Annotated in this window: 51 protein-coding genes and 1 rRNA gene (1 of these 52 running past the window's edge); 12 read left to right on the plus strand and 40 right to left on the minus strand. The window is 58.1% G+C overall.

The features are described from left to right. Positions 1-71: 71 nt before the first annotated feature. The 5 genes from ACJO5Y_RS14105 to ACJO5Y_RS14125 all read right to left on the minus strand — a co-directional run bounded on the left by ACJO5Y_RS14105 (position 72) and on the right by ACJO5Y_RS14125 (position 6416). Positions 72-1611 (minus strand): 16S ribosomal RNA (locus tag ACJO5Y_RS14105). 574 nt (positions 1612-2185) lie between these two features. Next, positions 2186-3031 carry a CDP-diacylglycerol--serine O-phosphatidyltransferase gene (pssA, locus tag ACJO5Y_RS14110; protein WP_406988059.1) on the minus strand — a complete coding sequence of 282 codons (846 nt, stop codon included), beginning with the start codon at positions 3029-3031 and terminating at the stop codon, positions 2186-2188. 89 nt (positions 3032-3120) lie between these two features. Further along, entirely contained in the window at positions 3121-4137 is a 1017-nt protein-coding gene (ilvC, locus tag ACJO5Y_RS14115) for a ketol-acid reductoisomerase (protein WP_406988060.1), read from the minus strand. A gap of 66 nt (positions 4138-4203) precedes the next feature. Next, positions 4204-4695 carry an acetolactate synthase small subunit gene (gene ilvN, locus ACJO5Y_RS14120; protein WP_070970156.1) on the minus strand — a complete coding sequence of 164 codons (492 nt, stop codon included), beginning with the start codon at positions 4693-4695 and terminating at the stop codon, positions 4204-4206. A gap of 2 nt (positions 4696-4697) precedes the next feature. Further along, positions 4698-6416, minus strand: a complete 1719-nt coding sequence (locus tag ACJO5Y_RS14125) for an acetolactate synthase 3 large subunit (protein WP_406988062.1) — start codon at positions 6414-6416, stop codon at positions 4698-4700. Positions 6417-6911: 495 nt separating this feature from the next. On the opposite strand from ACJO5Y_RS14125, the gene ACJO5Y_RS14130 reads away from it, so the two are divergent. Then, positions 6912-7385, plus strand: a complete 474-nt coding sequence (locus ACJO5Y_RS14130; RefSeq protein ID WP_406988063.1) for a DUF4124 domain-containing protein — start codon at positions 6912-6914, stop codon at positions 7383-7385. A gap of 66 nt (positions 7386-7451) precedes the next feature. On the opposite strand, the gene clpB is transcribed toward ACJO5Y_RS14130, so the two are convergent. The 3 genes from clpB to rluD form a co-directional block, all read right to left on the minus strand. Further along, complete coding sequence (gene clpB / locus ACJO5Y_RS14135) at positions 7452-10028, minus strand: ATP-dependent chaperone ClpB (protein WP_406988064.1); 2577 nt, start codon at positions 10026-10028, stop codon at positions 7452-7454. A gap of 136 nt (positions 10029-10164) precedes the next feature. Next, positions 10165-10920 (minus strand): peptidoglycan editing factor PgeF, encoded by a 756-nt coding sequence (pgeF, locus tag ACJO5Y_RS14140; protein ID WP_406988065.1) that lies wholly within the window; start codon positions 10918-10920, stop codon positions 10165-10167. Beyond that, positions 10910-11887: a 23S rRNA pseudouridine(1911/1915/1917) synthase RluD gene (gene rluD, locus ACJO5Y_RS14145; RefSeq protein WP_406988067.1), complete on the minus strand. Its 978-nt coding sequence runs from the start codon at positions 11885-11887 to the stop codon at positions 10910-10912. The genes pgeF and rluD overlap by 11 nt, the downstream gene beginning before the upstream one ends. A gap of 138 nt (positions 11888-12025) precedes the next feature. Here rluD and ACJO5Y_RS14150 point away from each other — a divergent pair, with 138 nt between their 5' ends. Beyond that, positions 12026-12859, plus strand: a complete 834-nt coding sequence (locus ACJO5Y_RS14150) for an outer membrane protein assembly factor BamD (RefSeq protein ID WP_406988068.1) — start codon at positions 12026-12028, stop codon at positions 12857-12859. A gap of 28 nt (positions 12860-12887) precedes the next feature. On the opposite strand, the gene ACJO5Y_RS14155 is transcribed toward ACJO5Y_RS14150, so the two are convergent. Further along, entirely contained in the window at positions 12888-14552 is a 1665-nt protein-coding gene (locus ACJO5Y_RS14155) for an NAD+ synthase (protein WP_406988069.1), read from the minus strand. Positions 14553-14638: 86 nt separating this feature from the next. Between ACJO5Y_RS14155 and ACJO5Y_RS14160 the strand changes: the two genes are divergently transcribed. The 3 genes from ACJO5Y_RS14160 (at position 14639) to ACJO5Y_RS14170 (ending at position 18400) form a co-directional block, all read left to right on the plus strand. After that, entirely contained in the window at positions 14639-16285 is a 1647-nt protein-coding gene (locus ACJO5Y_RS14160; RefSeq protein ID WP_406988070.1) for a sensor histidine kinase, read from the plus strand. Between the two features lie 44 nt (positions 16286-16329). Then, positions 16330-17718, plus strand: a complete 1389-nt coding sequence (locus tag ACJO5Y_RS14165) for a sigma-54-dependent transcriptional regulator (RefSeq protein ID WP_406988071.1) — start codon at positions 16330-16332, stop codon at positions 17716-17718. Between the two features lie 121 nt (positions 17719-17839). Beyond that, positions 17840-18400, plus strand: coding sequence for a GspH/FimT family pseudopilin (locus tag ACJO5Y_RS14170; RefSeq protein WP_406988073.1), 561 nt, complete (start codon positions 17840-17842; stop codon positions 18398-18400). A 32-nt stretch (positions 18401-18432) separates the two neighbouring features. Here ACJO5Y_RS14170 and ACJO5Y_RS14175 read toward each other — a convergent pair whose 3' ends face one another. From ACJO5Y_RS14175 to murJ, 13 genes are all read right to left on the minus strand, one after another. After that, complete coding sequence (locus ACJO5Y_RS14175) at positions 18433-18888, minus strand: type IV pilin protein (protein ID WP_406988074.1); 456 nt, start codon at positions 18886-18888, stop codon at positions 18433-18435. Between the two features lie 3 nt (positions 18889-18891). Beyond that, the gene (locus ACJO5Y_RS14180; RefSeq protein ID WP_406988075.1) at positions 18892-22215 is read right to left on the minus strand and encodes a pilus assembly protein; all 3324 of its coding nucleotides are present in this window, start codon (positions 22213-22215) and stop codon (positions 18892-18894) included. After that, positions 22212-22586, minus strand: a complete 375-nt coding sequence (locus ACJO5Y_RS14185; protein WP_406988076.1) for a hypothetical protein — start codon at positions 22584-22586, stop codon at positions 22212-22214. The genes ACJO5Y_RS14180 and ACJO5Y_RS14185 overlap by 4 nt, the downstream gene beginning before the upstream one ends. Before the next feature lie 31 nt (positions 22587-22617). Continuing rightward, positions 22618-23085 (minus strand): PilX N-terminal domain-containing pilus assembly protein, encoded by a 468-nt coding sequence (locus tag ACJO5Y_RS14190; protein WP_406988077.1) that lies wholly within the window; start codon positions 23083-23085, stop codon positions 22618-22620. Between the two features lie 33 nt (positions 23086-23118). Continuing rightward, complete coding sequence (locus ACJO5Y_RS14195) at positions 23119-24228, minus strand: PilW family protein (protein ID WP_406988079.1); 1110 nt, start codon at positions 24226-24228, stop codon at positions 23119-23121. Further along, the gene (gene pilV, locus ACJO5Y_RS14200) at positions 24225-24746 is read right to left on the minus strand and encodes a type IV pilus modification protein PilV (RefSeq protein WP_406988081.1); all 522 of its coding nucleotides are present in this window, start codon (positions 24744-24746) and stop codon (positions 24225-24227) included. The genes ACJO5Y_RS14195 and pilV overlap by 4 nt, the downstream gene beginning before the upstream one ends. A gap of 26 nt (positions 24747-24772) precedes the next feature. Next, positions 24773-25369, minus strand: coding sequence for a GspH/FimT family pseudopilin (locus ACJO5Y_RS14205; protein ID WP_406988083.1), 597 nt, complete (start codon positions 25367-25369; stop codon positions 24773-24775). A 138-nt stretch (positions 25370-25507) separates the two neighbouring features. Beyond that, positions 25508-26473, minus strand: a complete 966-nt coding sequence (gene ispH, locus ACJO5Y_RS14210) for a 4-hydroxy-3-methylbut-2-enyl diphosphate reductase (protein ID WP_406988085.1) — start codon at positions 26471-26473, stop codon at positions 25508-25510. 20 nt (positions 26474-26493) lie between these two features. Further along, complete coding sequence (gene fkpB, locus ACJO5Y_RS14215) at positions 26494-26946, minus strand: FKBP-type peptidyl-prolyl cis-trans isomerase (protein ID WP_406988087.1); 453 nt, start codon at positions 26944-26946, stop codon at positions 26494-26496. Then, positions 26946-27470, minus strand: a complete 525-nt coding sequence (gene lspA, locus ACJO5Y_RS14220; RefSeq protein WP_406988089.1) for a signal peptidase II — start codon at positions 27468-27470, stop codon at positions 26946-26948. Before lspA ends, fkpB begins: the two co-directional genes overlap by 1 nt. Next, complete coding sequence (gene ileS / locus ACJO5Y_RS14225) at positions 27470-30289, minus strand: isoleucine--tRNA ligase (protein WP_406988090.1); 2820 nt, start codon at positions 30287-30289, stop codon at positions 27470-27472. Before ileS ends, lspA begins: the two co-directional genes overlap by 1 nt. Positions 30290-30356: 67 nt before the next feature. Continuing rightward, on the minus strand, positions 30357-31328 hold the full coding sequence (gene ribF, locus ACJO5Y_RS14230; RefSeq protein ID WP_406988091.1) for a bifunctional riboflavin kinase/FAD synthetase: 972 nt from the start codon (positions 31326-31328) through the stop codon (positions 30357-30359). A gap of 83 nt (positions 31329-31411) precedes the next feature. Continuing rightward, a complete protein-coding gene (gene murJ, locus ACJO5Y_RS14235; RefSeq protein WP_406988093.1) occupies positions 31412-32992 on the minus strand; it encodes a murein biosynthesis integral membrane protein MurJ in 1581 nt (526 codons plus the stop codon). A gap of 258 nt (positions 32993-33250) precedes the next feature. On the opposite strand from murJ, the gene rpsT reads away from it, so the two are divergent. Beyond that, on the plus strand, positions 33251-33520 hold the full coding sequence (rpsT, locus tag ACJO5Y_RS14240) for a 30S ribosomal protein S20 (protein WP_406988094.1): 270 nt from the start codon (positions 33251-33253) through the stop codon (positions 33518-33520). Positions 33521-33593: 73 nt separating this feature from the next. On the opposite strand, the gene proB is transcribed toward rpsT, so the two are convergent. From proB to rplU, 4 genes are all read right to left on the minus strand, one after another. Continuing rightward, the gene (gene proB, locus ACJO5Y_RS14245; RefSeq protein ID WP_406988095.1) at positions 33594-34718 is read right to left on the minus strand and encodes a glutamate 5-kinase; all 1125 of its coding nucleotides are present in this window, start codon (positions 34716-34718) and stop codon (positions 33594-33596) included. A 35-nt stretch (positions 34719-34753) separates the two neighbouring features. Beyond that, entirely contained in the window at positions 34754-35947 is a 1194-nt protein-coding gene (gene cgtA, locus ACJO5Y_RS14250) for an Obg family GTPase CgtA (protein ID WP_406988096.1), read from the minus strand. Positions 35948-36078: 131 nt separating this feature from the next. Continuing rightward, entirely contained in the window at positions 36079-36339 is a 261-nt protein-coding gene (gene rpmA, locus ACJO5Y_RS14255) for a 50S ribosomal protein L27 (RefSeq protein ID WP_406988098.1), read from the minus strand. A 36-nt stretch (positions 36340-36375) separates the two neighbouring features. Next, on the minus strand, positions 36376-36687 hold the full coding sequence (gene rplU, locus ACJO5Y_RS14260) for a 50S ribosomal protein L21 (protein ID WP_348296915.1): 312 nt from the start codon (positions 36685-36687) through the stop codon (positions 36376-36378). 243 nt (positions 36688-36930) lie between these two features. Here rplU and ispB point away from each other — a divergent pair, with 243 nt between their 5' ends. Then, the gene (gene ispB / locus ACJO5Y_RS14265) at positions 36931-37899 is read left to right on the plus strand and encodes an octaprenyl diphosphate synthase (RefSeq protein ID WP_406988099.1); all 969 of its coding nucleotides are present in this window, start codon (positions 36931-36933) and stop codon (positions 37897-37899) included. 147 nt (positions 37900-38046) lie between these two features. On the opposite strand, the gene ACJO5Y_RS14270 is transcribed toward ispB, so the two are convergent. Further along, complete coding sequence (locus tag ACJO5Y_RS14270; RefSeq protein ID WP_406988100.1) at positions 38047-39033, minus strand: glutathione S-transferase family protein; 987 nt, start codon at positions 39031-39033, stop codon at positions 38047-38049. A 105-nt stretch (positions 39034-39138) separates the two neighbouring features. Here ACJO5Y_RS14270 and ACJO5Y_RS14275 point away from each other — a divergent pair, with 105 nt between their 5' ends. After that, on the plus strand, positions 39139-40050 hold the full coding sequence (locus tag ACJO5Y_RS14275; RefSeq protein WP_406988102.1) for a LysR substrate-binding domain-containing protein: 912 nt from the start codon (positions 39139-39141) through the stop codon (positions 40048-40050). A gap of 112 nt (positions 40051-40162) precedes the next feature. Then, positions 40163-41692 (plus strand): WS/DGAT/MGAT family O-acyltransferase, encoded by a 1530-nt coding sequence (locus ACJO5Y_RS14280; protein ID WP_406988104.1) that lies wholly within the window; start codon positions 40163-40165, stop codon positions 41690-41692. Between the two features lie 22 nt (positions 41693-41714). Here ACJO5Y_RS14280 and ACJO5Y_RS14285 read toward each other — a convergent pair whose 3' ends face one another. After that, positions 41715-42287 (minus strand): DUF2057 family protein, encoded by a 573-nt coding sequence (locus ACJO5Y_RS14285; RefSeq protein ID WP_406988106.1) that lies wholly within the window; start codon positions 42285-42287, stop codon positions 41715-41717. Positions 42288-42645: 358 nt separating this feature from the next. Here ACJO5Y_RS14285 and ACJO5Y_RS14290 point away from each other — a divergent pair, with 358 nt between their 5' ends. Then, entirely contained in the window at positions 42646-42855 is a 210-nt protein-coding gene (locus ACJO5Y_RS14290) for a DUF6316 family protein (protein ID WP_406988107.1), read from the plus strand. Positions 42856-42895: 40 nt separating this feature from the next. On the opposite strand, the gene ACJO5Y_RS14295 is transcribed toward ACJO5Y_RS14290, so the two are convergent. From ACJO5Y_RS14295 to glyA, 8 genes are all read right to left on the minus strand, one after another. After that, the gene (locus ACJO5Y_RS14295) at positions 42896-43423 is read right to left on the minus strand and encodes a phosphatidylglycerophosphatase A family protein (protein WP_406988108.1); all 528 of its coding nucleotides are present in this window, start codon (positions 43421-43423) and stop codon (positions 42896-42898) included. Then, a complete protein-coding gene (gene thiL, locus ACJO5Y_RS14300; RefSeq protein WP_406988109.1) occupies positions 43423-44367 on the minus strand; it encodes a thiamine-phosphate kinase in 945 nt (314 codons plus the stop codon). Before thiL ends, ACJO5Y_RS14295 begins: the two co-directional genes overlap by 1 nt. A 3-nt stretch (positions 44368-44370) precedes the next feature. Next, complete coding sequence (nusB, locus tag ACJO5Y_RS14305) at positions 44371-44847, minus strand: transcription antitermination factor NusB (protein ID WP_406988110.1); 477 nt, start codon at positions 44845-44847, stop codon at positions 44371-44373. Next, positions 44847-45323: a 6,7-dimethyl-8-ribityllumazine synthase gene (ribH, locus tag ACJO5Y_RS14310; protein ID WP_406988111.1), complete on the minus strand. Its 477-nt coding sequence runs from the start codon at positions 45321-45323 to the stop codon at positions 44847-44849. Before ribH ends, nusB begins: the two co-directional genes overlap by 1 nt. Before the next feature lie 48 nt (positions 45324-45371). Further along, positions 45372-46487 (minus strand): bifunctional 3,4-dihydroxy-2-butanone-4-phosphate synthase/GTP cyclohydrolase II, encoded by a 1116-nt coding sequence (gene ribBA, locus ACJO5Y_RS14315; RefSeq protein ID WP_406988113.1) that lies wholly within the window; start codon positions 46485-46487, stop codon positions 45372-45374. Positions 46488-46571: 84 nt separating this feature from the next. Next, entirely contained in the window at positions 46572-47687 is a 1116-nt protein-coding gene (ribD, locus tag ACJO5Y_RS14320) for a bifunctional diaminohydroxyphosphoribosylaminopyrimidine deaminase/5-amino-6-(5-phosphoribosylamino)uracil reductase RibD (RefSeq protein WP_406988114.1), read from the minus strand. Continuing rightward, on the minus strand, positions 47684-48202 hold the full coding sequence (nrdR, locus tag ACJO5Y_RS14325; RefSeq protein ID WP_406988115.1) for a transcriptional regulator NrdR: 519 nt from the start codon (positions 48200-48202) through the stop codon (positions 47684-47686). The genes ribD and nrdR overlap by 4 nt, the downstream gene beginning before the upstream one ends. 91 nt (positions 48203-48293) lie before the next feature. Then, positions 48294-49550: a serine hydroxymethyltransferase gene (gene glyA, locus ACJO5Y_RS14330; RefSeq protein ID WP_406988116.1), complete on the minus strand. Its 1257-nt coding sequence runs from the start codon at positions 49548-49550 to the stop codon at positions 48294-48296. Positions 49551-49806: 256 nt separating this feature from the next. Here glyA and ettA point away from each other — a divergent pair, with 256 nt between their 5' ends. Both ettA and radA read left to right on the plus strand, forming a co-directional pair. Then, positions 49807-51468: an energy-dependent translational throttle protein EttA gene (ettA, locus tag ACJO5Y_RS14335; protein WP_406988118.1), complete on the plus strand. Its 1662-nt coding sequence runs from the start codon at positions 49807-49809 to the stop codon at positions 51466-51468. A 191-nt stretch (positions 51469-51659) separates the two neighbouring features. Continuing rightward, positions 51660-53036, plus strand: a complete 1377-nt coding sequence (gene radA, locus ACJO5Y_RS14340; protein WP_406988120.1) for a DNA repair protein RadA — start codon at positions 51660-51662, stop codon at positions 53034-53036. Positions 53037-53306: 270 nt separating this feature from the next. Here the strand turns inward: radA and ACJO5Y_RS14345 are convergent, their stop codons facing one another. The 4 genes from ACJO5Y_RS14345 to gltB form a co-directional block, all read right to left on the minus strand. After that, on the minus strand, positions 53307-53675 hold the full coding sequence (locus tag ACJO5Y_RS14345; RefSeq protein ID WP_406988121.1) for a PilZ domain-containing protein: 369 nt from the start codon (positions 53673-53675) through the stop codon (positions 53307-53309). A gap of 322 nt (positions 53676-53997) precedes the next feature. Next, positions 53998-55062 (minus strand): uroporphyrinogen decarboxylase, encoded by a 1065-nt coding sequence (gene hemE / locus ACJO5Y_RS14350; RefSeq protein WP_406988123.1) that lies wholly within the window; start codon positions 55060-55062, stop codon positions 53998-54000. A 121-nt stretch (positions 55063-55183) separates the two neighbouring features. Then, positions 55184-56602: a glutamate synthase small subunit GltD family protein gene (locus ACJO5Y_RS14355; RefSeq protein WP_406988156.1), complete on the minus strand. Its 1419-nt coding sequence runs from the start codon at positions 56600-56602 to the stop codon at positions 55184-55186. 78 nt (positions 56603-56680) lie between these two features. Next, a protein-coding gene (gene gltB / locus ACJO5Y_RS14360; RefSeq protein ID WP_406988125.1) for a glutamate synthase large subunit crosses the window boundary here: on the minus strand, positions 56681-57671 show its 3' portion. It continues 3458 nt past the right edge of the window; only the last 991 of its 4449 coding nucleotides appear in the window; the start codon falls outside the window, past its right edge; the stop codon is at positions 56681-56683.

Here is a 57671-nt window from a genome sequence, read left to right on the forward strand (position 1 = left end):
GACCCTTTTGCTCTCTTTATTAGCCAACCAAGTAATTCGTGTGGACTCTGACCGAAGCATTCGGCTTCGTTTAAGGAGGTGATCCAGCCGCAGGTTCCCCTACGGCTACCTTGTTACGACTTCACCCCAGTCATGAACCACACCGTGGTGATCGTCCTCCCGAAGGTTAGACTAACCACTTCTGGTGCAATCCACTCCCATGGTGTGACGGGCGGTGTGTACAAGGCCCGGGAACGTATTCACCGTGACATTCTGATTCACGATTACTAGCGATTCCGACTTCACGGAGTCGAGTTGCAGACTCCGATCCGGACTACGACGCGTTTTGTGAGATTAGCTCCCCCTCGCGGGTTTGCAGCCCTCTGTGCGCGCCATTGTAGCACGTGTGTAGCCCTGGCCGTAAGGGCCATGATGACCTGACGTCATCCCCACCTTCCTCCGGTTTGTCACCGGCAGTCTCCCTAGAGTTCTCAGCCGAACTGCTAGCAACTAGGGATAGGGGTTGCGCTCGTTACGGGACTTAACCCAACATCTCACGACACGAGCTGACGACGGCCATGCAGCACCTGTGTCAGAGTTCCCGAAGGCACCAATCCATCTCTGGAAAGTTCTCTGCATGTCAAGGCCAGGTAAGGTTCTTCGCGTTGCGTCGAATTAAACCACATGCTCCACCGCTTGTGCGGGCCCCCGTCAATTCATTTGAGTTTTAACCTTGCGGCCGTACTCCCCAGGCGGTCTACTTAGTGCGTTAGCTGCGCCACTAAGACTTCAAGAGTCCCAACGGCTAGTAGACATCGTTTACGGCGTGGACTACCAGGGTATCTAATCCTGTTTGCTCCCCACGCTTTCGCACCTCAGTGTCAGTGTTGGTCCAGGTAGCCGCCTTCGCCACTGGTGTTCCTTCCTATATCTACGCATTTCACCGCTACACAGGAAATTCCACTACCCTCTACCACACTCGAGCCTGACAGTTCGAAATGCCGTTCCCAGGTTAAGCCCGGGGCTTTCACATCTCGCTTATCAAACCACCTACGCGCGCTTTACGCCCAGTAATTCCGATTAACGCTTGCACCCTCCGTATTACCGCGGCTGCTGGCACGGAGTTAGCCGGTGCTTCTTCTGTGAGTAACGTCAAGCCTCATGGGTATTAGCCATAAGGTTTTCCTCCTCACTGAAAGTGCTTTACAACCCGAAAGCCTTCTTCACACACGCGGCATGGCTGGATCAGGGTTGCCCCCATTGTCCAATATTCCCCACTGCTGCCTCCCGTAGGAGTTCGGGCCGTGTCTCAGTCCCGATGTGGCTGATCATCCTCTCAGACCAGCTACGGATCGTCGCCTTGGTAGGCTCTTACCCCACCAACTAGCTAATCCGACTTAGGCACATCCAATAGCGCAAGGTCCGAAGATCCCCTGCTTTCCCCCGAAGGGCGTACGCGGTATTAATCCGGGTTTCCCCGGGCTATCCCCCACTACTGGGCAGTTTCCTAAGCATTACTCACCCGTCCGCCGCTCGTCAGCGGGGAGCAAGCTCCCCCTGTTACCGCTCGACTTGCATGTGTTAAGCCTGCCGCCAGCGTTCAATCTGAGCCATGATCAAACTCTTCAGTTTAAATCATACAAGAATCCGAAGATTCCCTATTCTTGCTCAAGACAAAACTCAATTTCGACGAGTCACTGTCCTGATATTTCGTATCCGAAACACCTCGGCCAGCGCCCACACGAATTACTTGGTTAACTTTTTAAAGAGCGTTCGGGGCTTGCCCGATCAAGGTGGCGTATTCTACATCGCTCCGCCGCCTTGTCAACCGTTTATTTCTCGCTGTTTCCGTCTCCGGAAACCGCCGAAAAACTCACCGGCTTACTGCTGTATCGAGGCGCGCATTCTACACTGAACCGCCACCTTGTCAACCGCTTTCTGAAGAAATTTGAAACTCGTTTTCTTCAATACTTTCAAACAGTTGCCTTTCGAATCCGGAGCCGCCTCAGTGGCTTACCCCTCGAAAGAGATGCGCATTCTACAGAGCTCAGGCGAGGTGTCAACGAGCTTTTCAAACTATTTCGGAGATATTTCGGTTTCCCCCTACCCGCTTGCTCAGAATACGCCCAAACCGATCAATTAACCAACAGAACAGGCCGTATCCCCGGGATTTCCGGCCCGATCACGCGGGCCGGAAGATTCCCGCTCAGGCGGCACTGCCTGGTTTTCGGCGGGCTTTGCGCGTCAGCGCCAGGAAGGGACCGGACAACCCATAAACCAGGAACCCGGTAAAGAGTACGGTGGCAGGATCCAGAGCGACCACCACGAAGATCAGCACCACCAGCAAGATCGCCGCGAAAGGCACCCGGCCCCGCAGGTCCAGATCCTTGAAGCTGCGATACAGAATATTGCTGACCATCAACACACCACTGCCGCCGACTACGACAATGGTCATGAGCGTCAGCCACGTCGCCGGATCTACATCATGGAAGCACCACACCAGCCCGGCCAAACACGCCGCAGCAGCCGGACTCGGCAGCCCGACAAAGAACTTCTTGTCTACGGAACCAATCTGGGTATTGAACCGCGCCAGGCGCAGAGCAGCCCCGGCCACGTAGATAAAGGTTATCGCCCAACCTACCTGACCCAACTCATTGAGCGACCAAAAGAACGCCACCAGTCCCGGCGCCACGCCAAAGGCCACCATATCAGCCAGGCTGTCGTACTCCTCACCAAATTTGCTCTGGGTATTGGTCATTCTGGCAACCCGGCCGTCAAGACCGTCCAGTATCATGGAGACGAAAATCGCAATCGCGGCATTATCGAACACGCCATTGGCAGCGGACACAATCGCATAAAAACCCGAAAACAATGACGCAGTCGTCAACGCATTCGGCAATAGATAAATGCCTTTGCGCCTCACCGGTGCGCCCTCCACAAGCTCTTCCTCTACAACCTCACCCGGCTCGAACTCATTCACCGAGGAGGCATTGGAAGGTTTGCCGGCCTTTTCGGATTCTTTCGATTCCGGGATTTTCCTGTCTTCAGTCATTCCACTCACTCCGGAAAGCATTTATGCGGAGTATATACGAAAAACGCGGCCACCCGGGCCGCGTTTTCAGAACTTACCGGAAACCCGATTTAGTTCTTGTCCTTGTCCACGATCTTGTTCGCGGAGATCCACGGCATCATGTCACGCAGCTTCTCACCCACGGTTTCAATGTCGTGAGCCGCATTCTGGCGACGACGCGCCGTCATGGACGGGTAGTTCAGAGCCCCTTCGGAGATGAACATCTTCGCGTACTCACCACTCTGGATGCGCTTCAGTGCGTTGCGCATGGCTTCGCGGGACTGCTCGTTGATTACCTCTGGTCCGGTCACGTACTCACCATACTCCGCGTTGTTGGAGATGGAGTAGTTCATGTTGGCGATGCCGCCTTCGTACATCAGGTCAACAATCAGCTTGAGCTCGTGCAGACACTCGAAGTAGGCCATTTCCGGAGCATAACCAGCTTCGGTGAGGGTTTCGAAACCGGCCTTGACCAGCTCAACCGCACCACCACACAGAACCGCCTGTTCACCGAACAGGTCGGTTTCAGTCTCGTCCTTGAAAGTGGTTTCGATGATGCCGGTACGACCACCGCCGATTCCGCTGGCGTAGGACAGGGCCAGGTTCTTGGCGTTACCGGAAGCGTCCTGGAAGATCGCGATCAGGTCAGGGATACCGCCGCCACGGGTGAACTCGGTGCGAACGGTGTGGCCCGGCGCTTTAGGAGCGACCATGATGACATCCAGATCCTTGCGCGGAACGATCTGGTTGTAGTGGATAGCGAAGCCGTGAGCGAATGCCAGGGTAGCGCCCTGCTTCAGGTTCGGCTCGATTTCCGCGGCGTACAGCTGAGCCTGGAACTCGTCCGGAGTCAGGACCATCACCACGTCAGCGGCGGCAACGGCAGACGGTACGTCGCTGGTCTTCAGGCCGTAGGCTTCCGCCTTGGCAATGGAAGAAGAACCGGGGCGCAGACCAACGGTGACATCAACGCCGGACTCTTTCAGGTTGCACGCGTGGGCATGGCCCTGGGAACCGAAACCGATGATGGCCACTTTCTTGCCCTGGATGAGAGAAAGATCGCAATCCTTATCGTAATAAACCTGCATGGGATAACCTCTGTATTGTAACGACCCCGCTTCCGGGGTCATGATTTAAAAATGAATGGGCACCGGTCAGAGACTCAGCACCTTTTCGCCGCGGGCGATACCGGATACACCAGTACGGACAACCTCAAGCACGCCTGACGTGCCCACCGCCTGAATGAAACCATCCAGCTTCTCGCTGTCACCCGCCAGTTGAACCGTATAGACCGAACTGGTCACGTCCACGATCTGACCACGAAAAATATCAACGGTGCGTTTGATCTCAGCACGCTGGGATCCCGTGGCCTTGAGCTTGACCAACATCAACTCGCGCTCAATGTGAGAGCCTTCAGTCAGGTCCACCAGCTTTACCACCTCGATCAGCTTGTTCAACTGTTTGGTGATCTGCTCGATAACCTTGTCCGACCCCGTGGTGGTGACGGTCAGACGAGACAGGGTCTCGTCCTCGGTCGGAGCCACCGTAAGGGTCTCGATGTTGTAGTTGCGCTGGGAAAACAGACCCACAACCCGCGACAGTGCACCTGGCTCGTTCTCAAGCAAAACAGAAATGATTCGACGCATGATCACACCCTCTCCGTCTTGCTGAGCCACATGTCTTTCATGGAACCACGGGCCACCTGCATCGGATACACGTGCTCAAACCGGTCCACGTAAATATCCACGAATACCAGCTTGTCCTTCATGGCCAACACTTCTTTCAGCTTGGTTTCCAGGTCTTCCTTACGGTCGATCCGGACTCCCACGTGGCCATAGGCTTCCGCCAGCTTGACGAAGTCCGGCAGGGATTCCATGTAGGACTGGGAATGGCGGGACTCGTAGTTCATGTCCTGCCACTGCTTGACCATGCCCAGGGCCTGGTTGTTGAGGTTAATGATCTTCACCGGCAGATTGTACTGATTACAGGTGGACAGCTCCTGAATGTTCATCTGGATACTGCCTTCACCGGTGATACAGAGCACCTCGTCGTCCGGATGAGTCAGCTTGACCCCCATGGCCGCCGGCAGGCCAAAGCCCATGGTCCCCAGGCCACCGGAGTTGATCCAGCGGTTGGGCTTGTCAAACTTGTAGTACTGGGCCGCGAACATCTGGTGCTGCCCCACGTCGGAGGTGACAAACGCTTCACCCTTGGTCAGCCGGCACAACGTTTCAATCACTTCCTGCGGCTTGATCACATCCGGACTGGTTTCATAGCGCATGCCATGGAAGGCGCGCCACTCTTCGATCTGTTTCCACCAGGACGCAAGGGCATCCGCATCAGGCTTTTCCTTGCTTTCCTTGACCAGCGAGATCATCTCTTTGAGCACCGCATCGACCGGCCCCACGATAGGCACATCTGCATCAATGGTCTTGGAGATGGAAGCCGGATCAATGTCGATGTGGACAATCCGCGCCCCGGGACAGAATTTCTCGGTGGCGTTGGTCACACGGTCATCGAAGCGCGCACCCACACAGAGGATCAGATCCGAATGGTGCATGGCCATATTGGACTCATAGGTGCCATGCATACCCAACCAGCCCAGGTGCTGCTTGTCAGAGGCCGGGTAACACCCGATACCCATCAGGGTGTTGGTGATGGGATGACCCAGCATGCGCACCAGTTCGGTCAACTGACCAGAGGCCTTGCCCAGAATAACGCCGCCACCCGCATAGATGATCGGGCGCTTGGCCGCCAGCAGCATGTCCACAGCCTTCTTGATCTGCCCGGCATGGCCACGGATCGCAGGATTGTAGGAACGCAGCTTGACCTTCTTGGGGAAAACGTACTCGTAACGCTCGTTCGGCGTGGTCATATCCTTGGGGATATCCACCACAACCGGACCGGGACGGCCAGTCGAAGCGATGTAGTAGGCCTTGCGAATCACCTCGGGAATTTCCTCGGGGTGACGTACGCTCAGGTTGTGTTTTACCACAGGACGGGAGACACCGATCATATCGGTTTCCTGGAATGCATCCTCACCTATCAGGGTGGATGCAACCTGACCGCACAGAACCACCATGGGGATGGAATCCATGAACGCAGTGGCAATGCCGGTAATAGTGTTGGTGGCTCCAGGACCCGAGGTCACCAGTACGGTACCTGGTTTTCCGGTTGCGCGAGCATAACCGTCGGCCATATGGACCGCGGCCTGTTCGTGCCGAACCAGAATATGCTTGACTTTGTCCTGCCTGAACAGCGCATCATAAATATGAAGGGCTGCACCACCCGGATAGCCGTATATGTATTCGATACCCTCATCTTGAAGGGACCGGATCAGCATATCGGCGCCAGACAATAACTCCACGATTTTCTACCCTCTTCTACGAGTGAATGAGCCGGGAAAAATCCCGGTTGCCTGGATACCCGGCCTGCCTGCTTCTTGTGAAAGCGGCACCGGCTGCTCCTCCACACTACCTTTAAGAGGTTGTCTCCTGGCCAGCCGCCCTCCTGAGGGTTGCGGAGAACGGCCAATCGACGGGTTGCAAATGAGCAACAACCATCCCGCGACCTGTGCGCGGCGCGTTCAGTGTGGTGATTAACGGGGGATACTCGCTCGGGATTGCCTGCCGTATTGACCCCTGTCTTCAGGCAATCGGTAATTTTGACAGCGGGAAACTCCCTGTCAATAGTAGCGCATGGATTCTATCCCCATACTGGCGAAAGGTCTGCCATACTTTGTCCGAGTATTTGAACCAGGCTAGAGAAAAAACGGCCAGCGGATGGCATGATAAAACCACCGAAATACAACGGAGCAGCCCCGGTGTTGCCCCGAAACGGCTAACGCGAGATGAGTATAGCAATGAACAAAAGAACCCTGACACTGGCCATCATTCTGGCCGTTGCCCCACTTACCGCCACTGGCGCCTCCGTCTACAAGTGGACCGACGAAAATGGCGTAACCCACTTCGGCGACCGGCAACCAACCGGCAAGCAGTCAGAGCGGGTCAGCGTTCGCACCGGGAAATCCTCGGGCGGCCAACAACGCCAGAGCCCCCAGGAACAACTGGATGAGCTTGAAGCACGTGAAGCGGATGAAGCCGGTAAGCGTGAAGAATCCGCCGTGGAGGAAGCCCGCCGCAAACAACGGGAAGCCAATTGCTCGACAGCCCGCAGCAACCTGAACATCCTTGATCGCAACAGCCGGATTCGCATTGAAGAGGACGGAGAGCAACGCTACCTGTCTCCGGAAGAAATAGAGGAGCAGCGCGAGAATTTCCAGGAAATCGCGGACGAAAATTGCGGAGCCGAGGGCGAAGACCAAGGCGAACGTTAAGCAAAGAGAATAAAAAAGGGGCGATCAAACTGACCGCCCCTTTCTGATTTCAGGACTGCACAACGATCAGGCTTTGGCAAAAACCAGTTTGTGCTCCTGCACGGTTCCCCTGATGGTATCCCCGGGCAAAAACTCTCCCTGCAGCAGGCGCTGCGCCAACGGATTCTCGATCATCCGCTGAATCGCCCGCTTCAGTGGCCGCGCCCCGTAGACCGGGTCGTAGCCCACTTCCGCCAGCAGCTCCATGGCGGCATCGTCCAGCTCCAGCTTCATATCCTGATCCTTCAAGCGCTGGCTGAGCGATTCGACCTGGATCCTGGCGATCCCCTGAATCTGGCTCTCCGCCAGCGGATGGAAGACCACGACTTCGTCCACGCGGTTGATGAACTCGGGGCGGAAATGCGTGCCCACCACGTCCATCACCGCGCTCTTCATGGCCTCGTAGTTCTCCTCGCCGGCTTTCTGCTGGATGATGTCGGCCCCCAGGTTCGACGTCATCACGATAACGGTGTTGCGGAAATCCACCGTTCTGCCCTGGCCATCGGTCAGGCGACCGTCTTCCAGCACCTGCAACAGAATGTTGAACACATCCGGATGAGCTTTCTCAACCTCATCGAGCAGCAGCACCGAATAGGGACGACGACGGACCGCTTCGGTCAGGTAACCGCCCTCCTCATAGCCCACATAGCCCGGAGGCGCGCCAATCAGCCGGGCCACGGAGTGCTTTTCCATGAATTCCGACATGTCGATGCGCACCATCGCCTCTTCGGTATCGAACAGGAACGAGGCTAATGCCTTGCACAGCTCCGTCTTACCTACACCGGTCGGACCAAGGAACAGAAACGAACCATTGGGCCGGTTAGGATCCGACAGCCCCGCGCGGGAACGGCGTACCGCGTTGGATACCGCTTCTACGGCCTCTTCCTGACCAATCACCCGGCCGTGGAGCGCCTCTTCCATGCGCATCAGCTTGTCGCGCTCGCCTTCCAGCATCTTGGAGACAGGAATGCCCGTCCACTTGGAAACAATCTCGGCAATTTCCTCGTCCGTCACCCGATTGCGCAGCAGTTTCATCTCCATCATCTCGGCCTGACTGGCCATATCCAGCTGGCGTTCCAGCTCCGGGATCCTGCCGTATTGCAGTTCGGACATGCGGCCCAGATCACCGCTGCGGCGGGCGTTTTCCAGATCAATCCTGGCCTGTTCCAGCTGGCTCTTGATCTTCTGGGAGCCGTGCAACGCAGCCTTTTCGGTGTTCCACACCTCTTCCAGATCCGCGTATTCACGCTCTACCTTAGAAATCACGTCCGACAATTCTTCCAGACGTTTTTTCGAGGCGGCATCGGTTTCTTTTTTCAGCGCCTCCCGCTCGATCTTGAGCTGAATCAGGCGGCGTTCCAGGCGGTCCAGCGCTTCCGGTTTGGAGTCCATCTCCATACGGATCTGGCTCGCCGCCTCGTCCACCAGATCAATCGCCTTGTCCGGCAACTGACGGTCAGCGATATAACGGTGGGACAGCTTGGCAGCCGCAATGATCGCGCCATCGGTCACCTCCACGCCGTGGTGCACCTCATACCGCTCCTTCAGACCCCGCAGGATGGCGATGGTGTCTTCTTCGTTCGGCTCGCTGACCAGTACTTTCTGGAAACGGCGCTCCAGGGCTGCATCTTTCTCGATATTCTCGCGATACTCGTCCAGGGTTGTGGCGCCCACGCAGTGCAGCTCGCCCCGCGCCAGCGCCGGCTTGAGCATATTGCCCGCGTCCATGGAACCTTCCGCCTTGCCGGCACCCACCACGGTATGGATTTCGTCAATGAACAGAATGATCTGGCCTTCCTGTTTGGACAATTCATTCAGCACCGCCTTCAGGCGTTCCTCGAACTCACCCCGGAACTTGGCGCCGGCAATCAGTGAGCCCATATCCAGGGACAGTACCTTCTTGTCTTTCAGGCCATCCGGAACTTCGCCATTCACGATTCGCTGTGCCAGGCCCTCGACAATGGCAGTCTTACCTACGCCAGGTTCACCAATCAGCACCGGGTTGTTCTTGCGACGACGCTGCAGGACCTGAATGGTGCGTCGAATCTCGTCGTCGCGCCCTATCACCGGGTCCAGTTTGCCCGCCTCGGCGCGCTCGGTAAGGTCAATGGTGTACTTGGACAGCGCCTGCCGGCTTTCCTCGGCAGCCGCGTCGTTCACCGGCTCGCCACCGCGCACCTCATCAATGGCCTTTTCCAGGACGGCCTTGTCCACGCCCTGCTCCCGCAGAATCCGCCCGAGGGTGCCGCGGTCTTCCAGGGCAGCCAGCAACATCAATTCGCTGGAAATGAACTGGTCCTTGCGCTTTTGCGCCAGCTTGTCGGCGATATTGAACAGTCGCCCCATGTCATTGGACATGGACACGTCACCCGCAGAACCCTGAACCTCCGGCAGGTGCTCAATCTCCCGGGCGATGGCCTGGCGAACCCGGCCCGGCTCCACGCCAATCTGCTTCAACAGCGGCTTGATGGAGCTGGCGTCCTGATCCAGCAGCGCCTGCATCAGGTGAACGGGCTCGATAAAATTGTGATCCTTGCCGACCGCAAGTGACTGCGCATCCGCAAGAGCGGTCTGCAGCCGGCTGGTGAGTTTGTCGATTCGCATAATCTGTTTTCCCCGATTCGGTGGCCGGATGTCCGGGCGTTTTGCCGACATCCTGTTTGCTTTGACATTAAATGTAGGGGCAACCGGGGGGACTTCAAGCGGCAACAGTCAGAAACTGTCAGAAAATTGACGGACGTCAGGAGTTATCGGTTATCCAGATCAGGCTGGCCATGCGTCCGGTCTGTCCATCACGACGATAGGAAAAGAAATGTTGTGGCTCTGACACGGTGCAAAAATCTCCGCCGTAGACCTGACGAACCCCACATTCAGCGAGACGCTGCCGGGCCAGAAGATAGATATCCGCCATAAAATGCCCCGCCCGTGCGCCTTCCTCCGAGAATGCGCTGGCCGCTGCCGGATCATGGCGCAGGAAGGCTTCCCGCACTTCGGGGCCTACCTCAAACTGTTTCGGGCCGATGGCGGGGCCAAGCCAGGCCATCAATTCAGCCGGCTTGCCGCCCATGTCATTCACCAGGGCCTCAAGCACGCCGCCACACAAGCTTCGCCAACCGGCGTGGGCAGCAGCCACCCGCGTGCCGGATTCATCGCACAGCAATACCGGCAGGCAATCCGCCGTCATGATCACACAGGCATGGCCAGTCTGAACTGTATAACTGGCATCAGCCCGGGGAACGCCGTGAGCCGGCAGGGAAGCCACCTCTGTGCCGTGAACCTGCTCAAGCCAACCAATGCCACCGGGGCCGATCCCCGCCATGGTCGCCAGACGCTGTCGGTTTTCCTGGACCCGGGCAGGGTCGTCACCCACATGAGAACCAAGATTCAGGGAGTCCCAGGGCGCCTCACTCACTCCCCCGAGGCGCGTGGAACACACCGCCCGGACTCGCCCGGGCGCGGGCCAATCAGGCTTGATCAGAGGTATTTCAGAATTCATTGCGCTCCAGGTCCTTAACGTGCTGGCGCAGCGCCGCCAGCAGATGCTCCATATCCTCTGGCAAAGGCACTTCCCAGGTCAGAATCTCTCCGGTTTCCGGATGCTCCAGGGTCAACTGGCGCGCATGCAGCGCCTGACGCTGAAATGCCGCCAGCACCTCCCGCAATTCTTCCGTGGTGCCTTTTGGCAGTCGTAGCCGGCCGCCGTAGAGCGGATCACCGATCAGCGGATGCTTCACATGGGCCATGTGGACACGAATCTGGTGGGTACGACCACTCTCCAGCTTGCAGCGAACATGGGTGTGGGCAGCAAATCGCTCAACCAGCCGGTAGTGAGTAACCGCCGGTTTGCCCGTCGGCACTACGGCCATCTTCTTACGCTCGCGGGGATGACGGCCAATAGGGGCATCCACGGTGGCGCCGCCAGTCAATGTACCCACCACCACGGCCTCGTATTCCCGTCCCATGGTGCGGCTCTGCAGCTGGCCTACCAGGGATGTGTGGGCAATCAGGCTGCGAGCCACCACCATGATGCCGGAGGTGTCCTTGTCAAGACGGTGAACAATGCCCGCCCGGGGCAGGTTTTCCACTTCCGGCGCATAATTGAGCAACGCGTTGACCAGTGTTCCGTCCGCATGCCCCGCGGCAGGATGCACCACCAGCCCGGCCGGTTTGTTGATGACCAGCAGATGCTCGTCTTCGTAGACCACATCGAGGGTAATCGATTCCGCCTGCCAGCTCACCTGCGCCTCCGGCTCGGCGTCCAGTTCCAGGCGGTCATCAAGCATCACCTTGTCCCGTGGCTTGCGATTTTCACCATTGACGGTCAAGGCGCCGCTTTTGATCCAGCCCTGGAGACGCGAGCGGGAATGCTCCGGCATCAACTCCGCCGCGGCCTGGTCCAGGCGGCGGTCACTCAACTCCGGCGGAACGGAAAAAGCAGCGGTAATACGGTTTTCAGCAGACATTAAGCCCCCGGGGCCATTGGTGTTGTGTTACGTTTCAGTCAGAAATTTTCAATCAGATTGGCCAGCCACTGCACAAGTCAAAGGTTCCCCGTTACAATGGCCGATCATTCGCTTTCAGTCATTATACGGGATTCCGGCATGAGATCAGTTGTTCGATTATTGCTACTGACCACCACAGCGCTGTTGATCAGCGCCTGCGCTTCCAACAAACAGGAAGAAGTGCTGCCGGAAGAAACCTATTACGAGAACGCCCGCCAGGCCATGAACTCCGGCAATTTCAACGAGGCGGAACGGAATCTCGATTTTCTGGAAACCTACTACCCATTCGGCCGCTATGCCGAACAGGCCCAGATGGACCTGATCTATGCACGCTACCAGAATCTGGATCTTGAGGGTGCGCGAGCCGCAGCTGACCGGTTTCTGCGCCTGAACCCGCAGAGCGAACACGCGGACTATGCCATGTACATGCGAGGCCTGGCCTCCTACAACCTGGATATCGGCCTGGCCGCACGCTACTTCCCGATCGATGTTGCCGCACGTGATCCGGGCGAGCAACGCCAGGCCTTCCGTGATTTTTCTGATCTGCTGAACCGTTACCCGAACAGCGAATACGCACCGGATGCGCGTCAGCGCATGATCGCCATCCGCAACCGCATGGCTGAACTGGAAATCCACGCGGCCCGGTACTACATCAAGCGGGAGGCCTACATTGCCGCCAACAACCGCGCCCGCTACGTGGTGGAAAACTATTCCACATCGCCGTCCGTTGAGGAGGCACTGGTTATCCTGGCAGAGACCTTCCGCTTCATGGATCTGAATAAGGCCGCCGACGATGCCATCGCCCTGCTTTCGCAGAATTACCCGGACAGCAATGCGTTTGACGACAACGGTGAATTTGTACCCAGCCTGCTGAAGCGAGAGGACCGCTCTCTCTCAAGCGTTGTGACCTTCGGCCTGATGGGAGACGAGTAGTCCCTGGCGGGAAATGGGGACTCTGCCCCTATTTCCCGCTGCGCCACCCGTTGGTGATCGGATAACGACGATCCTTGCCAAATCCCCGCTCGGTAATGCGAACCCCGATGGGTGCCTGACGCCGCTTGTATTCGTTGATGTCCACCAAGCGGATGACCCGCTCCACATCGGTGCGGTCAAAGCTCTCTGCGACAATCGCGTCCGCGCTGAAGTCCCGCTCCACATACAGGTTCAGGATCTGATCCAGCACATCGTAGCCCGGCAGGCTGTCCTCGTCCTTCTGGTCCGGCGCCAGCTCCGCCGACGGCGGGCGCGTGATCACGCGTTCCGGGATGACGGATGACACGGTATTGCGGTACCTGGCAAGCCTGAACACCAGGGTTTTGGGTACATCCTTCAGCACGTCAAAACCACCCGCCATATCGCCGTAAAGAGTGGAGTAGCCAACCGCCATCTCGCTCTTGTTACCGGTCGTTAGCACCAATGACCCGAATTTGTTGGACAGGGACATTAGCAACACGCCCCTCAACCGAGCCTGAAGGTTCTCTTCGGTGGTATCCGGCCTTGTGCCTTCGAACGGCTTCTCCAGAGTCGCCATGAACGCGTCGTACATGGGCTCGATGGAGAACACGTCATACTGAACTCCAAGGGCAACCGCTTCCGCTTCGGCGTCTTCCAGGCTCATACCCGACGTGTAGCGGAACGGCATCATCACCGCCCGGACCCGCTCGGCCCCCAGGGCATCGGCCGCAACCGCCAGCGTCACCGCGGAATCGATCCCACCGGATAACCCGAGGACAACGGATTTAAAGCCATTCTTGTTGACGTAATCCCGCACCCCAAGCACGAGAGCGTTGTACACATTCGCCTCCAGCGACGGCTCCTCAGGGAGGGGTTGGGAGACTGGCTGGCACGGATGTTCACACAGGAAATCCACCGGGAACAGGCCCTCTACAAACTGCGGCGCTTCCACATCCAAACGGCCGGAATGATCAAACACCATGGAGCCGCCATCGAACACCAGCTCATCCTGCCCGCCGACCAGGTTCACGTATACAATGCTCACCCGGTTTTCCCGGGACTTGCGCTCCAGCAACGCTTTGCGGCGCACCTGTTTGTCGATATCGTAGGGAGACGCATTCAGGTTCAGGATCAACTGCGCTCCGGCAGCGGCAGCGTCTTCCACCGGCCCGTCACTCCAGAGATCCTCGCAGACGGTGATCCCCACCTGTATGCCATGGATGGGTACGACCAGTGTTTCCTGTCCTTCGGCAAAATACCGCTTCTCGTCGAAGACCTGGTAATTCGGCGGGAACCGTTTGAAATAGCGCCCCGAGACATCCCCCCTTTCAATGACGACCGCCGAGTTGTAGAGCAGACCGCCCTGGCGCATCGGCGCCCCGATCACAATGGCGGGCTCGAGATTTGCCTGACAGAGTGTGTCCAGAGCCTCACCCACCCGCACTTCCAGGCTGGGCCTCAGCAGCAGGTCTTCTGGCGGGTAGCCCGTCAGGCACAGCTCCGGGAACACCACAATATCGGCCTGGTGTTCTTCATGGGCCTTCTTTGTTGCCTCGATCACAGCCCGGGTGTTGCCCGGAATATCCCCCACCAGGAAATCCAGTTGCGCCATCACCACACGCAGTTTTCGGGGTTCCGTGCCAGCGGAGGACGGTTGCTGTGAAACGGACATAGAGACAGCTCCTGTAACTTATTGCCATGAAAAGGCTATTATACCCCTTCAAGGCAACGGAATTCTCCCGGGAACCCCAACCAATTATGGTAAAAACGGCAACCAGCCCCGAACAAAGCTGGCCAGACAGCCCCCCAGTGACGCAACGGGTCAAGCTGTTCCGCATCTACAATCACTACCGCGTGGTCATCAGCCTGGTGCTGGTTGCCTTGCTGTTTGTGGATCCAGTGAACTTCGATACCCGCTTCCGCATGCAGGATTACTATCAGGCCGGGGTGGTCAGTTACTTCGCCCTGAACTGCTTCATTGCCCTCATCATGTTGCCGGGCTTCCAGCCCAGCCAGCGGCACATAACGCTCTCGGTTCTTCTGGACATTCTGATCATCCACGGCCTGCTGCTGACCAGCACGGGTATTACCAGCGGCCTGGCGAACCTGGTGATTGTGTCGGTAGCGGCGGGCAACATCCTGACGCCCAGTCGCATGGGAACTTTCTACGCGGCCCTGGCGGCCATTTGCTCGCTGGGCATTTCCAGTTGGGCCGCGCTGGCGCTGGACCATTCCGCAGATGACATTGTTCGTGCGGGCTCCCTGGGGATCCTCTATTTCGCGGCAGCCTTCATCCTTCAGAACATCTCCAGGCGCATGGTACGCAGCGAGGCCCTGGCCACCTCCAGGGCCCGCAGCATAGCGGAACTGGAACAAATCAACCGCCAGATCATCCAGCGCATGCGCACCGGTATACTGGTGCTTGACCGGTTCGGCCAGATCCGCCTGGCCAACGCCGCAGCCGAGGAACTGTTGTTCGGCGCCCAGACCGAAAAATCCAACAATGACAACCGGGGACGCCACCTGCCCCAGCCACTTGGCCTCGGCCTGGAAGCCTGGCTCAAGGATCCCTCCCGCAAGACGGAGCCCTTCCAGGCATCACCGACGTCACCGCTGCTGCAGGTAAACTTCACCCGGCTTGACCAGGAACGTGGTGATCACATCCTCGTGTTTATTGAGGACATGAGCAAAGTCACCCAGCAGGCGCAACAAATGAAGCTGGCGTCTCTGGGCCGGCTGACCGCGGGGATTGCCCATGAGATCCGCAACCCTCTGGGGGCGATCAGCCACGCCGCGCAACTGATGGAAGAATCCCCCCATCTGGACAAGGGCGATCAACAGATGCTCGACATCATCCAGCGCCATTCCAGGCGGGTAAACGGTATCATCGAAAACGTGCTGGATCTTTCCCGTCGGCGAGCGGCCAACAGTGAACTGTTCGATGTGACTGTGTGGCTTCGCGAGTTCAGGGATGAGTACCTGCAAACACAGGACAATGAACGGCAACCATCCACCGAGATCAAACTGATGCTGGACTCAGCCATTCCCCCGGCCCGGTTTGATAAGAGCCAGATCGAACAGGTGCTGGTGAACCTTTGCGACAACGGGTTGCGGTATAGTGAGCAACACACCGGCAAGCGATACATCGAACTGCATGCCGGCCCCACGGCAGATGGTGAACGGACCTACCTGGACGTTCGTGATATTGGTGCCGGTATCGCACCGGATCAGCGAGCATCGGTTTTTGAGCCATTCTTCACAACCGATAAAAGCGGCACGGGTCTCGGACTTTATCTGGCCCGGGAACTGTGCGAGGCTAACCAGGCCCATCTTTCCCTGGTGGAAGACGATAAATCCGGCTGCTGTTTTCGCATTACCTTCGCTCACCCGGGGCGAATGATTTAACGCCAGCGGATCAAAGTATAACGATAGAGAACCAATACCTGACAATGACCACTCACACTGCGCTGATCGTAGACGACGAACCGGACATCCGGGACCTTCTGGAAATTACTCTGACCCGCATGGGCATCAAAACCCTGACCGCGCCGGACATCACCAGCGCCAGGCAGCTCCTGGAAGAGCATCGACCTCACCTCTGCCTGACCGACATGAACCTGCCGGACGGCAATGGCATCGATCTGGTGCACTGGATTCAACAACATACGCCCTGCACCCCGGTAGCCGTCATTACCGCCTACGGCAATATGGACACGGCGATTGAATCCCTGAAAGCCGGCGCCTTCGATTTTGTTTCCAAGCCTGTGGAACTGCCGCGCCTGCGGGAACTGGTTAACAGTGCGCTCAAACTCTCCGAACCGAAACCGGAGTCCGACGACGCTGCGCCGGATGAACCCGGCCTGCTGCTGGGCAAGTCAGCAGAAATCAAACGACTGCGCACTCAGGTCCGAAAACTGGCCAGAAGCCAGGCGCCGGTGTTCATCAGTGGCGAATCCGGCAGCGGTAAGGAACTGGTTGCGCGGATGATTCATTTGCAGGGCCCAAGACGGGAGGGCCCTTTCATCGCCGTTAACTGTGGCGCCATTCCTTCCGAGTTAATGGAAAGCGAGTTCTTCGGCCACAAAAAAGGAAGCTTCACCGGTGCGGTGGATAACAAGGACGGCCTGTTCCGCACCGCCGATGGCGGCACTCTGTTCCTCGACGAAGTCGCAGACCTGCCCATCGCCATGCAGGTCAAACTGCTCAGGGCCATCCAGGAAAAGGCCGTACGGCCAGTGGGAGACACCAGGGAAATCCCCGTGGACATCCGCGTGCTAAGCGCTACCCACAAAAACCTGCCGGAACTGGTGCAGGAAGGCACCTTCCGTCAGGATCTGTTCTACCGGATCAATGTTATTGAGCTTGCCGTTCCCCCCTTGCGGGAACGCCCCGATGACATTGCGTTGCTCGCCAACCACATCCTGGAACGCATTGCCCGGGAATATGAGTGCGAGCCCGCAACCCTGACACCCGATGCCATCGAACGCCTCAAGGATTATGACTTTCCCGGGAACGTCCGCGAACTTGAGAACATCCTGGAACGGGCATTCACCCTCTGCGACAACGACCGGATCGGCGCCTCCGATCTTCATCTGGGCAACGCCCCCACGCCGCCGGGCCTGGGTGGCGTGGCAACAAGGGAAATCACCCGCAATGTCGAGCAGGCCGATGTGCCCGATGGTGAGATAGACCTGGAAGGTTACCTCGAAACCATTGAGCGCCAGGCGATCGAGAAGGCGCTGGAGGCGACCCGCTGGAACAAGACCGCCGCGGCCAAGCGACTGGGGATCAGTTTCAGGGCGTTGCGGTATCGGTTGAAGAAGTTGGGGATGGAGTGAAACCAAAGCACAGAGACAGGATACAGATCACATAACTCAGAGCAGTCTTCCTTAAACTGCTCTCCGGGCTCATGCAGGATGCCAGAGCCCTCGACAATGCACGATAACAGGGAATGTTTCTATGCGTACTGCCACCACTTCGGCGGGGTTTACCCTGCTGGAACTGCTTGTAACGATCACCATACTTTCAGTGCTTCTTGGCTTCGCCAATTACAGCTGGAACACGTGGGCTGACAGGGGAAGGTTGCGCGCCAGCCTTGAGAACTATCATTCCCTTTTTGCCTACGCGCGCTGGGCTGCAGCGAGCCACAGACAACTGGTGACCGTTTGCCCTCTCTCAGCTGATAATCAATGCACCGATGACTGGCAGCGGCCGATCTCCATTTTCATCGACCATAATAACGACAAGCAACCCGATGACAACAGAATACTCCGACAGCTCACACCCGGCTCGGGATCATTCGACATCCGGTCAAGAACGGGTGGGCGCGGTTACTTCCAGTTTAACAGCGAGGGGATGATTCACGGCGCGACCGGCAGCCTGGTGTTATGCCCAGGCCGTCGGACCACAGCCACAATGGTCTATATGGCGCTCAACAAGGGCGGGAGATTCAGAGTTCAGTACGACGAAGACGGCGACAATAAGATTCGCCTGAACTGGGGAGCCACCATAACCTGTTAGGAAGGGCCGCCATATCCGGCGGCCGCGTTAGCTTATTTGTCCCAGGTATTTTCACCGGTCTCAAATCCACCGGCATTGTTGCTGTCCCAGCGGCGCGCGCCGGTTGAATCCAGCTCCAGCATCCCGTCTCCGGCCTGGCCGCCTTTGGGAGTAGCTCTGACCGTGAACGAGTTGGCATCTGCGCTCTGTATCGTCAGATCATAGAACTTGGTATTACCATCCAGCGGCGCTTCGGTGGCATAGATCGCGGGAGAGCCGGTGTCGCTACCACCGGCAGCGGCTCCCTCATAGGTGTTGTTCACCGAATAGTGCCTCTCCATGGCGCTCGCCAGCCCCATCAACGCGCCCTGGGCATCGGCACGACGGGTTCTGTCCCCGTACTCCTGATAGCTGGGGTAGGCAATAGCCGCAATGATTCCGACGATCGCCACCACGATCATCAACTCAATCAGGGTAACCCCTCTGGATGTCGATATAATCGGTTTCAACAGTTAATCCTCGTACCAATAGGTTTCTACAACACCGGTCAGACTGTCTACCGGGAAGCACTCTGCACCGACACAAACCACATCCTTGCCATCGACCCGCATCCTCTGTGGATCTGGCGGGAGCCCAAGCGTATTGAGAGTCACTTCACGGTCCGGCACGGTCAGTTCGGTATCGGAGCCCAGGCCATCGTAATTCACTACCGGCTGGCCGTCCGCGACATAGATGTGATACAGACGTGACGTTCCCGATGACGGAATACACGGATTGGCGTTGGGCTTCGGTTCGAACGTTGTAAAGAACAGCTCTCCATTGACCGTCTGGCTGGTTGAGAGAACTTTCTCACCTGCCCTGACCATCCGGATATACCAGCCATCAGCGGCAGCCAGCTCGGTTTGCGCCTGCGCCTGCTCGTCTTCATCCCCCTGCCCGATCAGGTTGCCGGTGGTGTCATACAAGTCCGCTTCGGTTACTTTAGCCAACGAATAGTCGATTTCGCCCTCTGTCTCGTTCGGCTCCGGGGGATGCGCAGGGGGATCCACAACGTCGCTGATTTGCAGCTTGTAGATCCTGTCTTCCACAACGTTATCCAGCGGATGTGCCTGCCACCCCGAACCGATCACAAGCCCCAGGTGACGAACACCGCCGATTTTCTCACCAAACAGATCCGGAGCGTGGTAGAACCGGCGATTGCTCGCGGAATCATCTCCTGCCAGATCGGCGATCACACCACCGGTTGCAATGTCGCTGGCTTTCTCGCCATCCATGATATCGAAGCGCCATACCTGCCCGCCCATATCGCCGACATAAATCTGGTCTGTACCGCCATCACCGGTGGCATCAATGGCCTTCACGGCGGATGGGATCGAGTATTTCAGTTCTTCCAGCTCCAGATTGGCGCCGCTATCCACGGGGCCGGCCCACCACAGCCGCGCCCCGGTCTCCGCATCCACGATATAGAGCGCCCGACCAACCGAATCCTCGGTTCGCTCGGTGACCGTATCCTGCTGGGTGTCATAGCCACCCGCGAAGATCAACACATCCTCCAGGTTTTTGCCAATCCGAATCTTGGTTTTTACCGGCACTGACCACGATTGCCCGAGTTCCGCGAAGTCTCCGGTGCCGCCTTCAATGGTCCAGAGCATTTTCGGGACATCCCTGTTAGTCACATCCAGGGCATAGTAATTATGCCCTCCACGGCGCATTCCTGCGTAGATATAAACGTGGTCTCCATCTGTACCATCAATCTGACCGTCACGATCATCATCGTGTTGCCAACTGATGACAGAGCTGTCCATGCCATAGATCTTGCCAGATTCGATGGTGCTGTCGTCCATCAGGTCACGCTGGTTATCCAATAACTCTTCTGGAATGAAGGAGAAATAGGTATCTCCGGAATCCCCATCAATTGCATGGATATAGCCCTGGTTGTCCCCGAAGAAGATCGTAGTATCCGGCGATTCAGAGGAGCCACCGTAGATGACCAGGTGAGGCACTGAATGCAGCGGGTCCGCAATGTACTCTCGACTGTCTGCTGTCTGCCCGTCCCGATTTTCATCGAACACATCAGCGCCTCGCGCCCAGTTAATGATCTGGTCGCGATCGTCATCGGACATACTCTCGTCCCCCAGCAAGGCCTTGGTGAGGTTCGTATTCGATGCATCGACACTGTTGGCTGATACTGTCAGATCTGTATTGCCTGCAGCGGACAGATAGGTGTAAACGTCACGCAAGCTGTTGGTTGCGGGGTGAACCGACGCCGCGCCACCTTTGGACACATCCGGACCATCATCCTCATCGCTCCACCAGCTACGGGAACCGTTCCGGAAGAAGCCTGTGTCCGGGTCTGTCGCGGGATCACCGTTGACATCATAGATAACACCGTCACTGCCAAGACGATAGCGTTTCAGGTTACCATCCCAGTTCTGGGAGAGTTCCGGCTGGAATACCGAGAAATACAGGGAATCCAGGTGATTCAGACGGTTAAAGGTATTTACTGCGACGCCAGGCGCCACATAGGTTGTGCTGACCGCCAGCACCGAACTCACTACATCGGTAAAGGCTGTTTCCAGGGATTCGGCGTCATTGACCAGGAAAAATTCTCCACCGCCTTTACGGGCCGCATCATCCAAAAGATCCAGGTCCAGATCGAATCCGACCGTGTAGGTCGACACATTGACATCCATATCATCGCCGGAGGTGATGTCGCTGTTGTTCATATAGTCCGCGACTTCATCCATGCAGTTTCCTGAGCAATTTCCAACACGGGACTCCATGGCAGCTCGACTTTCCATCTCCTGCTCATGGTAACCGTCGTTGGTCGGTTCCCCGTCGTAGGTGGGCTCGCCATCGGTCAGGAATATCACGTTATTGGATTGGCACTCATACTCCACGGGACTGACGTATTTTCCATCAGCGACAGTGCCGGCAACAGGGTTGTCATCCAGATACGGCTCCTCGCCTGCGAAGTAGCGCATCGAGCCAAACAAAGTCTCGGACAAAGGCGTGTTGGTGTCGTATCCAAGACCATCCACGGCCGCCTTGAAATCATCACGGACATCTTCCACCTTGCCCACCGGTACATAGACGCGGCCACCCTGAGTCGGGAAATTATCATCCGGGTTAAAGGCCATCAACCCGACATTCACCCCCGTCAGGCTGTCGATCAGATTCTTGGCAACGCTTTTTACGATTTCCAGGCGCGTCTGTTCAGTCTCCTCCCGATGCTCACGATACCAGTTCACATAGTTAGCGGAGTACAGGTGCTGTCGGCTAATATCCGACCAGTCAATCTCATGTCTCTCGTTATTAGTCCACTGGTTCTTATCGTTGGCGTAGGTCTGACCACTGCCCTCCGTAGCGCCATGGGTGCCGCGATCGGAATAGCACTCCAGAACATTATCCGATTGCCGCAGTCTCCAATCAGTCGACAGGTTCCGCCACCGTTCGGAAGTGCTACCGGCATATCGACCACGCCATGTTGCTATGCGGTAATCCAGCACGCGGCCAGAGGACGCCAGCCGGCTCTCCAGATCGGCACAACGGTTGGCCTCCCAAAGCAAGGGAACAAAACCTACCTGATAATCATAGTAGTAGAAATAGGCATCCGAAGCCTCGCCGCTGTAATCAAAATCCGGATCGTAGGTGGACACTGTTCGCACAGTGGCATCCATGCTGCCCGAGTTATCCAGGACAAACATCAGGTTGGGCCGGATGGAAGTCTCGGACCGATTGAAAAAGATCTCCGTGTCATCGGCGAAGGTCACCCCGGAATGCAACGCCATGGAGAAGAATGCAGCGAAGACTGGAACGCCAAATTTCAGTTTCATTGGTCTTCACCTCTTTTTATGTTGCTGAGTCTGACCTTGGTCACCATATTGGAATCGGAGTTTACAAAGACGGTGCCCGGGCCATCCGGAAGGGTGTCTGCCGTGTCAGCCGTAATGACCTGCCTGCCCACATAGAGTTCGATGTCCCTTGACGGCAGGTGGCGGACCATCTCACAGCCGTGACAGGGGCGAAAATCAACAGCCAGCACATCGGAGCCGGAGACCGTCAATTCCACCCAACCTGATTCAATAGCCCGCTCGATCAACTCTATTGGAGCGGGCTCCCTCGGTTCGCTCAGAATATCCTGTGCGAGTGCCGCATGGGCGTACAACACCATCAGGGTTCCGCACAACATGATTACGGGTTTCATTTACTTCCTCCCACAGCAGCGACACTGCCGTTCAGTAGTATTCAATGCCTTTATAAACCGTGCTGGCGGCGCCGGTATTATCCATTTCTGCGCTTCCCCGCAACTCATAGCGATACCCCTTGAGCAGCGTTGTACTCTCATCTGCGTCCATGGAGCTGCCGCTGCTGATAATGACCTCACCGAGATAACGCGCCTGGTATTCAGTCTGAACACCGTTGGCCGCGTCCAGCGTAACGCTGCCGGTGCTGCTCAGATCATCGGCAGCCTCCATCGCCTCCTGCAGCAGATTCAAGTTGCCTGACATCAAAATCTCGGTCAGTGCCGTTGCACTGCTTTCCGCCCCCTGGAACGTGCGATTGCTATTCTGGGCATTTGACGCCATGCGCTCCTGCATGACCGAGGAGTTCATACCCGCCACACCAATCAGCGTCAGTACCAGCAGAATCACCAGGCTGACAATCAGCACCGCTCCCCGCTGGTTATCAATGGAATGTTTCATATCAATTCAATCCCTTTTCCAAAACGTCTCGGGTCAGTCGCGGTTACGAAGCGCCACGGTATTGGAGAAGACCCGCCTTAAACGCTGATCTTCCGGATGGGTGACAGTCCCACCGCCGCTGACCGAGTTGACGGTCTCGGAGGGCAAGGCGTAAGTGCCAGTATCCGGGGTATCCCGGACCGGCTCCGCGTCACTGATCAACAGGCCCATGCGGAGGGCGACGACTCTGGTCATTTGATCGACGTCATCCGCTGGGCGATAACGGAAACTGTTGGTTCCGACCTGCTCCCCGTACTCAATCTGAAGGCTTTCCACGCCTTCCACCAACTCCTCCACCTGGAAATCCGGTGAAGAGTCGTTTATCAGATTGTTAGTGCCCCGATAGAGCGCCCGAATCGGGTTACCCCGGGAATCGGTCCGGCCTGTGTCCGCTACGTAGTAGACTGTCGAGGAGAACCGCATAACGCTGGCGGAATCGCTGTAGGCCTGCCCCAAACGATTGTCGGAATTGACTCCCTCAGCGTGAGCCCAGGTTTCGCTGTCGGGGTTGCTGGAGATGCGGAAAAGATCGGCGTTTTCGCAGTCCGACAGCAGCACTATATCGTTCTGCTCAAACGTACTGACTTCCGGGCCGCCAACCTGGATGTTTGCGTTGGTATTATCCATGTTGCCGGTCAGTTGAACATTAACGGTCTCACCACGCTGGATAGCGATAACGTCACTGCCGACGACAGCGTCCGCCTCAATCGTGGTGTCATCGAATTCCGTCCCGTTCGCCCAATTACCGTTTTCCACCTCCCAGCCACGCAGCGTGGTGGAGAAGAAGTCACCGGTGGGCGCATTGTCCGCAATGATGTTCATGGTGATGCTATTGGGGTCGGCACAGCCCTGGTAACCCACCATGCGCATGTCCCGCGCCATGATATCAATGGCAATCCGGCCGGACTCCTGGATTCGGGCCAGCGCACTACTCACCCGTGAGGTTTGGCTGGAATCAAAATACACCGTAAAGATCCCGAGAATGAGCGTTGTACTCAGCGCCAGCGCAACCATCAGTTCGACAAGCGAGAGCCCCGCCTGACTCTGGCCCACCGGATACTGATTCTTTATCATCTTCACCCGTGGCAACTGACCTCTGTTCATAGTGCGAACCTCACTGCAAACGAATCCTCGCGCACGTTACCCTCGGACTCGCCGTCCTTCGCGACTTCTTCCCACTGTACGGTAACCGTAAATATCCCGTTGGCGTCGTCATAAGCAATCGTGCCCTCGCCAGCCGGCAACAGGGTAACGCCGCTGCCGACCCCCTGAATCAGGCGCGTCCATTGGACAAGATCCAGCGTTGCCTGCTGGGTCGGCGAGCAGCCTGTGTCCTCGGTAGCGCATCCCGGAAGGTTGGTGGAAGCATCAACTGTTGAAAAATCCTTGTAGGAACTGCCATCCTCTGCGTGCTGACGGTTAGCCCGTATCCTGTCCGCCATGTCATAGGCCAGAATACTGGCCTGGGTTCGCAGATAAGCGCCCTGATTATTTCTCATACCATCGACCGTCAACCCTGCCAGCCCCAGCAACCCGATTGCCAGAATGAACATGGTCACCAGAATCTCAATCAGGGTGAAACCGGATTGTCGTTTCACCGGATGCGCAACATTTTTCGACATCACCGTTCTGCCTGCTCTGCTTTTTATCAGGGACATGTCACACCATTACCGTCGTGGCCCTCGACAATTCCATCATCATCGTTGTCTCTGGCTATCCTGGCCTGCCCCGCTACGCCCACTACGACTGCCCTGGCTTCAGACGCACCACGGGAGTCACAAACGGTCAGGGTACCGGCCGGAGAGGCCCCAAGACTTTCAGGCAACGGGAAACCTTTCGGGGAAAACTGGATAAACGATCCATCACTGCTGCTTAGCCCCGAAACCCGCAGACTGTTTCCACCGCCCAGGGCACTCGCCACCCGATGCAACTCATCGGTACCGGAATCCACTACCCGGTCTGCATCAATATCACTGAATACGATCCATCCCTGCTCCCATGTATTAGCACCACTACAGGATGCGCCATCCGCTGAGCTACACACGGTGACAACACCATCCTGCATTTTGGAGGCTTCGCTGCGGGCGAACGCTACCAAGCCGGACACTTCATTGGCCTGGGAGGTCAATTGGTTATTCAGAATCATTTGACGGAAGGATGGCACAGCAAAACTCGCCACGATTCCGAGGATAATTATCGTGACGAGCAATTCCAGAAGTGTGAAACCGTGAGCTTTGTCTGTCATGGATATACTGCATCCCTTGGGCAACCACATACCCAGAGATTAATAACATGACATCTTTGATGCCAGAGCTGACACGACTAGCGGTGCTCTTTTGGCGATAAAAGGTCAGCAACAACCCTAATTTGAGAAGTGCTTCACTTACCCGGAAATGGGGGTTACGTCCACAACATCAATCCGCAACTCTTTCGGCATGGAAAACACAATGTTCTCCTCCCTGCCGGCAATCTCCTCAGGCAGGTCGCCGCCAAGTTCGCGGAGACGGGATATAACATCATTCACCAGCACTTCCGGGGCGGAGGCGCCGGCGGTGACGCCGACGGACTGTTTGCCGTCCAGCCATTGCGGGTCAATCTGGGCGGCTTCGTCGATCAGGTAGGCGGGGGTGCCCATGCGCTCGGCGAGTTCCCGCAGTCGGTTGGAGTTAGAGCTGTTGGGGGAGCCGACCACCAGCATCAGGTCGCAGTCGCCCGCGAGCTGTTTGACGGCGTCCTGGCGATTCTGGGTGGCGTAACAGATGTCGTCTTTGCGCGGCCCCTGAATTTCGGGGAACCTGGCGCGCAACGCATCAATGACACGGGCGGTGTCATCCATCGACAGTGTGGTCTGGGTGACGTAAGACAGCCTGGAGGCGTCCTTCACTTCCAGCTTTGCAACGTCCTCCTCGTCTTCAACCAGGTAGATGTCGCCGCCGTTGCTGTGATCGTACTGCCCCATGGTGCCTTCCACTTCCGGATGGCCATGGTGACCGATCAGGATGCACTCACGGCCTTCACGGCTGTATCGCATGACTTCCATGTGCACCTTGGTGACCAGTGGGCAGGTGGCATCAAACACTTTCAGCCCACGACGTGCCGCTTCATTCTGCACGGCCTGGGAGACGCCATGGGCGCTGAAGATGACCAGGGTATCGTCCGGCACTTCATGCAGTTCGTCCACGAAGATCGCGCCACGTTCCCGCAGGTTGTCGACTACGAACTTGTTGTGAACGACCTCGTGCCGAACGTAGATCGGCGCACCGAACACATCCAGGGCCCGATTAACGATTTCGATGGCACGGTCGACACCGGCACAAAAGCCACGGGGGTTCGCGAGTCGGATCTGCATATCTGCGCCTGCTGCTCTGGTTAGTGGGCCGGTCCGACCGGCTCCACATCAATGATTTCCACTTCGAATGTCAGTGTACGCCCTGCCAGGGGATGGTTGAAGTCCACCTCCACCTCATCACCCTCCACTCGGCTGACCACGCCCGGCAACTCCTGCTGGCGCGCATCGGCGAAGGAGATCATCACGCCCGGCTCGAGCACCATATCAGCGCTGAACTCATGGCGTTTGAACGTCTGCACGTTGCTTGGATTATGCTGCCCGAAGGCTTTCTCCGGCGGTACCTGCACGGTTTTGCTTTCGCCGGCGGTCATGCCCAGCAAATAGGCTTCAAAATTCTCGGGCAGGTTCTCGTCACCAATCTCCAGGGTGGCGGGTTCTTTCTCGAAGGTGGAGTCCACCACTTCACCGTCCTGGAATTTCAGGGCGAAATGCAGTTTAACGCGGGTTCCCTTGTCTACAGGTAGTTCTTTCATCAGTGTTTATCACTCCCGTCCGCGGCCTCTTCGGGGGGCTTGCGGAACATGTCGAGAATCATCATGCCGGCACCGATGGTGATCGCGGTGTCGGCCAGGTTGAAAGCGGGGAAATGCCAGTTCTGCCAGTAGAAATGCAGGAAGTCCACCACATAACCGTGCACCACGCGGTCATAGACGTTGCCCAGCGCACCACCGAGGATCAGCGCGATCGCAATAGCAGTCCAGGTCTCATGCCGCTTGAGCGACTTGAGCCAGAACACCAGCGCCACGCTGACGCCGATGGCCAGCACCACAAAGAACCAGCGCTGCCAGCCATCGGCGCCTGCCAGAAAGCTGAAGGCGGCGCCGGTATTGTGCAACAACGTCAGGTTGAAGCTAGGGATCACAGGCACCGGGTTGCCGTAGGTCAGCATGGCCGTCGCCATCGCCTTGGTCCCCAGATCCAGCGCAATCACCAGTACGGCCAACCACAGCCACTTCAGTTTGGCGCCAGGGCGCTCATCGGTCATAACCGCATCCATCAGGCAAACGAACGGGCTTCACCCGCCCCTTCCACGTTGGTGACGCAACGGCCACAGAGATCTGTGTAGGTCGCGTGCTGGCCCACATCCTCACGGTGATGCCAGCAGCGCTCACACTTGGCATGGGCGGCTGGCGACACCTTCACCAGCAGACCTTCATGGGTGGTGGGCTCGGCATCCTCCGCTTCGGACACCGGCTTGACGGTGGCTTCCGAGGTAATCAGCACAAAGCGCAGCTCTTCCCCCAGATGTTTGAGATCCGCCGCCAGGTCGCCTTCGCAGTACAGGGTGACTTCCGCACTCAGGGAGCCTTTGATTTCACCTCGACCGCGCGCTTCTTCCAGGCACTTGTTCACCGCTTCCTTGACGCTGTAGATTTCACGCCAGTAGTCACGCCCCAACTCGGCACTCTCGGGAAGTGCCGTCAAGCCCTCGTACCAGGTCTCGTAGAACACGGTGTCGCCACGCTTGCCCGGCAGGGTCTGCCAGATCTCGTCAGCGGTGAAGCTCAGGATGGGCGCAATCCAGCGCACCAGGGCTTCGGCCACATGATACAGAGCGGTCTGACAGGAACGACGCTCCCGGCTATCGGCCTGGGTGGTGTACTGGCGGTCCTTGATGATATCCAGGTAAAACCCGCCCAGTGTCGCCTCACAGAAGTTGTACACCTTCTGGTAAATACGCAGGAAGGCGTAGTTCTGGTAATCCTCGTCGAGCTCGTTCTGCAACTGCAGGGCACGATCCACCATCCAGCGATCCAGGGCAATCATGTCCTCCGGCGCTACCATATGCTGGTCCGGCTCGAACCCGGTGAGGTTGCTGAGCAGGAAGCGCGCGGTGTTACGGATGCGGCGGTAACCGTCCGCAGTCTGGCGGAGGATGTCCTTGGAGACTGTCATCTCGCCACTGTAATCCGTGGCAGCCACCCACAGACGCAGAATGTCCGCACCCAGCTCATTCATCACTTCCTGGGGCGCGATCACGTTGCCCATGGACTTGGACATTTTGTGGCCCTTGCCATCCACCGTGAAACCGTGAGTCAGCACCTGCTTGTAGGGCGCAACACCGTTCATCGCAATGGAGGTTTTCAGGGACGACTGGAACCAGCCACGGTGCTGATCGGAGCCTTCCAGGTACATGTCGGCCGGGAACTGGCCCAGCTCGGTGCGCGGGCGCAGCACCGAATCGTGGGTCACACCGGAGTCGAACCAGACATCCAGGGTGTCCGTGACCTTCTCGTACTGGTCGGCGTCATCACCCAGCAGGGCGTTGGTATCGATCTCGTACCAGGCATCGATACCACCGGTTTCGATCTCTTTCGCTACGGCCTCAATCAGGTTCTGGGTATCCGGATGCAGCTCCTGGGTTTCCTTGTGGATAAACAGGGTGATCGGCACCCCCCAGGTACGCTGACGGGAGATACACCAGTCCGGGGACTGCTGGAACATGGCCTCGATACGATTCTGGCCCCAGGCCGGAACCCAGCGGATGCCCTTGATGGCTTCCAGGGCATCGGCACGCAGATTCTCTTTCTCCATGCTGATGAACCACTGCGGTGTGGCGCGGTAGATCAACGGTGTCTTGGTGCGCCAGCAATGGGGATAGCTGTGGCGGAATTTCTCGGAGAATACCAGTTTGCCTTCCCGCTCCAGCGCGGCACACACCGGCTGATCCGCCTTGTAGACGTGCACACCGGCGAACTCGCCTGCGGCGCCGGTGTAGGTACCGTCCGCCTGCACCAGATTGATGGTATCGATGCCGTAGGCCTTGCCCACTTCAAAGTCTTCCATACCGTGATCGGGGGCGGTATGGACCGCACCGGTACCTGCGTCGGTGGACACATGGTCACCAAGAACCACCGGAACCTGCTTGTCGTAGACCGGGTGATGAAGCGCGAGGTGTTCAAGGGCTGAGCCTGAACAGGTCGCCAGTACTTCAAAGGACTCTACAGACCAGCGCGCCATGATGCCTTCCACCATGTCAGCCGCGACAATGATTCGCTCAGGACCCTGCCCGGTATCAACCTGAACCAGGGCGTAGTCCAGGTCGGCACTTAGTGACACGGCCTGGTTGGCGGGGATGGTCCAGGGGGTGGTGGTCCAGATCACCACGGACACGTCCCCTTCGCCCTGATCAGTGCCAAACAGCGACAGCGCTTTGGCCTGATCCACCGCCGTGAAACGCACATCGATCTGAGTGGAGGTCTTGTCCTGGTATTCCACTTCGGCTTCCGCCAGAGCGGACTGCCCCACCACACTCCAGTAAACCGGCTTGTAACCGCGAACCAGATGGCCTTTGGCAACGATCTTACCCAGGGCGCGAACAATACCGGCCTCAACCTTCGGGTCCATGGTCAGGTAGGGTTTGTCCCACTCTCCCAACACACCCAGGCGGATAAAGTCGGCCTTCTGCCCGGCAATCTGCTTGGTGGCGTAGTCACGACAGGCCTGGCGGAACGTTTTGTAGTCCACCTTGACACCGGCCTTGCCAATCTCCTGCTCCACCTTGTGCTCGATAGGCAGACCGTGACAGTCCCAGCCCGGCACATAGGGCGCATCATAGCCCATGAAGCTGCGGGACTTGACGATCATGTCCTTGAGAATCTTGTTCACCGCGTGACCAATGTGAATGCTGCCGTTGGCGTAGGGAGGGCCATCGTGAAGAATGAATTTGTCCCGACCTTCACGCTGCTTGCGCAGGTTGCCGTAAACATCAAGATCCTGCCAACGCTTGAGCATATCCGGCTCGCGCTTGGCCAGGTTACCGCGCATGGGAAAGGCGGTTTCAGGCAGATTCAGAGTGTGCTTGTAGTCGCTCATGGTCTGTGTGCGTACTCTTTCGGTCAGTTATCATCAATAAACAGGGGGCAGATCACACCGATCGACCTTAGCGGTCATCAGCGGCAGAACCATTGTCGGTAATCCACGCCCGGGCGTCGGCAAAGTCACGGGCGATTTGCGCTTTCAGCTCATCCACGGAGGAGAATTTGATCTCTTCCCGCAAACCGTGGCGAAACACGACATCAATATGCTGCCCATAAAGTGTGCCAGCAAAGTCAAACAGGTGCACTTCCAGCGAGGGTTGCTTGCCGTCCACGGTCGGCCTGAGCCCGATATTGGCTACGCCATCGTGGACAGATCCGTCTTCCAGGGTTGCACTGACAACATACACGCCCTGAAGCGCAGGCATTTTTCGCAGCAGGACGTTGGCGGTCGGCGCGCCCAGTTCACGGCCAAGTTGACGACCATAAACAACCCGCCCCCGGATCCGGTATGGATGTCCGAGCAGTTTCCCGGCTTCATCCAGGCCATCCACGTTTAACACGTTTCTGACCCGGGTGCTGCTCACTCGTTCACCGCCAACGGTCACCGTTTTGGTATTTTCAACGCTGAAGCCACGCTTCGCCCCAACCTGCTCCAGCAGGGCAAAGTCCCCGGCGCGATCACAACCGAAACGGAAATCATCGCCAACCACCAGATGTCGTACCGCCAGTCCGTCGATGAGAACGTCCTCGATAAACCCCATACTGGAGTAACTCCGGAACGTCTCGTCAAAGCGCAGGCAAAGCACGATATCGATGCGTTCAGCCAACAGGGCTTCGAGTTTCTGGCGAAACGCCATCAGTCGGGGCGGCGCTTCGCTGCCCTGGAAAAATTCACGGGGCTGCGGCTCAAAGATCATCACCACCGATGGCAGCCCGAAGGACCGCGCCTTTTCCTTGACCTGGTCAAGAATGGTCTTGTGGCCCAGGTGAACACCGTCAAAGTTACCAATGGTTGCGACACAACCATCGGCCAGAGGCGATTGCTCCTGCTGGGACAAAATTTTCAGGTTGGTCAGGCCCCGGATCAGACGCATGTAATGCGAACCTTCAATTGCCAGCTGTGCGTTCAGCAGATTGCCGGCAGCAATCCGCTGGTGAGAAAACGCGCGATTATAACCTACCTGTGGCGGAAATGTCTTACCCGGACGCCGGTAACCGCCAGCGCAACAAAGTAAACCGCCACTCCGGCAGCCACCAGAATCCCCATATCCGCTGCTCTCTGCAGGCCACCCGCCGCCAGCCAGTCATCCACCGGCGCCTGCAAATAGAGGATAACCGCCGCAAGCGCGGCATTGGCGAACGCAAGCTGGGCCAGGAACCGCAGCCAACCCGGCTGACTTTTCCAGGCGCCCTCCTTTCGCAACCCTCGCCACAACAGGAAACCATTCAGCCAGGCAGACAACGAGGTGGCCAAAGCCAGACCCGCGTGAGCGAGCGGAAAGACCAACACCAGGTTGAGCACCATGTTCGCGACCATGGCAATCACGCCAATCTTGACCGGCGTCTTGGTATCCTGCCGGGCGAAGAAACCGGGGGCCAGCACCTTGATCAGCATAAAGGCCAATAACCCGGCGGAATAGGCCCGCAGACTCATCGCTGACATGGTGACATCGCGGTCCGTCACCTCGCCATAATGGAACAGGGTGGCAATCAGAGGCTCCGCGAGCAGGGCCAGAGCCAGCGCGGCTGGCACGCCAATCAGCAGAACCGCGCGCACAGCCCAATCCAGCGTGGCCGCAAACTGGTCCGCCGATGCAGCCGCGTGTTTGCGGGACAGGCTGGGCAGAATCACGGTTGCAATGGCGATACCGAATACCCCCAGGGGCAACTCGGATAACCGGTCGGAATAATACAGCCAGGACACGCTGCCGGTCTGCAGGAATGAGGCCAGCACCGTATCCAGCAGCAGGTTGATCTGGCTGACCGAAACACCGAACAACGCCGGCGCCATCAGCCTCAGGATCCGGTTTACACCTTCGTGCCGGTAATCCACCCTGGGCCTTGGCAACAGGCCCAGGCGCATCAGGAACGGCAATTGGAAAAACAGCTGCAGCGCACCGGCAATAAACACACCCCAAGCCAGGGCCATCACCGGCGTTTCCATCAGTGGCGAGAGGAATATCGCGGCGCCGATCATCGCCAGGTTCAGCAACACCGGCGTAAAGGCCGGTATCGCAAACCGATCATAGCTATTGAGAATGCCGCCAGCGAATGCGGTGAGCGAAATCAGCAGCAGATAAGGAAAGGTGATCCGCAGCATATCGCTGGCCAGACCAAACTTGTAGTCATCATCCAGAAAACCCGGTGCAAACACCGCCGTCAACAAGGGCGCACCCAGCATTGCAACAATAGTCACCCCGAGCAGCACCAGCCCCAGGGAGCCGGCAACCGCATTGACCAACTGCCGGACCTCGGTAATATCCTGCTTTTCACGGTAGGACGACAACACCGGCACAAACGCCTGGGCAAACGCACCTTCCGCGAACAGCCGGCGCAGGAAATTGGGGATCTTGAAGGCAACAAAGAAGGCGTCCGCCCCCGCCCCGGCACCGAAATAGCGAGCAATAACCATATCCCGCACCAGCCCCAGCACCCGGGAGAGCATCGTCATCATGCCCACCAATCCCGACGAGCGAAGCAGGCCCGGCGCTTTCGGTGGTTCTTTTTTCTGTGGCGTATCTTCAGCTTGGGATGACATTCGGGCCCTGGTGTCTGGAATGGCTCATGGAACTCGGCAGCGACCCGGAATTTCGGTAATTACCTGCATACTCGCGAGCGTCACTGCCTGCTGAGCGGCGAGTTTAGCACAGCCCTTCTGCACCACGGGATGAAATGGGTTTAAGTCTTGACATTTAGAGGTATCGGCGGCATAGTTCCGCGTCATTTATTTCGACGCGCTGGTTTTGGCGCGCCCGCGAATTTTTCGAATCAATTACAGATTTTCAGGAGTTATACGGTGGCAAATTCCCCGCAAGCCAAGAAGCGCGCACGTCAGAACGAGAAGAACCGCAAGCACAACGCCAGCCTGCGTTCCATGGCTCGTACTTACATGAAAAAGGTTCAATCCAAGATTGAAGCCGGCAACTACGAAGAAGCCCAGGCTGCCTTCAAGCAGTTCCAGCCGATCATGGACAGCATGGTTAACAAGGGCGTCATCGCCAAGAACAAGGTTGCTCGTCATAAGAGCCGCCTGAGCGCCAAGATCAAAGCCCTGAAGAGCGCATAAGCGACTTTCCTTCAGAGCTGAAAAAACCGGCTTTCGAGCCGGTTTTTTTGTGCTTGGCCGGGAGCCCTTCCCCTCAGACAATCACCATATTATCCCGGTGAATCATTTCTTGGTCCGAGATAAACCCCAGCACTTCTGCAATTCGGTCACTGGAGCGCCCGGCAATGGCCCTGGCCTCATCCGCATCATAATTGACCAATCCGCGAGCTACCTCTTTCCCATGCTGATCCACACAGGACACCATCTCGCCACGGCGAAACTGACCAGAAACACCCTTGACGCCCACCGGCAGCAAACTACGACCACCTAAGCACAAGACCCTTACCGCACCATCGTCCAGGATGAGCTTGCCCCGGGTCTGTAAATGACTGGCCAGCCACTGCTTGCGCGCGGCAATGCGCCCCTGCTCCGGGAGCAACAAAGTGCCAATCACATCGCCGCCACGCAGACGCGCGATGGCATGCTCGATTCGGCCACCCACGATCACGGTGAACGCACCTGAGCGCGCCGCGAGGCGAGCCGCACGCACCTTGGTCTGCATGCCGCCACGCCCCAGCGCACCAGCACCGCCGCCCGCCATGGCATCCAGCTCATGATCACCCGCCTTCCGCTCGGTGACCAGTTGCGCATCAGCGTGCTTGCGGGGATCCTTGTCAAACAGCCCAAGCTGATCGGTAAGAATGATCAGACCATCCGCCTCAATCAGGTTGGCCACCAGGGCACCAAGGGTATCGTTATCGCCAAAGCGAATCTCATCGGTGACCACGGTGTCGTTCTCATTAACGATCGGCACCACGCCAAAATCCAGTAACGCCCGCAGCGTGCTGCGCCCGTTCAGGTATCGCTTGCGGTCGGACAGGTCATCGTGAGTCAACAGAATCTGGGCGGTATGGATATCGTGGCGCTTGAACTGAGCCTCCCAGGTCTGCACCAACCCCATCTGCCCAACCGCAGCCGCAGCCTGCAACTCATGGAGCTGTTCCGGGCGGGAGGTCCAGCCCAGGCGACTCATCCCTTCGGCGACAGAGCCCGAGGAAACAATAACCACCTCTACACCGTCTTCGATCAGCTCGGCAATCTGATCCACCCACAAACCCAGGGCCGAAACATCCAGACCCTTACCGTCATTGGTCAGCAGGGCGCTTCCTATTTTCACAACCAGGCGACGAGCCTGGCGTAACTGGGTGCGTTCACTCATGATTCGCCTGGGTGCTCACTGATGCGTCTATCGAATTATTCGGGGGCGTACACCACTTCGACATCGTAATCATCGTCGTCGAAGTCGTCATCGTCGTCGTCTTCACGGGCAGCCCGGCGAGCCTGACGCTCCGCCGCAATGCGGGCGCGCGCCTCTTCGTCCATCTGGCGACGGCGCTCTGCCTCGCGCTCGGCAAACTCCGGGTTCTGAGCCTCCTCTTCGGCCTGCTCCTCAATCCAGCGCATCACCGCCTGAGTCAACGGCTTGGTGCCCTCTCCACTCAATGCGGAAATACGGAATACAGGCCCTTCCCACTCCAGTTCATCAATAATGGCCTGGCAATGGGCATCCCGATCCTCGTCCGCCACCATGTCGACTTTATTCAGAACCAGCCAGCGCTCCCGGTTAGCCAGGGTCTCGCTGAACTTTTCAAGTTCATGCTCAATGGCGCGCGCTGACTCGGCAGGAGAGGAGCCATCGTAGGGGGCCACGTCTACAAGGTGCAATAGCAGGCGCGTGCGCACCAGATGCTTCAGAAAACGGATTCCGAGCCCGGCACCTTCAGCGGCACCCTCAATCAGACCGGGAATATCCGCGATCACAAAGCTCTGATGCGCCTGCACGCTGACCACACCAAGGTTCGGCACCAGCGTGGTAAACGGATAGTCCGCCACCTTGGGCCGTGCAGCCGACACTGAACGGATAAAGGTGGACTTGCCCGCGTTGGGCATACCCAGAAGGCCCACGTCCGCCAGCACCTTGAGCTCCAGGCGCAGGTTGCGTAACTCACCCTCGGAGCCCTTGGTGGTCTGGCGCGGAGCGCGGTTGACCGAGGACTTGAAGCGGGTGTTGCCAAGACCGTGAAAACCGCACTGGGCAACCTTCAGGCGCTGTCCGGCGTGGGTAAGATCCCCGAGCACCTCATGGGTATCCATATCGACAACCGTGGTGCCCACCGGCACTGGCAGGACCAGATCCTCACCCTTGGTGCCGGTGCAATTCCGGCCGGACCCCGGCTCACCGTTCTGCGCCTTGTGTTTGCGCTGGAAACGGTAATCAATGAGCGTATTGAGCGCGTCATCCGCTTCCAGATACACGGAACCACCATCCCCGCCGTCGCCCCCATCGGGACCACCTTTGGGAACGTACTTTTCTCGCCGGAAACTGAGGCAGCCGTGACCGCCTTTGCCGGCTTCCACGATGATGGTGGCTTCGTCTACGAATTTCATGGATCTACCCTTTGCGCTGTGCGCATAAACTAAAAAGCCCCGCAGCCTCTAGGAAGCTTTGCGGGGCTCCGGATCACCCTGATGATACCACCAGAGCAATCCAAGGTTCGACAGAACCGGATCGCCGCTGCTTACGCAGCCGAAACGATGCTCACGAACTTGCGGCTCTGCGGGCCTTTGACCTCGAACTTCACCTGACCGTCTGCTTTCGCAAACAGGGTGTGGTCCTTGCCAATGCCTACGTTGTTACCAGCGTGGAAACGGGTGCCACGCTGACGAATGATGATGCTGCCTGCAGAAACAGTCTCACCACCGAAACGCTTCACACCAAGTCGTTTCGACTCGGAATCGCGACCGTTACGGGTACTACCTGCTGCCTTTTTATGAGCCATTACAAGCCTCCTTATTTAAGGGGTTACTCGAGGACCTTAGCCCTGGATACCCGTGATCTTGACTTCAGTGAACCACTGACGGTGGCCCTGACGCTTCATGGAATGCTTACGACGACGGAACTTGATGATCTGGATCTTGTCGTGACGGCCGTGGTTTACCACTTCGGCTGTCACCTTGGCACCATCAACAACCGGCGCGCCAACCTGAACCTTGTCACCATCGGCGATCAGCAGAACGCGGTCAAACTCGACGTTACCGCCGGTTTCCACTTCCAGCTTTTCCAGCTTCAGAGTTTCGCCTTCTTTTACACGGTGCTGCTTACCACCGCTAACAATAACTGCGTACATTAACGTTCTCCGCGATTGACCCATCCCTGCTCTTATCCACCTGGTTCTAAGGGAAGCGCTTCGGCAACCCTATAGCAGGGAGCGCAGGTTGGGATGAGTTGGGCGCGTGATTGTACGAAAACCACTCCCGTAATACAAGCCAAGTTGACACTGAAAGCCCCAGTACCTAGCATTGCCGCGACCTACCCCTATTTATTAGAAATTAGCATCAACGACAACACCAGAAAGGGATCCACAAGCCGCATGACAGCCCAGCGCATCTACGACACCGTGGCGGATGATTTCAGCCGCGTGAACGACCTGATCATCAAACGGCTTTCTTCCGACGTCCCGCTGGTGGAGAAAATAGCCCACTATATTATTGAAAGTGGCGGAAAAAGACTGAGACCACTCCTGGTCCTGCTATCCAGCCAGGCCGTGGGTTATGACAAGGACGACCACCTCAAACTGGCCGCCGTCATCGAATTTCTGCACACCGCAACCCTGCTCCATGATGATGTGGTGGACACATCCGACATGCGCCGGGGCCGCAGCACCGCCAACGCCCGGTGGGGGAATGCCCCCAGCGTGCTGGTAGGTGATTTCCTCTATGCCCGCGCATTCGAGATGATGGTGGAGCTGCAAAGCCTGCGCATTATGGACGTGCTATCCCACGCCACGGCGGTGATTGCCGAGGGTGAGGTGATGCAATTAATGAACGTGAAAAATCCGGACCTCAGTGAAGCGCAGTATATGGAGGTCATCCACAACAAAACCGCCATGCTGTTTGAGGCCGCTTCTCACACCGGCGCCTTGCTGGCCGGCGCCGATGAACGCCAGGAAAACGCCCTGAAGGACTACGGCAAACACCTGGGACTGGCGTTCCAGCTGGTGGACGACGTGCTCGACTACCGTGGCGATGCCGAAGCCATGGGCAAGAACGTGGGCGACGACCTGGCCGAGGGCAAAACCACCCTGCCCCTGATCCACGCCATGGAAAAAGGGGTGGAGGATGAACGCCAGCTGATTCGTCAGGCCATCCGCAAGGGCGGACTGGATGATCTTCCGGCCATCCTGCAGATTGTCGACAGCTCCGGCGCCCTGGAGTACACCATGGCGAAAGCCAGGGAGCAGGCAGCCCTGGCGGCGGACTGCCTCAATGTCCTTCCCGAGTCCGACTACAAAGAAGCCCTGGCGCTGCTGACGGAAGTTGCGGTTGCCCGCGTCAGCTAGTGCCCCTTGATCAGAAGACTGTCGGATTACGGCTTTGCCTAATCCGACCTACGTCCGGGCCGAACTCAAGGTAGGTCGGATTAGCGCCGCCTCGCGGCGCGTAATCCGACATAGTTCTGCCCTGCTACCAGACTCACATCCAGCAACTTACCCCAGGACTTCTCTGCCGTGGGGCGCCTCAAAATCCAGTTGCGGCCCCACAGGCACGATCTGGGTCGGGTTGATGGTCCGCTGGCTCACGTAGTAGTGCTGTTTGATCTGGCCAATATCGACCGTCTCCGACACCCCTGGCACCTGATACAGGTCACGGACATACGCGGACAGCGCCGGGAAGTTCTCGATGCGTTGCCGGTTGCACTTGAAGTGGCTGTAGTACACCGCGTCAAACCGGATCAGCGTCGTGAACAAACGCCAGTCCGCTTCGGTCAGTTGCGCCCCGACCAGGTAACGCTGTTTTGCCAACCGCGCCTCCAGCCAGTCGAGTGACTCAAACAGTGCGCCATAAGCCTCTTCGTACTTATCCTGGGCCGTGGCAAACCCGGCCTTGTAGACACCGTTGTTGACGGTGTCATACACCCGGGCATTCACCTCTTGAATCTCCCCTTGTAGAGATTCAGGGTAGAAATCCAACGCCTTACGCACGCCATCAAGCCCGTCGAACGCGGAATTGAACATCCGGATGATCTCGGCCGATTCGTTGCTGACAATGGTCTGCTTTTCCTTGTCCCACAAAGTCGGCACCGTCACCCGCCCGGAATAGTCCGGCGCCGCACGGGTATAGACCTGATGCAGGAATTCGAAATCGTGCACATGATCCCTGTGCTGCTCATCACCAGGCCGGAACTCCCACCCGTTCTCTACCATGTCCGGATGAACCACTGACACAGAGACATGCTTCTCCAGCCCCTTCAGCTTCCGGAAAATCAAGGTGCGATGCGCCCAGGGACAGGCCATGGACACGTACAGGTGATATCGCCCCGACTCAGCCCTGAAACCACCCTCACCTTCCGGACCGGGCGATCCGTCCGCGGTTACCCAGTTGCGAAACCTGGCGGCCTCCCGCTCAAACTTGCCACCGGTCTTACCGGTGTCATACCACTGATCGTGCCATTTGCCGTCAACTAAAAGTCCCATAATAGCCACCTCTCCAAAACCCGATAATATTTGAAGAAGAATAACGGTCAGCCTGCTACCCTCTCAAACAAGCATTTCTGGCCAACAACCTCAGATAATTCGAACATGCATACAGCCATCACCATAGACGCACTCAAGGTCCTCGACGCCATCGATCGCAAAGGCAGTTTCGCTGGCGCCGCCGGGGAACTGTTCCGGGTTCCCTCCGCTATCAGCTATACGGTGCAAAAGCTCGAGGAAGACCTGAACATTGCCATCTACGACCGTAGCGGCCATCGCGCCACCCTGACGCCGGCGGGACGCTACCTGCTGGAGGAAGGCCGAACCCTCCTGGAGGCGGCAGAGAACCTGGCGCACACCACCAAACAGGTGGCGCAGGGTTGGGAGACCCGGCTGCGCATCGGTTTCAACTCCCTGCTCCCGGCGGAATGCCTGTTTCCAGCCATAAAGACATTCAACGATCTGGACATTCCCGTGGAAGTGCAGATCATTGAGGAAGTCTTTGCAGGCTCCTGGGACGCACTGCAAAGTCGCCGCGTCGATCTGATTGTGGGTGCCGACCAGCTCAGCAAACCAGCCGGCACCTTTACTACCAAGGCACTCGGCAAGATGAACTTTGTGTACGCCGTTGCCCCCGACCACCCACTCGCATCCGCCCCCCAGCCGTTGACCGAAGAGGACATTGCCCACTACCCGGCTGCGGTCGCGGCGGACACCTCCCGCTCGCTGCCACCGGGGCACGCAGGCATTTTTCGGCGACAGCGGACCATCACAGTGGCCAACGTTGACCAGAAGATCGCTGTGCAGCAGGCGGGCCTGGGGGTCGGCTGGCTGCCTGAATCGAGGATTCGCTCGCAACTAAGGGAAGGCCAGCTTATTGCTCTTGATGTCCACGAAATTCGCCAACCCATCATGCTCCACCTGGCACGACACGCGGAAGATCAGGGCAAGGCCCTGATGTGGTTTTGGGAATACCTGAGCCAATCAGAGGAACTGACCTCCTGGCTTGAAACCTAGCCGGGAGTTCAACGTGGCCGCCGAGGCGTGGGCGGAACAGGCAAAACAGCCAACGGAATCCCGCGCTACTCGTTTATACTGCCGGCAAACCAACGCCGAACGGAGTTCAAACATGCGGCAGCTGTCGGAACTGGATGCCTCTTTCCTTTACCTGGAGTCGGAAACGGCGCCCATGCACATCGGGGGCATCTATCTGTTCGATGGCCGCGGTTGTGACACCCCACTGGCCTTCAGCACCTTTGTTGCCTATCTCCGCAGCCGCCTCCATGTCGTCCCGGTATTTCGCCAGCGCCTGAAGAAAATTCCGTTTCGTCTCGGCCGCCCCTACTGGATTGATGACCCCGACTTCAGCATTGAGCGTCACCTCGCTTACGTAAACCTGGGTGAGCACGGGCGTGCTCATGGCCTGATGGAGCTGGCCTCCAAGATCCTTGAGGAACCGCTGAAACGGGATCGTCCACTTTGGCACATCACCTTCGTGGACGGCTTTCCAGCCGCTGAGGATGACGATGGCCTCAACGGGTTCGCCCTGATTGTCAAACTCCATCACGCGGCGATCGACGCCTTCAGTGGCGAGGAGATCATGGGCAAGCTACTGGAATATACGCCGCAGGCCAGGCCCATCCCCCAGCCCAGGCCCTGGCACCCTAAACCGGCGCCTTCTGAGGAAAGAATCATTGTGCAGACGGGCGCCAACCTGCTGCGCAAGCCCCTGCAGGTCACGTCACTGGCCATCAGCGCGGCAGAAGTTACGGCGCGAGGGCTGATTCACAACCAGATGCGCAAACTGCCACTGCCATTTCCCCTGTTTTCGGCACCCCACAGCGCCTTCAATCGCCAGATCACAGCCAACCGGCAGATCGTGGCCGCCGATCTCGATCTGTCACGCCTCAAGGCTATCAAGGCCAGCCTGGGTAACGTCACTCTGAACGACGTGGTGCTGGGGTTGTGCGCGGAAGCACTCCGGCGCTACCAGGTCAACCATGACGGCGACCCGGACAAATCCCTGGTCGCCATGACGCCGATCTCCGTCCGTTCGAACAGTTTGCGCATGGCAACCGGCAACCAGATGTCAGCCATGCTGCTGGACCTGGCCACCAACGAACCCAACCCCGCGCGCCGGATCCGCAAGATCCACCGGAACGCGGTCGCATCGGAGCCATACCGGGAGGCCATTGCCGCAGACAGGCTCACCGAGTTACTGCCCTCCACCATGCTGGCCCTGTCTGCCAGGCTCTATTCCGAGTTACAGATTGCGCAACGCTATCAACCGGTCTTTAACCTGCCCATCACCAACGTGCCCGGACCACAGGTGCCGCTGTATCTTCAGGGGGCTCGCCTGGTCCGGCAGTACAATACCTCCCCCCTGTTTGACAGTATGGGACTGGTGATTGTCGCGGTCAGCTATGAGGGACGACTGACCATCAACTTCACCCTGTGCCCGGATGTGGTCGCTGACGGTGAGTCCCTGAAACCGTTACTGGAGGACAGTCTGGCTGCCATCGAGAACGCAGCGGCCACGCTGACCGAATCGGATGAGGAGCTGGACGATCAGGCAGGGAACGGCCAGACCCTCACCGATGAGGCCCTGACCCTGCTGGAAGGATTACTGAAAAGAACACTTAACCGCTTCCGGCGTTGACGGAAGCGATTGGTTTCAGGGCTTATTCAAACGCCCACCGCAGAAAGGTACGTTTTTCTTCTTCACTGGCCTTGTGCCAAAGCGCTTTCAGTTGCTCGAGAGTATTGCCATCGACTGCGTCAGTCGTTGCAGAGGCCTCGCTGGAAACAGGGGTACGTGCCGGGGAAGCGGCAACAACGGGCTCGCCATCCCACGGCTCAAAGCGCGCCACTTCTTCACCAGCCTCGTTAACGATGGCGCCGGAGAAATCTTCACGTAATACCTCCGCATCCCGGCGGGAATCCGGCTTGTCAAAATCGAAACGGTAGGTTTCACCAGCCTGGGCGGTGAAAGTGGCCGCGTGGGGCTCTGTTTCTACGACGTGAACCTTGGACTCGCCATTTCGCACGACACCGGCCTTGGCCCAGATGGTTTTGTAGCTGAACACCACCTGATTTTCCCCGGGCAGGAGATCGTAATTCAGTGCCAGGTCATCCATGAGGAAGTTACCCATGTTACGACCGTTGACCTTGGTCACCCGGATGTCACCAGGCGCTTTCAACAGTGCCGTGCCGCTCTCAGCAGCGTCCCCGTCCCAGGTCTGTACGCTGGTCATGGTTGAGCTACACCCAGTCAGGAATACAGCCGCAATAACGAACGCAACAAAGCGCCCGGTGGATGCCGGGGACACGGCCATCTTGAAAACTCGCAAAACGTGATGAATACTCATGTAAAGTCCTTGTAGTGTAAGAGTTCAGTCTGCTGGCATTCTGACGAGTGCAATTGACAAGGGCAAGACGGTAAAGCCCGGTTTCCTGCTCCCAATCCCGCAGCGGAACTCCCGGAATGAGACCCAGGACCTACAACCCGTAAAAAACGGTTGAATTCGTCCAGAATTGATTTAATTTTAAACAAACCGGCCAATGGAACACGGAGCCCGAAAACCAGAAAAACGACAGGGCGCAGGAGACATCATGGACACTCAACGTCGGATCGGAGAAGAAGGGCCCGCACCGTTTCGCAGCAGCCGCTTTTTCTGTGTGGGAAGCAAATGGTACTTCACTACCAGGGAAGGTTTCGACAGTGGCCCGTTCGCCACCCGCGACCGCGCGGAGATCGGCCTGAAGCGTTTCCTGCATGTGGTCCGTTTGCTGCCTGAAGAACAACAGAAGCAGATACACTGACTCACAGAAAGCGTGCTGCCGGGCTCATCCGCTGAGCGGTTCAGATAATGATCGGCATCAACCACCGGTCAATGGCAAACAGGCACCCCAGCGCCATAAACCCCGCCACCACGTCATCCACCATGATACCCAGCCCACCAGGCGCTCGCTGGTCAATCCAGCTAATGGGCCAGGGCTTGACCACATCAAACAACCGGAACAACGCAAAGGCCATCAACACCCCGTATATATTGTCAGGGATCAACGCCAGGGCGATCCACATGCCGACAAATTCATCCCAGACAATGCCGCCATGATCGTGCACTTTAAGGTCACGGGCTGTCTTGCCACACAGCCAGACACCCACAATAAAGGCGATCGCAACCACAACCCAATATGCCGTGAGCGGCAGCCAGGCAATGGCAAACCACAGCGGGATTGCCGCAAGGCTGCCCCAGGTCCCGGGCGCCCGCGGCGCCGCCCCACTACCAAAACCAAAAGCCAGCAGGTGCACCGGATCACGCAGAAAACCAGGAGGTAGCAGCGCCCCGGCAAACTCAGGCTCCTGCAGATCGTCATCACTACTCATTACTTACTCCCGAAATGGTCGTATCCGCCAGCCACCGGGGCAGCCTCAATACCGGTAATGCCACTCCCTGACACTACCTTACCAATTATGGTCAATTGCGTCCGTACCGTGTCTGGCAGGCTGTCCCACGCGCCTCGGGGCACAGCGACGCAAAGCTCATAGTCATCACCGGCCTCCAGGGCGAGCCTGAGCGCTTCTTCCTCGCCTTTCAGGCGAGCCACCGCAGAGGACACAGGCACCGCCCGAGGATCCAACTGCGCCCCGACACCGGAGGCCTCCAGGATGTGGCCAAGGTCTGCCAACAGACCATCCGAGATATCGATGGCGGCGCTGGCCAGCCCTTGCAACGCCATCCCCAGATCCAGCCTCGGCACCGGAGCGTGGTATCGCTCCAGAACCGCCTGCTCATCCTCTGAAGGAGACACCGCATCGAGATAGTCCAGCGCAGCGCCCGCTTCCCCAAGAGTCCCCGACACACAGACATAGTCATCCTCGGCGGCACCGGAACGTAATATCGCGCCGCCGGCGGGCACTTCACCGTGCACCTGCAGGGTGAGCGTCAGCGGTCCCCGGGTGGTATCGCCTCCGGCCAACTCCAGGCCAAAAGCCCGGGACGCCCGGGAAAGCCCGCGGGAAAAGTGCTCCAGCCATTCCGGCGAGGCTTCCGGCAACGTCAGTGCCAGGGTAAAGCAAACGGGTTGGGCACCCATGGCCGCCAGATCGCTGGCCGCCACAGCCAATGATCGCCAACCAAGATGTTCGGGGTTATAACCGGCGGGAAAGTGACCCCCCTCAACCAGAGTGTCCACAGAAAAAACGAGCTCGTTACCAGGGGCGACGCGCTCGATGGCACAGTCATCCCCCGGACCGAGCACCAGCGAGGCAGCACGGCTCTGCCCGGCGAGGGGACTGAAATAGCGGCGTATCAGTTCGAACTCGCCCATGCGTTACCGCGGGCGTGTCTCGGCCAGCCGCAGGCGACGGCTGAGTTTGTCGAGGATACTGTTTACAAACTTGTGCCCTTCCGTACCCCCGAATTTTTTAGCCATTTCAATGCCTTCGTTGATGACCACCTTATAAGGCACATCGAGGCGATGCTTCAGCTCATAGGCACCAAGGCGGACAATGGCCAACTCCACCGGATCAACTTCGTTGAGGGGACGGTCGAGGTACGGCTCCAGTAACCGGTCAAGTTCGGCCTGCTCACGGTGAACCCCGCGCAACAAGTCCCGGAAATAGAGGGTATCCACCTTGGTCATGTCGTTGTCGACCAGGAACTCGGATTCGATATCCGATATCGCGCTCTTGCTGAAATGGCGCTGATAAAGTCCCTGCATGGCCAGGGCACGGGCACGGCGACGGTCACCGGCTTTCGGTTGCCCCGATGCGCCCGGCTGCGGGGTGGTGTCTTCAGTTGCGCTCATCACTCACCCAGCTTCTTGAACAGGCTCACCATTTCCAGGGCCGTAATAGCGGCTTCCGCGCCCTTGTTTCCAGCTTTGGTACCGGAGCGCTCAATGGCCTGTTCAATGGAATCCACCGTCAATACACCGAAGGCCACCGGTACATCGGTTTCCAGACTGACCGCACCCAGACCGCTGGACGCTTCGCCAGCAACATAGTCAAAATGCGGGGTGCCACCACGGATCACCGCCCCAAGGGCAATAATGGCATCGTGATCACCGGTTTCGGCCACGCGCTTGACGGCCAGTGGCATTTCGTAGGCGCCAGGGACACGGACGATGGTAATGTCGGTGTCGGCGATGCCGTGACGACGCAGGGTATCAACAGCGCCTTCCACTAGGCTTTCCACAACGAATCCGTTAAAGCGACCAACCACCAGGGCATACCGGCCGCTGCAGTGGGTGAAGTCGCCTTCAATTACTTTGATATCTGCCATGAAAGGCTCCTTAACGGGCAACGCTGAGCATCAGCGTTGCCGGGTTCATCATTCGGGGGTATAGGGTACGTACTCTTCCACTTCCAGGTCGAAACCGGAAATCGCGGAAAACTTGATGGGAGGGCTCAGCAAGCGCATTTTACCCACACCGATGTCCTTCAGAATCTGGGAGCCAGTACCTACGGTCAGGTAAACGCCGGAACTGCCTTTCGCGGCAGCGGCCTGCTCTTCGCCGAAAAACTCATGAATCCGGTCTTCCAGGTTGTAGCTGTCCTCGGCGCTGTTCAACAGAACCACCACACCCTGGCCTTCCTCGGCCACTTTTTCCAGAGCGTGATGCAGAGGCCAACTGCGGGAATCGGCACGACGGGCGCCCAACAGGTCTCGCAGCGTATCGGTAATGTGCACGCGCACCAGCACAGGTTCTTCCGACTTGATCTCGCCCATAACCATCGCCAGGTGCGTGGCGCCCTGGATATTGTCCCGATAGGTTCTCAGATTGAATACACCGTATTCCGTATCCAGATCGTAGTTCTCGACACACTCGATGGTACGCTCGTTCAGCGTGCGGTAGTGGATCAGGTCAGCGATGGTGCCAATTTTCAGGTCGTGTTGTTCCGCAAACCTTTCAAGGTCCTCACGGCGAGCCATAGAGCCGTCGTCGTTCATGATTTCGCAGATCACACCTGCCGGCTCGCAACCGGCCAGCGATGCCAGGTCACAGGAGGCCTCGGTATGGCCGGCGCGGCTCAGCACGCCAGCTGGGTCTGCCATCAACGGGAAAATATGACCAGGCTGAACGAGGTCACTTGCCTTGGCATTCTTCGCCACGGCAGCCTGCACGGTACGCGCCCGGTCCGCCGCGGAAATACCGGTAGTCACGCCCTCGGTCGCCTCAATGGACAGGGTAAATTTGGTTCCGAACCCGGAAGCATTGCGCTGAACCATCAACGGAAGCCCGAGCTGCTCGCAGCGGGTGCGGGTCATCGGCATACAGATGAGGCCGCGACCGAAACGGGCCATGAAGTTAATGGCTTCCGGCGTGCAATGTTCAGCCGCCATCACCAGGTCGCCCTCATTCTCGCGGTCCTCGTCGTCCATCAGGATCACCATCTTGCCCTGACGAATATCTTCAATGATCTCTTTTATACTGTTCAGTGCCATAGGTATTTTGCACCCTTTCAGTTTGCCGAAGCTGAGTCCTCAACCAACAAGAGCCCCCAACCAACAAACCGTGAATTGTATGAGTTACCGTGGCGCCAGGATCAGACGCTGATCCTCACCCACCTGACGGCGATCCAGCACCTTCCATTGTACTTTATCCGCCATGGATTCCAGTGGCAGATGGGCTGTCGGTCGCCCCGTGCTGCCTAAAAACACCGGCGCCTGGTAAAGCCATAGCTCATCCACCAGACGCTCATTAATAAAAGTTCCCGCCAGGGTTGGCCCGGCTTCCACCAGTAGCTCGTTGATACCCAGTTCACCAAGGGAATCGAGCAACTCGCCAACATCAATGCCTTTGTCCTTCCAGGCAACCCCCGTGAGGCTGACTCCAAGTGCAGCAAGATCCTGGGCCGGTGCGGTCGCCAGCGTGGGTGACGCACAGAACACCTGGACGTTGCCACCGTGGAGAATCTTTGCCCCCGATGGCGTCCTTGCGTCACGATCCGCGATCACCCGCAGCGGCATGCGGGATGGTTCGGTGGCATCGCCAATATCCCCCAATTCCTCGCGCCGGACCGTCAGGGACGGATCGTCGGCGAGCACCGTGCCAACGCCGGTCAGCACTGCATCGCTGATGGCACGCAAACGCTGTACGTCCCGGCGCGCGTCCGGCCCGGTAATCCACTGGCTTTCACCCGAAGCCATCGCCGTACGCCCATCCAGGCTGGCCGCCATCTTCAACCGCACAAAAGGCCGGCCGGAATTCATTCGTTTCATAAAGCCGGGGTTAAGTCGGGCCGCTTCGTCCGCCATCATCCCTTCGGTGACCCGGATACCGGCTTCCCGAAGCATGTCCAGCCCCCGGCCGGACACGGAAGGATTGGGATCCTTGGTGGCCGCAAATACGTGGGCCACACCGGCCTCAATCAACGCCTTGGCACAGGGAGGCGTTCGGCCGAAGTGACTGCACGGTTCCAGGGTCACATAGGCCGTTGCGCCCCGCGCCGCCGGGCCCGCCTGACTCAGCGCGCGAATTTCAGCGTGGGCCTCGCCGGCGCGCTCATGCCAGCCTTCCCCCAGGATTTTGCTTCCCCGGGCAATAACACAACCCACCCGTGGATTCGGGTGGGTCGAGTAGCGACCACGCCAGGCCAACTGCACTGCCCGGGCCATGAACGCAATATCCTGGGCGTCTATCATGCCTTGCCCTTTGAGGAGTGATTATCAGCCAGCACCTTGGCCACATCCACCGGGTCCTCGCCGGAATTGGCAGACAGCCGCTCAATCTCTTCCTTGAATTCGTTAATATCCTGGAAGCTCCTGTAGACCGACGCAAACCGGACGTAAGCCACCTTGTCCAGTTGGCGAAGTTCGGTCATGACTTCTTCACCGAGCTGCATGGATTTAACTTCACGCTCACCGGTGGCCCGCAACCGGAACTTGATGCGATTCAACGCGGCGTCGATTTCCTCAATACTGACCGGGCGCTTCTCCAGCGCTTTCATTAGGCCCGAACGCAACTTTTCCTCGTCAAACGGCTGGCGCGTGCCATCCTGCTTGACCACCCTTGGCATCACCAACTCGGCGGATTCAAAGGTTGTGAACCGCTCACGGCAGGACAGACACTCCCTGCGGCGACGCACCTGATCCCCCTCGGCCACCAGCCGCGAGTCGATCACTTTGGTATCTGCTTCACCACAGAAGGGACAGTGCATAATCGGGAGCTCCGGAAAATAGCCGGGTAGAGTCACCGGTCAGAGAGTAGCCGGGCAGCCCACAGGACGACCCGGCCAGCTTGCCTGAAGTTTAGCCCGCGTATACCGGGAAGCGAGCACACAGGGCTTCAACCTGTTCACGCACACGGCTATTCACGGCGTCGTCTTCCAGGTTGTCGAGGATGTCACACATCCAGCCAGCCAGGTCGCAACACTCGGTCTCACCGAAACCACGGGTGGTCACAGCCGGCGTGCCGATACGCAGACCGGAAGTCACAAACGGAGAGCGCGGATCGTTGGGAACTGCGTTCTTGTTGACGGTAATGTGGGCACGGCCCAGTGCGGCGTCCGCGTCCTTACCGGTAATGTCCTGCTTGATCAGGCTGAGCAGGAACAGGTGATTTTTAGTGCCACCGGAAACCACATCGTAGCCCCGCTCAACAAATACCTGCGCCATGGCCGATGCGTTTTTGACGACTTGCTGCTGGTAAGCCTTGAACTCGTCGCTCATGGCTTCCTTGAAGCACACGGCCTTGCCAGCGATCACGTGCATCAGCGGGCCGCCCTGACCGCCCGGGAACACGGCGGAATTCAGCTTCTTCTGCAGGTCGGCATCGTCACAGGCCAGAATCAGGCCACCGCGTGGACCCCGCAGAGTCTTGTGGGTGGTGGTTGCAACCACATGGGCGTGAGGAACCGGGTCCGGGTAGACGCCAGCAGCCACCAGACCGGCAACGTGGGCCATGTCCACAAACAGGTAAGCGCCCACTTTATCCGCAATCTCGCGGAAGCGGGCAAAATCCAGCTCCTGGGAATACGCGGAGAAGCCGGCAATGATCATCTTCGGCTTGTGCTCAACCGCCAGGGCTTCCACATCGTCGTAATCAATGAGGCCGGTTTCCGGGTTCAGGCCGTATTGAACGGCGTTGTAGATCTTACCGGAGAAGTTCACGCTGGCACCGTGGGTCAGGTGACCACCGTGGGCCAGGCTCATGCCCAGCACGGTATCGCCCGGCTTCAGCAGCGCCATGAACACGGCCGAGTTGGCCTGGGAGCCGGAATGCGGCTGCACATTGGCATAGGGGGCGCCAAACAGTTCCTTGGCGCGGTTAATCGCCAGGTCTTCGGCAATGTCGACAAACTCACAGCCACCGTAGTAGCGCTTACCGGGGTAGCCCTCGGCGTACTTGTTGGTGAGCACGCTGCCCTGGGCTTCCATCACCCGCGGGCTGGTGTAGTTTTCTGACGCAATCAGCTCGATGTGAGCTTCCTGACGCTTTTCTTCCGCCTGCATGGCGTTCCAGAGTTCGTCGTCAAAGCCGGCGATTTTCATATCACGATTAAACATGGATGCGCTGCCCCTGTGTGCTTAGCTGCCCGAAAAATTTGGGCGGCTATTCTATCTTACAAATGGGTAAAAAATCATCCTTTATAGCGCCTGCTGCCCCTCCGCAGAAACCGTCACACCGCAATTTTCGCCCCCTTTTCGCTTCCTGCCATCGTTTTCCCGCAATTGCCATAGCCTGCGGGTTTCGCTACCTTACGGGGCTTATCCGCGAGTTTCCTTTATTTACCTCCGAATACAACAGAGGACACAGCCAGTTATGGCCCAGTACGTATACACCATGAACCGCGTGGGCAAGGTGGTTCCGCCCAAGCGTGAAATCCTCAAGGACATTTCCCTGAGCTTCTTCCCGGGCGCCAAGATTGGCGTACTCGGTCTTAACGGTTCCGGTAAGTCCACCCTGCTCCGCATTATGGCGGGCATCGACCAGGATTACATCGGCGAGGCACGCCCCCAGCCCGGCATCAACGTGGGCTACCTGCCCCAGGAGCCGGAGCTGGACGAAGAGAAAACCGTCAAGGAAATCGTCGATGAGTCGGTCTCCGGCGTGCATGACGCATTGGCAGAACTGGATCAGGTTTACGCTGCCTATGCCGAGCCGGATGCGGATTTCGATGCCCTCGCCAAGAAGCAGGGCGAACTGGAAGCCTACATCCAGGCCACCGACGGCCATGACATTGAACGCAAGATGGAAGTTGCCGCCGACGCGTTGCGCCTCCCGCCGTGGGATCAGAAGGTAAGCGTGCTGTCCGGCGGTGAGCGCCGCCGGGTGGCCCTGTGCCGCCTACTGCTTTCCGGCCCGGACATGTTGCTGCTGGATGAGCCCACCAACCACCTGGATGCAGAATCCGTGGCGTGGCTGGAGCGCTTCCTGCACGATTACGAAGGCACTGTGGTTGCCATCACCCACGATCGCTACTTCCTCGACAACGTTGCCGGCTGGATCCTGGAACTGGACCGCGGCCAGGGCATTCCGTTTGAAGGCAACTACAGCCAGTGGCTGGAGAACAAGGAAAAGCGCCTGGAGATGGAGTCCAAGCAGGAAGCCTCTCACCAGAAAGCCATCAAGCAGGAACTGGAATGGGTGCGCAGCAACGCCAAAGGCCGTCAGTCCAAGAGCAAGGCCCGTCTGGCCCGCTTTGAGGAGATGAGCTCGCAGGAATTCCAGAAGCGCAATGAAACCAACGAGCTGTACATTCCGCCGGGACCACGCCTGGGCAACAAGGTGATCGAAATAGACGGCATCAGCAAGTCCTTCGGTGACCGCCTGCTGTACGAAGACGTGTCCCTCAGCGTACCGCCCGGAGCCATTGTGGGTATTATCGGTGGTAACGGTGCCGGCAAATCCACACTGTTCAAGATGGTTGCGGGCTACGACAAGCCCGATTCCGGCGACATTACCGTGGGCGAAACCGTGGAACTGGCCTACGTGGACCAGATGCGCGACCTGGACGGTAGCAAAACCGTGTGGGAAGAGCTTTCCGACGGCAACGATATTATCAAGGTAGGCAACTACGAGACCCCGTCCCGGGCGTACGTGGGGCGCTTCAACTTCAAAGGCAGCGACCAGCAGAAACGGGTTGGCGACCTGTCCGGTGGTGAGCGTAACCGCCTGCACCTGGCCAAGCTCCTTAAAGAAGGCGGCAACGTGCTGCTGCTGGACGAACCCACCAACGACCTGGACGTGGAAACCCTGCGCGCCCTGGAAGAAGCCCTGCTCAACTTCCCGGGTTCCGCCCTGGTGATCTCGCACGATCGCTGGTTCCTGGACCGTGTGGCCAGCCATATTCTGGCGTTCGAGGATGACGGCGACGTGGTTTACTTCGAGGGTAACTTCACGGAGTACGACGAAGACTTCAAAAAGCGTAAGGGCGATTCTGCCATGCAGCCCCAGCGTATGAAGTACAAGAAGCTGGCTTGAGGGTGTTGTCGGATTACGGCCCTGCGGGCCTAATCCGACCTACACGGTGCCACTCCGAACCGTAGGTCGGATTAGGCAAAGCCGTAACCCGACAACCAACTAATCCGACCTACGCGGGATGTAAGACAATCTGTAGGTCGGATTAGGCGAAGCCGTCATCCGACAAACCAATTACCAGGCAGCAACCAATCATGGCAAAAGCCAAGACCGCCTTTGTCTGCACCGAATGCGGCGCTGACTATTCCAAATGGCAGGGCCAGTGCACTGCCTGCCAGGCCTGGAATACCATCAGCGAAGTCCGCGGCGTCAGCACCAATGCCAAAGGCGCTCGCGGCGCCCGCTTCGAAGGGTTCGCCGGCAGCCTGTCGGAAGTCCAGAGCCTGGACGACGTCAGCCTGGCCGAACAGCCCCGCATCAGCTCCGGTATGCAGGAGTTTGACCGGGTTCTCGGCGGTGGTCTGGTGGAAGGTTCAGCAGTCCTGATGGGCGGTCACCCGGGTGCCGGCAAGAGCACCCTGCTGCTTCAGGCCGTCTGCCATCTGGCCGCAAGCGTCCCTGCCCTGTACGTCACCGGTGAGGAATCCCTGCAGCAGGTGGCCATGCGCGCCAAGCGCCTGGGGTTGCCCACCAAAGACCTGAAAATGCTATCGGAAACCAGCGTCGAGCGGGTGATGCAGGTGGCGGAAGCCGAGAAACCGCGAATCCTGGTGGTCGATAGTATCCAGGTGATGCACGTCGCCGAAACCGAATCCGCCCCGGGCAGTGTCTCCCAGGTCCGCGAAAGCGCGGCCTACCTGACCCGCTTTGCCAAGCAGACCGGCACCATTTTGTTCCTGGTCGGCCACGTCACCAAGGACGGCAGCCTCGCCGGCCCGAAGGTTCTGGAGCACATGATTGACTGCTCGATCCTGCTGGAAGGCTCCAGCGACAGCCGCTACCGCACCCTGCGGGGCATCAAGAACCGTTTTGGCGCGGTAAACGAGCTGGGCGTTTTTGCCATGCTGGAGCAGGGCCTGAAGGAAGTGAAAAACCCCAGCGCGATCTTCCTCAACCGGGGCGAGGAAGCTGCACCCGGCAGTGTGGTTATGGTGGTCTGGGAAGGCACCCGGCCCATGCTGGTGGAGATCCAGGCGCTGGTGGACATGGCCCAGGGCGGCTATCCTCGGCGCGTTGCCGTCGGCCTGGATCAGAATCGACTGGCGATGCTGCTGGCGGTGTTGCATCGCCACGGCGGGATGCATGTGTCAGATCAGGATGTGTTCGTGAATGTGGTCGGCGGCGTGAAGGTCAACGAGACCAGCGCTGACCTGGCCCTGTTGGCCGCGATCGTCTCGTCCTTCCGCGACCGCGCCCTGCCCCAGGATCTGGTGATTTTCGGGGAAGTCGGCCTGTCCGGTGAGATCCGCCCGGTGCCCAGCGGTCAGGAGCGGATCTACGAGGCCTCCAAGCACGGGTTTACCCGGGCACTGGTGCCCAAGGCCAACGTGCCGCGCAAGCCTGTCGAGGGGATGACGGTGATGCCGGTGACCAAGCTTAGTGAGGCGCTTTTGGCTTTGGAGGAGGTTTGACTTTGGCCCCCTAGCCTTCCCGTGTTGTTGCAAGGGAGGGGTTGGGACTCCTTTCCAAAAACCGCTACGAGCACATCCATGTGCGCTTCTCTCAGGCCATCCTTGGCCTTCGAAATTTTTGGAAAGGAGTCCCAACCCCTCCCCTCGAATTCAGGAGATAACGCCAACGGTGCAAAGTCTGAATACGAAATAAGTAGATTGAGCAGGACGAATCGGTGCGGTGACGTAGGTCGGATTAGGCAAAGCCGTAATCCGACAAAACCAGACAACCTAATCAATCAAATGCGCAAACTCCCTCTCCAGCAACGCCTGATCCCCCAAATTAAGCTCAACAAGCCGCTTCAAATGAGTCGCACTTTCCAGGTCGATGTACTGACACTTGAACCCTAACCGCTGCGACTCCACATGCCGGAGTTCCACCGCCATGACGATGGCCGTTTCATTGTCGTCCAGATGAATGATTACCTCACACGGCCGGTTTAACGGCACGCTCCATTCGTCTGGCCTTTTCACCAGAACGCCTTTCAGGGAAATATCCAACACTTCCGTCAACCAGACGCTGTCCTGGCAGTGAAGTTCGCATGGGGCGTCAAATTCGATACGGTGAAATCTGCGTTTTTCAGGGGGTTGGGTCGGCAAGTGGTACTCCTGTTTTACCAGTCTTGTTTTATATGACTATAGACCCGACAGGGGGATGCATCCAGAGGAGTTTTTTGGGGGTGCTGCCTGGAGAGAGTGCGTCGGATTACGGCACGCGTTGCGTGCCTAATCCGACCTACAAGTCCGATCCGACCCACGAGCGGAGATATTGCCGCGGCTGGATAGAGGTCGTCTGGAAGCGCTGCCCAAAAATTTCGGAGGCCATGGATGGCCGGAGAGAAGCGCACATGGATGTGCTTGTAGCGGTTTTTGGGCAGCGCTTCCAGACGACCGCCCCCGCTGAATTCTCAGGCTACAAATGCTATTGGTGGTACTCTGGACTCAGCTCTACCACCGCCTCAATGAAGGCCTTGGCGTGCTCCGGATCCACGTCAGGTGTAATGCCGTGCCCCAGGTTGAAGATATGCCCCGGGCCGGTACCGAAGCGGCGCAGGATATCCGCCACTTCCTGGCGAATCCGCTCAGGTGGCGCATACAGCATGGCCGGGTCCATATTGCCCTGCAGAGCTACCCGATCGCCGATGCGGGCGCGGGCGTTTCCGATGTCGGTGGTCCAGTCCAGACCGACGGCGTCAGCACCGGAATCGGCGATGGATTCCAGCCACTGGCCGCCGTTCTTGGTGAACAGGATGACCGGAACGCGACGACCTTCGCTTTCGCGAATCAGGCCATCCACGATTTTTCTCATATAACGCAGCGAAAACTCTTCATACGCCCAGCTGCTTAGCACCCCGCCCCAGGTATCAAAGATCTGGACTGCCTGGGCACCGGCCCGGATCTGGCCGTTCAGATAATCGATGACGCAGTCCGCCAGGTGATCCAGCAGGCGGTGCATCACCTCCGGCTGGCCGTACATCAGTTTCTTGGCTTCGCGGAAATCCTTGGAGGAGCCGCCCTCGATCATGTAAGTGGCCAGCGTCCAGGGGCTGCCGGAGAAACCGATCAGCGGAACACTGCCGTTGAGGGCGCCACGGATGGTGGATACCGCGTTCATCACGTAATCCAGGTCCACCTCGGCCTTCACGGTCGGCAAGGCTGCAACGTCGGCCTCAGAGCGGATCGTATGCTTAAACTTGGGACCCTCACCAGTTTCGAAATACAAACCAAGCCCCAGCGCGTCCGGGATGGTCAGGATGTCGGAGAACAGGATGGCGGCATCCAGGGGATACCGCTTCAGGGGCTGCAGGGTGACTTCACAGGCCAGAGGCGTGTTCTTACAAAGACTGAGAAAATCCCCCGCCTGGGCGCGGGTCGCACGGTACTCGGGCAGGTAACGGCCGGCCTGACGCATCATCCACACCGGTGTGCGATCAACGGGCTGGCGCATCAGCGCGCGCAGGAAGCGGTCATTCTTCAGCTCGGTCATAGGATTTCCAGTCTGTTCTCGGTCTGTGAAATGTGGGCTGCAATGATACCCCGTTTACAGCAATAAAAAAGGGCGGCTTACCCGTAGCAAGCCGCCCTTCTGATCTGAATCAGGTCCGCCCTCAGATATCCAGGTAGTCCAGGATGCCCTCGGCGGCCTGTCGGCCTTCCCAGATAGCGGTTACCACCAGATCTGAACCGCGGACCATATCACCGCCGGCAAAAATCTTCGGGTTGCTTGTCTGGAAGGCAAACTCCGTTTCCTCCGGTGCCGCGACACGGCCAGAATCATCGGTGTTGATGCTCTGCTCGTCAAACCAGTCTGCCGGGCTCGGGCGGAAACCGAAAGCGACCAGCACAGCGTCGGCCGGAATCACCTCTTCACTGCCCGGAACCACTTCCGGGCGGCGACGGCCGTTCTCGTCAGGCTCACCCAACTGGGTCTGGACAACCTTCACCCCTTCCACCTTGTCTTCACCAAGGATGGCAATGGGCTGACGATTGAACATGAACTTCACGCCCTCTTCCTTGGCGTTCGCCACCTCCTTGCGGGAACCCGGCATGTTCGCCTCGTCCCGACGATAGGCACAGGTAACGCTCTCGGCCTGCTGGCGAATGGACGTACGGTTACAGTCCATCGCGGTGTCACCGCCACCCAGGACCACAACGCGCTTGCCCTTCATGTCGATGAAGTCATCCGCATTTTCCTCGTACCCGAGGCGACGGTTGACGTTCGAGACCAGGAACGGCAGGGCGTCGTGCACACCTTCAAGCTCTTCCCCGGGGAAACCGCCTTTCATGTAGGTGTAGGTGCCCATGCCCATAAACACGGCGTCGTATTCGCTGAGGATGTCTTCCATCATCACATCCTTGCCCACTTCCGTGGACAGGCGGAATTCCACACCCATTTCCTCGAACACCTGGCGACGGCGGGTCATGACGGACTTTTCCAGCTTGAACTCAGGAATACCGAAGGTCAGCAGGCCACCAATTTCAGGGTAGATATCGAACACCACCGGCTTCACACCGTTGCGCACCAGAACATCGGCACAACCCAACCCTGCGGGGCCGGCGCCAATCACGGCCACTTTGCTGTCGGTCCACTTCACGGCGGACATGTCCGGCTTCCAGCCGAGCGCAAACGCGGTATCGGTAATGTACTTTTCGACAGAGCCGATGGTCACCGCGCCGTAACCGTCATTCAGGGTACAGGCACCCTCGCACAGACGGTCCTGCGGGCAAACCCGACCACAGACTTCCGGCAGGGAGTTGGTCTGGTGACACAGCTCCACCGCCCGCATGATGTTGCCTTCGGATACCAGCTTCAGCCAGTTCGGAATGTAGTTGTGTACCGGACACTTCCATTCACAGTAAGGATTGCCACATTCCAGACAACGGTGGGCCTGTGGCGCAGCCTCTTCCTGAGTGAACGGGTGATAGATTTCCCCGAATTCTTTCTTCCGCTTCTTCGCGGGTACCTTTTTCGGGTCTACGCGCCCTACTTCGACAAACTGGAAGTCGTTATTCAGTCGTTCTTTCATCATGATGCTCTCATCAACTCGATTTCGACTGGGGCACCGCTCTCTGGCGGGTACCCCAAACCCTGATCCTTCCGGCGCTTACTCCGGACGCGCGCGGGTGCTCGCCAGCAGGCTGCGCAGGTTGGCCGCCTTGGGTTTCACCAGCCAGAAACGGCCGATGTAGTCGTCGAAATCTTCAAGAATGTGCTCTGCCCACTGACTGCCGGTCTCCGAGATATGCTCACGGATAACACCACGCAGGTGATTACGATAGGACTCCATGTCCTCACGTGAGATGCGCTGGATTTCCACCAGTTCGTGGTTGTACTTGTCCACGAAGGTGTTATCCATATCCAGCACATAGGCAAAGCCACCGGTCATACCGGCACCGAAGTTGTAGCCGGTTGAACCGAGAACCGTCACCAGCCCGCCGGTCATGTATTCACAACAGTGGTCGCCAGTGCCCTCAACAACCGCATGGGTTCCTGAGTTACGCACCGCGAAACGCTCGCCGGCCGTACCAGCGGCAAACAATTTGCCACCGGTCGCACCGTAGAGACAGGTGTTACCGACGATGGACGTTTCATTGGTCTTGAAGCTGCTGCCACGGGGCGGTTTGACCACCAGCTTGCCGCCGGTCATCCCTTTGCCCACGTAGTCGTTGGCGTCGCCTTCCAGAATCAGGTTGAGACCGCTGACGTTCCAGACACCGAAACTCTGCCCGGCAGTACCGGTCAGGTCGAGGGTAACCGGTGCATCGATCATACCCTGGTTGCCATGCTTCGCGGCAATTTCACCAGACAGGCGCGCACCGATGGAGCGGTCGCAGTTGGTCACACGGTAGGACCATGCGCCACCAGACTTCTCTTCGATAGCCCCGGCAATATCTTTCACCATCTGCTCGGCAAGCACGCCTTCATCAAACGGATGGTTGCGCTCCACCTGACAGGTCTGTGGCTTGTCCGCAGGGATGTGATCGTTGGCCAGCAGGCGGCTCAGATCCAACTTCTTCTGACGTTCTGTATCACCCGGCAGGCGCTCAAGCAGGTCCACCCGACCCACCAGCTCTTCCAGGCTGCGGACACCCAGC

Source organism: Marinobacter alkalisoli (assembly GCF_045449855.1).
GTDB lineage: Bacteria > Pseudomonadota > Gammaproteobacteria > Pseudomonadales > Oleiphilaceae > Marinobacter.

Coding starts and splice junctions, on each gene's coding strand:
- pssA (WP_406988059.1), bottom strand. CDS start 3,031: ATGACTGAAGACAGGAAAATCCCGGAATCGAAAGAATCCGAAAAGGCC.
- ilvC (WP_406988060.1), bottom strand. CDS start 4,137: ATGCAGGTTTATTACGATAAGGATTGCGATCTTTCTCTCATCCAGGGC.
- ilvN (WP_070970156.1), bottom strand. CDS start 4,695: ATGCGTCGAATCATTTCTGTTTTGCTTGAGAACGAGCCAGGTGCACTG.
- ACJO5Y_RS14130 (WP_406988063.1), top strand. CDS start 6,912: ATGAACAAAAGAACCCTGACACTGGCCATCATTCTGGCCGTTGCCCCA.
- clpB (WP_406988064.1), bottom strand. CDS start 10,028: ATGCGAATCGACAAACTCACCAGCCGGCTGCAGACCGCTCTTGCGGAT.
- pgeF (WP_406988065.1), bottom strand. CDS start 10,920: ATGAATTCTGAAATACCTCTGATCAAGCCTGATTGGCCCGCGCCCGGG.
- rluD (WP_406988067.1), bottom strand. CDS start 11,887: ATGTCTGCTGAAAACCGTATTACCGCTGCTTTTTCCGTTCCGCCGGAG.
- ACJO5Y_RS14150 (WP_406988068.1), top strand. CDS start 12,026: ATGAGATCAGTTGTTCGATTATTGCTACTGACCACCACAGCGCTGTTG.
- ACJO5Y_RS14155 (WP_406988069.1), bottom strand. CDS start 14,552: ATGTCCGTTTCACAGCAACCGTCCTCCGCTGGCACGGAACCCCGAAAA.
- ACJO5Y_RS14160 (WP_406988070.1), top strand. CDS start 14,639: ATGGTAAAAACGGCAACCAGCCCCGAACAAAGCTGGCCAGACAGCCCC.
- ACJO5Y_RS14165 (WP_406988071.1), top strand. CDS start 16,330: ATGACCACTCACACTGCGCTGATCGTAGACGACGAACCGGACATCCGG.
- ACJO5Y_RS14170 (WP_406988073.1), top strand. CDS start 17,840: ATGCGTACTGCCACCACTTCGGCGGGGTTTACCCTGCTGGAACTGCTT.
- ACJO5Y_RS14180 (WP_406988075.1), bottom strand. CDS start 22,215: ATGAAACTGAAATTTGGCGTTCCAGTCTTCGCTGCATTCTTCTCCATG.
- ACJO5Y_RS14185 (WP_406988076.1), bottom strand. CDS start 22,586: ATGAAACCCGTAATCATGTTGTGCGGAACCCTGATGGTGTTGTACGCC.
- ACJO5Y_RS14190 (WP_406988077.1), bottom strand. CDS start 23,085: ATGAAACATTCCATTGATAACCAGCGGGGAGCGGTGCTGATTGTCAGC.
- ACJO5Y_RS14195 (WP_406988079.1), bottom strand. CDS start 24,228: ATGAACAGAGGTCAGTTGCCACGGGTGAAGATGATAAAGAATCAGTAT.
- pilV (WP_406988081.1), bottom strand. CDS start 24,746: ATGTCGAAAAATGTTGCGCATCCGGTGAAACGACAATCCGGTTTCACC.
- ACJO5Y_RS14205 (WP_406988083.1), bottom strand. CDS start 25,369: ATGACAGACAAAGCTCACGGTTTCACACTTCTGGAATTGCTCGTCACG.
- ispH (WP_406988085.1), bottom strand. CDS start 26,473: ATGCAGATCCGACTCGCGAACCCCCGTGGCTTTTGTGCCGGTGTCGAC.
- fkpB (WP_406988087.1), bottom strand. CDS start 26,946: ATGAAAGAACTACCTGTAGACAAGGGAACCCGCGTTAAACTGCATTTC.
- lspA (WP_406988089.1), bottom strand. CDS start 27,470: ATGGATGCGGTTATGACCGATGAGCGCCCTGGCGCCAAACTGAAGTGG.
- ileS (WP_406988090.1), bottom strand. CDS start 30,289: ATGAGCGACTACAAGCACACTCTGAATCTGCCTGAAACCGCCTTTCCC.
- ribF (WP_406988091.1), bottom strand. CDS start 31,328: ATGCGTCTGATCCGGGGCCTGACCAACCTGAAAATTTTGTCCCAGCAG.
- murJ (WP_406988093.1), bottom strand. CDS start 32,992: ATGTCATCCCAAGCTGAAGATACGCCACAGAAAAAAGAACCACCGAAA.
- proB (WP_406988095.1), bottom strand. CDS start 34,718: ATGAGTGAACGCACCCAGTTACGCCAGGCTCGTCGCCTGGTTGTGAAA.
- cgtA (WP_406988096.1), bottom strand. CDS start 35,947: ATGAAATTCGTAGACGAAGCCACCATCATCGTGGAAGCCGGCAAAGGC.
- rpmA (WP_406988098.1), bottom strand. CDS start 36,339: ATGGCTCATAAAAAGGCAGCAGGTAGTACCCGTAACGGTCGCGATTCC.
- rplU (WP_348296915.1), bottom strand. CDS start 36,687: ATGTACGCAGTTATTGTTAGCGGTGGTAAGCAGCACCGTGTAAAAGAA.
- ispB (WP_406988099.1), top strand. CDS start 36,931: ATGACAGCCCAGCGCATCTACGACACCGTGGCGGATGATTTCAGCCGC.
- ACJO5Y_RS14270 (WP_406988100.1), bottom strand. CDS start 39,033: ATGGGACTTTTAGTTGACGGCAAATGGCACGATCAGTGGTATGACACC.
- ACJO5Y_RS14275 (WP_406988102.1), top strand. CDS start 39,139: ATGCATACAGCCATCACCATAGACGCACTCAAGGTCCTCGACGCCATC.
- ACJO5Y_RS14280 (WP_406988104.1), top strand. CDS start 40,163: ATGCGGCAGCTGTCGGAACTGGATGCCTCTTTCCTTTACCTGGAGTCG.
- ACJO5Y_RS14285 (WP_406988106.1), bottom strand. CDS start 42,287: ATGACCAGCGTACAGACCTGGGACGGGGACGCTGCTGAGAGCGGCACG.
- ACJO5Y_RS14290 (WP_406988107.1), top strand. CDS start 42,646: ATGGACACTCAACGTCGGATCGGAGAAGAAGGGCCCGCACCGTTTCGC.
- ACJO5Y_RS14295 (WP_406988108.1), bottom strand. CDS start 43,423: ATGAGTAGTGATGACGATCTGCAGGAGCCTGAGTTTGCCGGGGCGCTG.
- thiL (WP_406988109.1), bottom strand. CDS start 44,367: ATGGGCGAGTTCGAACTGATACGCCGCTATTTCAGTCCCCTCGCCGGG.
- nusB (WP_406988110.1), bottom strand. CDS start 44,847: ATGAGCGCAACTGAAGACACCACCCCGCAGCCGGGCGCATCGGGGCAA.
- ribH (WP_406988111.1), bottom strand. CDS start 45,323: ATGGCAGATATCAAAGTAATTGAAGGCGACTTCACCCACTGCAGCGGC.
- ribBA (WP_406988113.1), bottom strand. CDS start 46,487: ATGGCACTGAACAGTATAAAAGAGATCATTGAAGATATTCGTCAGGGC.
- ribD (WP_406988114.1), bottom strand. CDS start 47,687: ATGATAGACGCCCAGGATATTGCGTTCATGGCCCGGGCAGTGCAGTTG.
- nrdR (WP_406988115.1), bottom strand. CDS start 48,202: ATGCACTGTCCCTTCTGTGGTGAAGCAGATACCAAAGTGATCGACTCG.
- glyA (WP_406988116.1), bottom strand. CDS start 49,550: ATGTTTAATCGTGATATGAAAATCGCCGGCTTTGACGACGAACTCTGG.
- ettA (WP_406988118.1), top strand. CDS start 49,807: ATGGCCCAGTACGTATACACCATGAACCGCGTGGGCAAGGTGGTTCCG.
- radA (WP_406988120.1), top strand. CDS start 51,660: ATGGCAAAAGCCAAGACCGCCTTTGTCTGCACCGAATGCGGCGCTGAC.
- hemE (WP_406988123.1), bottom strand. CDS start 55,062: ATGACCGAGCTGAAGAATGACCGCTTCCTGCGCGCGCTGATGCGCCAG.
- ACJO5Y_RS14355 (WP_406988156.1), bottom strand. CDS start 56,602: ATGAAAGAACGACTGAATAACGACTTCCAGTTTGTCGAAGTAGGGCGC.